This is a genomic window from Microcystis wesenbergii FACHB-1317 (assembly GCF_014696875.1).
Lineage (GTDB): Bacteria > Cyanobacteriota > Cyanobacteriia > Cyanobacteriales > Microcystaceae > Microcystis > Microcystis wesenbergii_A.
Map to the genome: position 1 here is coordinate 1 of NZ_JACJQV010000105.1, position 42,272 is coordinate 42,272.

20 protein-coding genes are annotated in these 42,272 nt (G+C 39.6%); 5 read left to right on the forward strand and 15 right to left on the reverse strand.

The features are described from left to right. Nucleotides 1–78: 78 nt before the first annotated feature. The 14 genes from H6F92_RS26515 to H6F92_RS07495 all read right to left on the reverse strand — a co-directional run bounded on the left by H6F92_RS26515 (nucleotide 79) and on the right by H6F92_RS07495 (nucleotide 32,811). Entirely contained in the window at nucleotides 79–201 is a 123-nt protein-coding gene (locus tag H6F92_RS26515; RefSeq protein ID WP_265795662.1) for a hypothetical protein, read from the reverse strand. A 251-nt stretch (nucleotides 202–452) separates the two neighbouring features. After that, on the reverse strand, nucleotides 453–1,202 hold the full coding sequence (locus tag H6F92_RS07435) for a PEP-CTERM sorting domain-containing protein (RefSeq protein ID WP_012265842.1): 750 nt from the start codon (nucleotides 1,200–1,202) through the stop codon (nucleotides 453–455). Nucleotides 1,203–1,402: 200 nt separating this feature from the next. After that, entirely contained in the window at nucleotides 1,403–2,680 is a 1,278-nt protein-coding gene (locus H6F92_RS07440; protein ID WP_190357370.1) for an NAD(P)/FAD-dependent oxidoreductase, read from the reverse strand. A 64-nt stretch (nucleotides 2,681–2,744) separates the two neighbouring features. Next, nucleotides 2,745–3,917, reverse strand: a complete 1,173-nt coding sequence (locus H6F92_RS07445; RefSeq protein WP_190357371.1) for an MFS transporter — start codon at nucleotides 3,915–3,917, stop codon at nucleotides 2,745–2,747. Between the two features lie 35 nt (nucleotides 3,918–3,952). Beyond that, complete coding sequence (locus tag H6F92_RS07450) at nucleotides 3,953–5,527, reverse strand: PfaD family polyunsaturated fatty acid/polyketide biosynthesis protein (RefSeq protein WP_190357372.1); 1,575 nt, start codon at nucleotides 5,525–5,527, stop codon at nucleotides 3,953–3,955. 141 nt (nucleotides 5,528–5,668) lie between these two features. After that, entirely contained in the window at nucleotides 5,669–10,672 is a 5,004-nt protein-coding gene (locus tag H6F92_RS07455; RefSeq protein WP_190357373.1) for a short-chain dehydrogenase, read from the reverse strand. A gap of 45 nt (nucleotides 10,673–10,717) precedes the next feature. Then, nucleotides 10,718–12,475: an SDR family NAD(P)-dependent oxidoreductase gene (locus tag H6F92_RS07460; RefSeq protein ID WP_190357374.1), complete on the reverse strand. Its 1,758-nt coding sequence runs from the start codon at nucleotides 12,473–12,475 to the stop codon at nucleotides 10,718–10,720. A gap of 163 nt (nucleotides 12,476–12,638) precedes the next feature. Further along, nucleotides 12,639–13,358 carry a Rossmann-fold NAD(P)-binding domain-containing protein gene (locus H6F92_RS07465; protein WP_190357375.1) on the reverse strand — a complete coding sequence of 240 codons (720 nt, stop codon included), beginning with the start codon at nucleotides 13,356–13,358 and terminating at the stop codon, nucleotides 12,639–12,641. Between the two features lie 56 nt (nucleotides 13,359–13,414). After that, the gene (locus tag H6F92_RS07470; RefSeq protein WP_190357376.1) at nucleotides 13,415–17,236 is read right to left on the reverse strand and encodes a type I polyketide synthase; all 3,822 of its coding nucleotides are present in this window, start codon (nucleotides 17,234–17,236) and stop codon (nucleotides 13,415–13,417) included. Nucleotides 17,237–17,633: 397 nt separating this feature from the next. Beyond that, complete coding sequence (locus H6F92_RS07475; protein WP_190357377.1) at nucleotides 17,634–20,576, reverse strand: amino acid adenylation domain-containing protein; 2,943 nt, start codon at nucleotides 20,574–20,576, stop codon at nucleotides 17,634–17,636. Nucleotides 20,577–20,793: 217 nt separating this feature from the next. After that, a complete protein-coding gene (locus H6F92_RS07480; protein ID WP_190357378.1) occupies nucleotides 20,794–25,617 on the reverse strand; it encodes a type I polyketide synthase in 4,824 nt (1,607 codons plus the stop codon). 197 nt (nucleotides 25,618–25,814) lie between these two features. Beyond that, nucleotides 25,815–30,548, reverse strand: coding sequence for a type I polyketide synthase (locus H6F92_RS07485; protein ID WP_190357379.1), 4,734 nt, complete (start codon nucleotides 30,546–30,548; stop codon nucleotides 25,815–25,817). A gap of 137 nt (nucleotides 30,549–30,685) precedes the next feature. Next, entirely contained in the window at nucleotides 30,686–32,485 is a 1,800-nt protein-coding gene (locus H6F92_RS07490) for an NAD(P)/FAD-dependent oxidoreductase (protein WP_190357380.1), read from the reverse strand. A gap of 62 nt (nucleotides 32,486–32,547) precedes the next feature. Continuing rightward, nucleotides 32,548–32,811: an acyl carrier protein gene (locus H6F92_RS07495; protein ID WP_045359186.1), complete on the reverse strand. Its 264-nt coding sequence runs from the start codon at nucleotides 32,809–32,811 to the stop codon at nucleotides 32,548–32,550. Nucleotides 32,812–33,096: 285 nt separating this feature from the next. On the opposite strand from H6F92_RS07495, the gene H6F92_RS07500 reads away from it, so the two are divergent. Continuing rightward, a complete protein-coding gene (locus H6F92_RS07500) occupies nucleotides 33,097–33,615 on the forward strand; it encodes a hypothetical protein (RefSeq protein ID WP_190357381.1) in 519 nt (172 codons plus the stop codon). Between the two features lie 106 nt (nucleotides 33,616–33,721). Here the strand turns inward: H6F92_RS07500 and H6F92_RS07505 are convergent, their stop codons facing one another. Beyond that, nucleotides 33,722–34,624, reverse strand: a complete 903-nt coding sequence (locus H6F92_RS07505; protein WP_190357382.1) for a helix-turn-helix transcriptional regulator — start codon at nucleotides 34,622–34,624, stop codon at nucleotides 33,722–33,724. A 621-nt stretch (nucleotides 34,625–35,245) separates the two neighbouring features. Between H6F92_RS07505 and H6F92_RS07510 the strand changes: the two genes are divergently transcribed. From H6F92_RS07510 to H6F92_RS07525, 4 genes are all read left to right on the forward strand, one after another. Then, complete coding sequence (locus H6F92_RS07510; RefSeq protein ID WP_190357383.1) at nucleotides 35,246–35,530, forward strand: transposase; 285 nt, start codon at nucleotides 35,246–35,248, stop codon at nucleotides 35,528–35,530. A gap of 288 nt (nucleotides 35,531–35,818) precedes the next feature. Then, complete coding sequence (locus H6F92_RS07515) at nucleotides 35,819–36,793, forward strand: PEP-CTERM sorting domain-containing protein (protein WP_190357384.1); 975 nt, start codon at nucleotides 35,819–35,821, stop codon at nucleotides 36,791–36,793. Nucleotides 36,794–36,878: 85 nt separating this feature from the next. Continuing rightward, nucleotides 36,879–38,405, forward strand: coding sequence for an efflux RND transporter periplasmic adaptor subunit (locus H6F92_RS07520; protein WP_242030044.1), 1,527 nt, complete (start codon nucleotides 36,879–36,881; stop codon nucleotides 38,403–38,405). 412 nt (nucleotides 38,406–38,817) lie between these two features. Next, nucleotides 38,818–41,916: an efflux RND transporter permease subunit gene (locus tag H6F92_RS07525; protein WP_190357386.1), complete on the forward strand. Its 3,099-nt coding sequence runs from the start codon at nucleotides 38,818–38,820 to the stop codon at nucleotides 41,914–41,916. Nucleotides 41,917–42,272: the final 356 nt, after the last annotated feature.

Below are 42,272 nucleotides of genomic sequence, written 5' to 3' on the forward strand. Positions count from 1 at the left end.
AGACTTAATAGAAGGGATTGAATTGGCTATGTTAGAAGTTACTCAAAAAGATATTCGCAATTGGTTTACTCACTGTTGCTACTGTACCTCATAAGTCAGAGAATTGCTATAAATAACAGGTTCAGCTTTAACGGAGAGAAGAGGATTAAATACTATTACAGAGGTTAATCCTAATAGGGTTGCTAGATGTTTTGTGTTCATTGTTTAAGTCTCCTGTGTCAATTTTTTAGAGTTTGTAGTCAAGAATGTTTTCTCTAACCTAAAGGATGTTTCAGAAAAGATCAGAATTTTTCAACTTCCTATCTAGACATCATCTATATCTAGTTTAAAATGGTAAATTCCTCAGCAAAATGGAGAATCTTTGGCACAATTTGTAGATTCTTTGTTTGTTACTGAGGATTAGATTAAGCAAAAATTACCTCAACTGATTTTAAGTCAATAAAATTAACTACTTATTTTTTTTGATTTTGTCTAATTCCGCCAATAATACCGCCTCCTGCTAACAGAATTAGAGCTAAAATTGATGAGGGTTCAGGAGTTGAAGCAGAGACTAACATCAAAGAACGATCGGCTCTACCATCAATGAATTTTAATCCCGCTACTGACTGAGTAGCCCCTGCATTTACTAACAAGTCACTGAATTCTTGAGAAAAGAATAATTCAATTCCTTCAAGCACGAAAGTCAGAGTATTAAGATCAATATTAGGAATACCTGATGATGCAACATCAAAGACTTGCAAACCTGTATTGGCTGTATCAGTCACAAAAAAATTAAAATCTTCGTCAAAAGAATTGGAAAAATTGCCAATCGTGAATTGTGTTCCTAGTCCATTCAACTTGGTGGTATCTACCTCAAAGGTAAACGTTCCTAAAAACTCTTCTGTTCCGCCCAAGGGAACATAAAGAACAGGGTCATCATCATAGAGGAAAGTATAAGTCGTTCCTCGAACATTGGGGTCAGAATTGGGAGGCAATAAAACGGAACCAATGGAAAAGCCGGGGGCAGGCGTTGCGGTACTTTCAACATCGCTCAGTGTTAATCCAATATTTTCTAAAATAGCTAAAGTATTAGTATTTAGTTCTAGGCTTTCTTTTCCCTCAACTTCTAAATAAACTTGAGGTTCGGCATGAACAGAAAGAACAGGATTAAGAGCGATTACAGAGGTTAATCCTAATAGAGTTACTAGATGTTTTGAGAGCATTGTTTAAGTCTCCTGTGTCAATTTTTTAGAGTTTGTAGTCAAGAATCTTTTCTCTAACCTAAAGGAGGTTTCAAAAAAGATTAGAATTTTTCAACTTCTTTTAAGAAACTTATGGTTAACTGTAGTTGAATTTACTCAAAAGAGTCAACCAAAATACTTGAGTATAGTTGCTGATTATTGATTCTGTATTTTGCCAAACATTATCCTTTTCTCAAACGTTCCACTAATTCAACCGCACAACCGATGCCACTTTCATGAAATCCGTAGGAATCAATGCCTCGTTTTTTGATGTGGAAATATGTCCCTGAGAAGTAAATAGGGCCAGTTTCATTGAGTTGATAAATTTGTTTTTGGGCTTCTAGAGTATTCATGTCATAAGCTGGATGTCGATACTTAAGAATGCGGATAATTTTGTCTTCATCAATGGCGATAGGTGGGGTATCTAAGGAAACAAAATAATCTTTCTTGGCGGTAAAATTATGGACTTTGTTAGCATAATAAGTCACATAAGTATAAAGCTTTCCTTCTTTAGTTACTTGCCCATAATTCCAGGATTGCCATTTACTGCGATCGGGGTTCATAATAACTGGATCAGTGTGAACAGTTACGGCGGTTTCATTATACTTAAAACAGCCTAGGATGTTTTGTTCTAATTCAGTTGGTTCAGCAAGTATTCCTAATGCTTGATCAGCGTGAGTAGCCATAACCACCTTATCATAAACTTCTTCATCTGTGGTCGTTTTTATCGTTACTTTTCCGTCTTCTCTTTTTTTAACGGAAATCACTTCTTGTTCAGTGCGAATGGGTTTCTTTAAAGCATCTTTGACCCTTTCAACATAACGACTGCTTCCCCCTTTAACGGTTTGCCATTCGACCGTTTTTCCCCCCAACCCTCCTTGGTCATGAGTCATAAAAAAGCTGATAAAAGTTGAAGCGGGAAACTCCATTAATAAATCAGTAGGAATTGACCAAACGGCTGACCCCATTAGCATGACAAAGTTATCTCGAAAGGCTTGGCTATAGTTATTTTTATCTAGATATTCTTGCATAGAAATTCTCGTTTTTCCTTCCCAAAAATCAGCCCGTGCTTCTGAAAAAAAACGTTTAGCTTCTTGATAACAAGCGACTAATTCAGAGGATTGCTGACGAGCAAATTCTTCCATCGGCAGTTCTAAATCTAGGGAATTAAACTGCATTCCAGTATCCAAATTATAAAAATTAAATCCGCCTAAATGATCTTGAGTCTCTGCTCCTAAATCAGCAAAAAATTTCATCAAGTTGGGATAATTAGGTTTATTACAAACCACAAAAGCCGTATCAAAAGAAATGCGTTGACCATCTTCATCCAAATCTAAGGTGTGAGCATGACCGCCGACACGACTACTTTTTTCATAGACATCAACCTCATATTGATCTTGAAGATAATAGGCGATGGGAGAGCCAGAAATACCCGAACCAATGATTGCTAATTTTTCCATGATTTTGTCCTTGAATAAATTGTGAAGTGGCTTAATTAGTGGGGGGAAAATTGAAGAAACTTTCCTAACTATTCTCCGAAGAATGTTGATAGTCAGGATGGGACTTTTGGGACTGACTTAAACTCAGCAAAAATAAGACAAAAATGACTAACATTAATGAGAAGATATACCGAGTTCCCATCATGGTCATGACAATAGCTGATAGAATGGGGCCGGCGGTACAACCTGCACTATAAATTGAGGTAAAGACAGCACTCCCGGAGGATAATTCATTAAGGGTAACGGTAGAACCAATGAGGGCTAACGATAAGGGAAAAATGGGACTCATTCCTACCCCAGAGACAAAAGCTAAAAAGGGGGTAATCATGGGATTTTCGATTAAAGATAAGCCAAAAACTGAAACAATTACAATAATTACACTACCGACTAAAACCTTAACTTTACCCATCTTATCGGCTAAATGAGTAATAGGAACGGTTGAAATTAATCCGCCTAAAATAAACAAGCCAAAGATTAAACCCATGCGCTCAATACCATAGTTTTGTTCGAGTAAAAAAAGTGGATAAAGAGAAACTAAGGTGGCAACACTGAAGCCATAAGCAAAAGCTCCTTGTAGGGGAAGTTTGAGCTTTTGAATAATGCTAAAGTTGGGCTTTTGAAACTTAACCGTTTTCTCTGGTAATCCAAAAAAGACAACAACAATTCCACTTAAAATCAAGCCACTTCCTAATAAAAAAGTGATCTTAGGAGAAAGATTATAGGCGACTGCTCCCATAATCGGACCGATACCAAAACCTAAGCTAAAAGCTAAAGCATCTAAACCATTAACCATGGCTCGATTTTGATCATTACAAAAATAGTTAATAGCGGTTTGTCCAGAAATCAGATATAAACAACAGGCCAAACCCATAACGCCACGAATGATAAACCAAAGAGATAATTGAGTAGTAAAGGCAAATAGAGGTGCAGTTATTCCCATTAAAAGGAATCCTAACATCATGGTTTTTCTTAATCCAATTTGGCGAAGAATACTAGCCACAATCGGTGTTCCTGCGGCAATGACAAAAAAGTAAAGAGTAGAATTTGCCCCAATAACAATATTGTCGTAACCCTTTTCTTTCATCAGGGTAGAAATAAAGGGGTTAAATAACCCTAGGGAAATTCCCGATAAAAAGGCCACTAAATAAAGGGCGGGAAGTCCAACAGAAAAGGGAGAATTGGCATTTTTAGTCATCATGGGAAAATTCCAGCACAAGGTTCATAAGGGGGTTTTTAAAGAGGCGTGGGTCGATAAAAATGATAGGGAGACGGAAGATTAACCCCCTGTAACTTCAGACTTTGCAGACGATAGAGATAAGCTGCACCGCGCATGATGTGAGTTGCTACATCCACCACTTGACGATTTTCGGAAAATTCTAAATAAGTTCCTCGAACCCAATCGTTAAATGAACCCATCGCCGGACCACACCAAATTTGATAATCCATTGTTCGTTGTGGCTGTCCACTGGTTGCCCAACGAGAAGAAAGCCCTAAATACCAGCGAAAAATTAAAGCCATTTTCCGTTTAGGATTATTATTTGCTCGTTCAATTTGTTCGGGATCTCGCTCTTGAAAATAAGCAAGGGTTTCTTGCCAAACGGCCTCTAATGGTTTTTGGAAAATTTGCTTTTCTATGGTTTGACGAACCTCGGTCGGAATGGCATCAATTCCCTCATAAGTTTGATACAAATCATATAATTTTTGCGCGCGCATGGGGAATAAACTTCCCCGTTTTAAGAGTTGAACTTTCACCCCCATTTCAAACATATCAGCACAAGGGGCCATTACCACATCGGCCATTGCTGCTTGGGCTAATAATTGTTTGGTATGTTCAGATGTTCCCGCTTCAATACAAGCATGATTCACCGAACCTGTGATAATGTAACTCGCTCCCATCATAAAGGCCGCTAAGGCTGATTCTGGAGTACTAATCCCACCAGCCGCCCCCACTCTAATAGAACGCTCATACTGATATTGCTGTTGAATCTCATTGCGTAAGGCAATAATAGAAGGGAGAAGGCAAACCAAAGAACGATTATCTGTGTGACCACCAGAGTCAGCTTCAACGGTTATATCATCGGCTAAAGGAACTTTTTCAGCTAAAGTTGCTTGTAAGGTTGTAATTTGTCCCTGTTCGACTAAAGCTTTCAGCAGTTTAGGGGGAGCAGGTTTTAAGAATTTCTGAGCAACTTCGGTCCGAGAAATTTTGGCAATGATCTTATTTTCGGTTTCAATATCGCCTTGAGAATTGAGATGTAATCCTGATGCTCGGTAACGGACAATATGGGGGGTTAAATCCATATAAGCAGAGGCTTCAACAGTTCTTACCCCATATTTGAGGTAAAGTTCCACTGAACCCCGTTCTAGGGCCTCCTCTGAGGGGCTATGGATTAAATTAAAGGCATATCCTCCATTGGGTAAAGCTTCTTGAATGGTGTGAATGGCTTTTTCAACCCGTTGGGGAACTAACCCGGCTGCCCCAAAACTGGCTAAAAATCCCGCTTTTCCCAAAGAAATCACCAAATCTTCGGAAGCGATACCCCCAGCCATTGCCCCCGCCCCATAAGCATAGTCTAAACCATGAAAGTCACAAAAAGCGCGATCGCCTAATTGTTGGGGTGATAGGGCATTAATCATGCTACGGGGCAGTATATCAGCATTAGGTTCGTGAGAAAGTCCTATCTGGTTATTTTTGACATATACATAACAAGGCTGCTCTAAATTGGCTAATTTTTCTCGAATTCCTTCACTATCAAAGGAGATAGATGGTTTAGGGGAGCTAGTAAGAGGGTTATGGCTAGTTAACATGGGGTTTATTTCTCAATTATTGTTGACTTTAAACTGAGGGAAAAGATGGGTGTTTACTATTCACTGGTAACTGGGGTTATCCCAATTCCATGGTTAATGCACTAACCGAGTAGTCGAGATACACTGGTCTCTGTTAACTGTTCACTGTTCATTGTCTAATAGACACAGGGCGATGTCTTTAATTTCGTAAATTCTTAAGTCTTCTTTCCAAAGACTGGCATCTCCGATAATTGTGATTACATCATCTTCGACTCGAATATCGGAAATATGCACTTCTAAAGACATTAAACGATTTTCGGGTGTAATTTGTCCTCGATATTTCCAGGTGATTTGATGATTAATGGCTTGACCAAAGCGAGGATTTTTGAAAGATTTGCCTAAGTCTAATTGCAGCGCATAAGTTTGCATAGCTTGAAGAATAGACTCAACGCCTAATGCACCAGGCATCACGGAATCTTGATAGAAATGGAAGGGAAAATACCAATCTTCGGGAGTAATTGATTGGCTGGCATAAATATATCCTTTTTGATACTTACCCCCATCTTGAATTAGGAAAACTTTTTCGATAAAATCAAGATAATTTTGAGAAAGACGATAATGGGGTTTTTCAGGATTTACTGAATAGAAGGTTTGGTGAGTTAAGGAATCTTGTAAATTAATTTCCTGTAGGGTTAAATCGGATAAATTATTCAGTTGATACCAAGGTTTAAGACGTTTTCCACCATCAAGTCCCACTTGATTCGCTAACACGGCTGTGCTAAAGTCTCCAAAGACCATATTTCCCCGATAAAAAGGCTCACCTTCACAAGATAACTCAAACTCAAACTTTTGAATAATTGCCCCTTGAATAGCGGTGGTAGAAAGGAGACGAACTTTATCCGTAATGGTTTTATTACGGAGGTCAATTTCTTTGAGAATTGTTCCCTGTCCATCCAAATTACGAAAATGAAGATCATCTTCTGGGAATAATAAAGTTGCTCCCATATAAACCCCTAAGAAAATACAAGGTTGACCGGCAATTTCAATATAAGTACAGTAGGGCAAAGTGGGATAGGCATTATGGTTATAAAACCAAGCATTTTCTTTGACATCAAATTCGGTAATAATTTCCGATGGTTTTTGCAATTCATGACGTTTACCTTCGATGTCTAATACCCGACTGACTAACTGAAACTCCCCGTTAGGTAAACGAACCGATTGACGATTTTCATAAATGTCAAATTCTGATCCCAAACAGGCAGCCACTGATCCTTTAGCAAAGGTTTTTAATTGGTTTTCATTAAATAAAACCGATGACTGTTTTGATAATTGGGAAATATGGGGTAATGTTACTGACTCAATGGGTGGGAAAATACTGGGAATGGTGTCTGTTTTTTCTACCAGTTGAACACCAATATTTTTAATAGTAGCAATGGTTTTTCCGCCAAAAATAACATCCACATTAGCCAGAAGATAAGGTTGAGGAGAAAGTCCAATTTCTAACACCTCCATTTGATACATTAAAGTTCCATGTTGGGGAGTCACTTGTCCCCGAAAACGGGCTGCTTGGGTTTGATTAGGAATCACCTGAAAACGAGCATCTTTCCTGTGAGTTTGTAACCCTAACCATAAACAATAAAATTGCACCAGTTGGATACTTCCTTCAATCATTAAATTCCCCGGTAAAGTGGGGTCATTTTTAAAATGACAAGAATAATACCAGTCCTCAGGAGTGATCTGTTTTGCTCCCACTGCTAACCCTAGTCCAGCTATTCCTCCTTGAGGATTTACCATCATCACTTTCTCTAACATTAAGAGTTTTTCTGGGGGTAATCTGAGGGAAGAATTTAAGCCATTTTGTTGATAGTTTTTCCCTAAACAAGCCTCAATATTGCCTTGACTTAGATTAAGAAGTTCTTCTTTTTTAAAGAATGACTTAGAACAAGTTAAAAGAGGAGTAAACTGTTGTCTTTTAATCAAGTTTCTTTCTTTTTCTTCAGCCTCTTTTAGCACAATTCCCTGTCCTTTTTCTAATTCTTCATCAGAAAAGAGTCCAGCACAACCGTCATGAAGTTTCATCCAAACTTGATCCCCAATTAACACCTCTCCTTGGAAGAAAATTAATAAGCTATCATCAGTTTTAACCGAAGAGGTGATCTTAACTCGACACCGTAACAACTTAACATTTTCAGGTTGTTCAAATAAGAAGGTTGCAGATAAATCTAATAAACGGAAAGAGCGTTTTCCTTGATTTTCAAAATCTGTCCCGATATAACTTAATAGCATCAGGAGTCCGTGGCCGGCTTCTTTACAAATTCCTACCGTTAATTGACCATCTACTGCATACCAAGCATCTTCTGGTACATCATATTCTGTTTCGATGAAACCTGATTTATAATCACCTAATTTTCCTTCTAATTGAGTCACCCGACTGACGAACAAAAAGGGAGGAGACGGCATTCTGACTCGTTGGGTATAATGATCAATGGGTTCATATTCTTGACCAAAAACCTTAGAGACTTTACCTTCAATAAATTCGAGGATCTCAGGTTGATCAAATAAACAAGGTTTAACGGTTTTAGGATGAGAAGAAATAACGCTTGTTCTTGAATGATCAACCGTAGAAATGGTTGGAACTTGGGAAAGAAGTTGAGTAGAAGAAGCGACTAAAACAGCGACTTTTTGAGAAGCAGTATTTTCTCGAATAATTGAATTTTGTTGCTCAGTTTGGGGTTCAATATTAGCTTTGGGTGCTGTGGTTAACACTGTCTTAAAAATCGCCTCTAAGGTTTCTGCTTCATCTGTTAAATAAAGAGGGGATAAGTCTAGTTCTACCCCATGACTGACTAATTGTGCTAACATCTTAATAATGGTCGCTAAATCATCAGCACCTCGACGATTAATACACAATGCAAGATGCTCTTTTTGACCAAGAGTTTCCGATATCCAACGAGAACAACTTCCTCCTGATCCTAATTCTAGAAAAATTTTTACCCCGTCTTGATAAGTGCGTTCAATTAAGCGAGGAAAATCTAACATTTGACACATTCCTTGACTTAAATGCTCACCAATTTTCTCTTGTTCTAAGGCCAGAGAATCATAATGAGAAGAGGAATAAAAAATAGTATCAGGTGGTGTTCCTATTGTCACCGTATTTAGCTTAAGAAACTCATTGTATTCTGATTGCATAACTTCACAATGTAAAACCATATCAGAAGGCGAACGAAACCGATCACATTGTAATTTTTCAATCACCCGTAAACAACCTTGAGAATCTCCTGCGATCGCAACTTCTTGAGGGGTATTAATATGGGTTAAATAAACCTTACTTTCTGTTTTTAAACATTCCTGAACTGCTTCAGCTGTAGCCATTAAAACATAACTACTCCATGAATTTTCATCTATCGGTTGACCCCAAGATTCTGCAACGGCTTGTTTAGCTCCCATTAAACGGGTTTTAAATAGGGGAGAAGAATGAACAAATCGACTTCCTTGATCCGCATTTGGCCAGACTCCTAATGAATACATCATGGTACTTTCTCCCATGCTATAACCGAAGGCAGCATCAGGTTTAATCTTGAAATATTTCTGCATAATTTCGGTGAATAAAACCGCAAAACCTGTTCCCGTTTCTAAGAGAGATAAAGGGTTAGCAATGAATTGAGTTTCTAGGGTTTCTAAGTCTTGTTTAGAAAGGGGAGATTGACGGCGAGGATAAAGAGAGTTTGCTTGAAAAAAGGTAGCAGGATCACTAATTAAACTCTCTGCTCTCTCCCATAATTTAGGGAATAATTGAAAAAGATTTCTTCCCATTCCTAAATAGGAGTTAAAAGCACCCGGATAAACAAAAGCGACTTTACCCACTTTTCCTAACCGTTTAGGGGTGAAATAACTTCCTTGGGGACTTTTCCACGGCTTTCCTGTGTGAAAGGCTTTATCAATTCCTTTTTTAGCCTGTTTAATTTCCTTTTGTAAAGCTTCTTTGTTATTCCCAACAATTGCTACAACATAAGGAGATTGAGAATTCTGTTGAAACTGAATAAAATTCTCTTTGGCCAGATGGGGTAAGGAGAAACTGTTTTCAATACTCTCGGTTAAGTTATCAAGCTGACTTTGTAGAGATAAACTATCATTTCCAGCGAGGGGAAATAGATAAAATGACCCATAGGGTAAATAGCCATTATTGGCTGTACTTTGAGGAGTTGCTTCTGATAAAATTAAATGACTATAAGTATTGTTTTGAGTGACTAAATTAAGCGCAGCATAGCGTTTTTCTTGTCCTTTTTCAAGAAACCAAGGAAGTGATACATCAGGTAGATAAAAAGGACTATTTTGCCATTCTTGAGTAAGATTAGAAGTTAACAGTTGATCGGCAGCAGGAAGATAACGATTTTTTAAGCAAAGTGCTGTTTTAATTAAGCTAATTAAATCCTCAGTTATCCCTAAGTTATTATTATTCTCTTGGACTATTCCGACTGCACAAGTTAGGTTATTATGATTAGCATAATAAGCTTCTAATAACCCTTGATCTATCTCTCTTGAGGAAACAGCTAAATAACCAATATTTGAGGGGTGAATCTTAGCATTTTTAAATGCTTGCTGACAACTTTGTTTAATCGCAACTGATCGAGAAGATAAGGGGTTAACTATTTTACTAAAGCTATCAATAATCCCGTAAAAAAGCGTATTATTATTGTTGGGGATTGTTTCATAATCTTTGAGGATTAAAGCTCCGCCAATAATAGACTCACAATTCCTATTAAGCGCACTAATAATAACTGTATCAACTTCTTTGGCGGTTAAGAGAATTTGGGCTAATTCGAGAGACTTTAATAAAGAATCAGATCCTTGGGTTAATTGAAAGGGAACAATGGAACAATTCCATAATCTTTCCAATTGATAACTAATATTTTTAAGCTCAGTTTCTTGATTGTTGCTAATATTATTAGCAGTAATTAAAGCGACTTTTTTTCCTATCTTACAAGTACAATCTTTTAACCCTTGATCAGACATCTTTGATAGGATAGACCAAGAATGATCACTGATCGGTTTGTGAGAATAATCAAGGGAGTTTCCTTGATAAATTAAAGCTGATAGTTGTTGACTGGTTAACAGTTGATTAAAGAAGCCACTTATTCCAGCGATCGCTAATTTGGAAGGTTTCATAATATCTCCTGTGAAAATGTAAATAGGGTATCAATTGAGAAAAAATTACAAGCAAACAGTATTCGATGAATTCACCGTATTGTTAAGAAACAAAACATTAAGACAAGAACTCAAAGTAACCTCCATATTAGTTGCTTCTAAATAAATTTTCCCTTGAGAATGATAAGCAAGTGCATTAGCAATTACCTTAGTATCACTGTGTTCATTAATGGATAATTTTATCCAAAATTCTTGATTAAAAGGGAGGGAACTAAACTGCTCAAGCTCATTTAGTTTTAGGGGTAAACTACCCGAATTGTAGTGTTTTCTGACCCAAACTAAAAGACATTGAAACAAGAGATCAGCCGTATAAGAATTAAAGGATTGAACGCTAAACTGTCCTTGATCTTGTGTAGAAATTGGAGGTAAGTAACAGTTAAAAAGAAGTTCGTTGTTATTAATTTCTAAGATTTTCTTAATTCCTTGAAATCTGGGCTGATGAAACAGAACTCCTTCTTGATAGGGTTGGAAATTAAGGGAAGGTTCCTTAACAGGCTGAATACTTTCCTCAAGTTTTCTCTCAGCTATTACTTGTTTAGTAATATTAATAATCGCCCGATAATGATAAAGGGGAATTCCTTTAGCGGTTTCACTCCAAATTAAGGCTTCAAATTTAATTTCATCTTCTGTTTTCTCAACTTCAGTCAGATCCAAACAATACAAATTAGCTAAACTTTTATCAAAGACAACTCCTTTAAGCACTTGATAGTTATGACAACTTAAAAAATGATATCCTTTATAAAGTTGTTCGCAACTATTAGTGATCCATGCTAACGCACACATCGCGGGTAAAACTGCATTTCCCCCAATGACATGATCATAAACGAAAGGGTTTCCTCGTAACGTCAACCGACGATATAAACGGTAACTATGCTTTTGCGGTGTAACCAGTTTAGGAGAAGGAGAAATAGGGTTACTCATGACAATAATTTGAGGGGTTTTAGCTTGAGTTTGGGTTAATTCTTCTGCTAACATTTGCGCCCCTGTTTGTTGAGGAATGACCTTAATATTTTGCTGCTCAAATAACTGTTTAAGCTGTGGTGTCACCATTCCTCCATCCCAAGGACCCCACCCAATAGAAACAACATGACAGTTAGGATATTTTTGTTGAAGTAAATAAGCATATTTGTTCAAAATTTCGTTAGCTAAAGAATAGTCAGATTGACCGACATTGCCATAAAATGAAACAAAAGAAGAAAATAAAGCAATAAATTTTAATCGGTTAACTTCTACCGAACCTAATAAACTATTTAACCCATCAATTTTGACAGTATAAACCTTATCAAAATCCTGTTCAGTTTTGTTTTCAATTAATTTATCGGCTAACGTTCCCGCACCATGAATAATGCCCGTAATCTGTCCCCAACGTTGAATAATCGGTCTTAAAGTTGCTTTTAGTTGCTGTGAATCGGTAACATTAACACTGCAATACTCGGCTTTTCCTCCTACTTTTTCAATCTCTGATAAGGTTTGCTTAATTTCACGACTTTGACAGAGTTGTTGATACAGTGCTTGAACTTTTTTTGGAGTTGGTTTTTCATTTTGAGTTGTTAAATGTTGCATAATTTGCTTTTTTAACTGAGACTCATCTTGACAAGAAAGACTCCATTCAGGTTCAGGATATAAAATTTGCGAACGACCTAATAAAATAAATTTACAATGATATTGTTGCGCCAAATAGATAACGCATTGAGCCGTAATTCCTCGGCCGCCACCACTGACAATAACCACAGAAGATGAATTAAGTTGAGTATCATTAATCATGGGGAAAATACCGTGTTAGTTGATAGTTGATAGTTAATAGTTAATAGTTAGTAGAGACTAGCTAAAAATCGGAATTTAGACCGCAATTCATCTAAATAACTATAATTATGTAGGGGCGCAAGCCTTGCGCCCAGCTAATTTTATTCTAACTATTAACTTTTGCCTATTTACTGCTAAAAGAAGCTAATTCACAAGTCAAAGTCATTCGACCTTTTGGAGTATAACCTACCTCTTGAATTAAGCTATTAGGATCATGTAATTCAGCTAAAACAATTTGAGCCGTTGTCATTTCATCTAAGTCGGGACTAATATCTAGAGCGCGACAGAAGACCGATTCCCACTCTAGATTTAAGGTTTTCGTTAAGCCAAATAAACCGCCACTAATAGGGCTAAATTCTCGTTTTCCACTGAGACCAAATTCTCCATCTAAACGGGTTAAGCTGAGAAAACAACTGCGTCCTTGACTGGCCGCTTGCGTCAGAGAAGATTTAAGATGTTTGGCTAGTAAAAACACTTGTTTAACAATCGCTTGATCAGAATTAATTGAAGTCTCTTGATCTTGATTAAACCCCTGAGAGAGAGGATGTAAATGAATAAATGTGCCGATCAGTCCACAAGTTTTAAATATATCTCCCAATTGTGCTTGTAAATGTTCTTCACTTAAATGATTGAGAACAAAATGTCGAACCCCCGCAGGAAGAGAAGAACGCACAGGAATAAGGAATTGAGGGAAACTGAGAACCACAACTTGCCAGCCTTGGTTTAGCAAACTTTGAGCAACTTGGGCAGTAGTAGATGAACCATCATCGGTCACCAAACAGGTTTGATCAGGGGTTGAGGGAAAATCCCAATAATCAGGTGCAGCAAGGGGCTTCAGTTTCATTTGATAACGTCCAATATCACCGTGTTTTCGATGGTTAGACTGGGTAGAGGTAACAACTAAGCTATTTTTTTTTCTGTCACCATCATTTTCTCCCTCAAATACTGAACAATGTGGGCTAGGGTACGTTTTTCTGCTAATGCTTCAGGGCTAAGTTTGGGCAACCCAGAGAAAGCTTCTTGCAGACTTCCCATGATTTCTACCCGTTTGATCGAGTCAATGCCTAAATCTGCCTCTAAATCCATTTCTAATGCCAACATTTCCGTAGGATAGCCTGTTTTTTCACTGACAACCTCTAATAAGGCTTGACTCAGTGCATCATCTTGAATGGAGTCTAAAGAAGGTTCGCTCACTCCTGACACAGGTTCAGGTGTAGAGATGGGTGCAATGGGTTGACGAGGTTCTAAATAGTTGACAATGGGGGAAATGTGAACGGGTTCAGGTTCGGGAGTCCGTAAGGGTTGAGGTGCAATGTTTAAAGGTTGAGGTTCTAGAGTTCGTAAGGGCTGAGGTTCAGACTTAAAAGGGGTAGGATCAGGAAAACTAACAGAGGAAACCTCTGAATTTGGCCGATCAAATTTTGAATTCTCCGAAGAAGCAGCAGGAGTAGAGAGTTCGTCAATTTGAGCAACTACTGTCATCTCTTTTTGTTTGAATAACTGCAACACTGATTGAAAACTCTGGGATTGATGTTTAATGTACTCTTCGTGAACCTTGGCAAGACTCTGTTGATATTGGTAGAATGCTTGTAAAATAGGGTTGGTGTTGTTAGAAATAGCGTTGTTCATAGTCATGGTTACAGTTTGATCTTGAGAAACAATAGATAAATTGAGTGTTGGAATTTCCTCTGAAAGAGGCTGAGAATCAGAAGGATAAAGGTTGACGGAAGGAATAGAGGCTAAAATTTCCTCGTTTTCCGACCCTTTCACTTCCTCACACTTAGATTCAACCGTTTGGAAATCAACTGAAGGTTCTATTTCCGCAGGTGAATCAGGTTGTAATGCAGCTCCGATCAAAGCTTTGGTTTTATCGCTGATGTAGTTGGTTGCATTCAGCTTAAGGGTCATACCTTTGCGTTTGCTTGAGGAAGTCTTCACCGTCAAAGCTGCATTTTCCAGATCGTTTAACGGTAAACCTAAAACTCGAAGCTGTATTACTCCTTGTGACAGCTGAACATCACTGTCCTTTTGCCGACTGGGGTTGAGCGCAATGGCAAGATGAGGGCGATCGCCTAAGATCTGTTTAACTAAGTTAGTGAGAATTTGGCGCGGTCCAATTTCCACAAAGCAATATCCGCCTTGAGCATAAATATTTTCAATTTGTTGGACAAACTGAACCGAATTCAACAACTGAGCTTCTAAAAGCTGACGCATCCCTGATAAATCTTTGGGATAAGGGGCCGCCGTCACATTAGCATAAACCGGAAGTTGGGGCGCATGAAACGTCACTTGATCCAACGCTTTCCCAAAGGGTTGACTAGCATGACGTACTAGAGAAGTATGAAAAGCAGCAGACACGGGTAAAGGCGTAACCTGATAGCCTTGAGAGCTTAAAATCTTCTCAATAGTGGCAATTTCTGAGGCTAATCCCGATAATACCACCTGTTCAGGTGCATTATAGTTAGCAATCTGCACATTGGCCATTCCTTCAACCCATTGCGCTATCTGAGATACTTTCCCCGTCACCGCTAACATCGCCCCTTGAGGGGTGGCTCCTTTCGGTGCGGCCATGGCCTGGCCTCTAGCTTGGATCAAGTAATAATAATCGTCGTCGGTGAAAACGCCTGCGGCCCAGAGTGCGGTTAATTCCCCAAAACTGTGACCGGCCACAAAATTTGGCTTAAATCCCGTCTTTTGCAACGTTTTATACAGTCCTACACTGAAAGCCCCGATCGCAGGTTGAGCATTTTCCGTCCGTTGCAGTAAAGAGGTTTGCCGTTTTTCGTCCACCTCGTTAAAGGTAGGAATCGGAAATACTCCTGCTGAAAGGGGCGTTAAACCCGCTTTAGCTCTCAATGTATCCAATTTTTGATAAGCGGTTTGGATTTCTGGGAAATTTAGGGCAATTTCTCGACCCATATTCAGGTATTGAGAACCTTGGCCGGGGAACAGTGCTACGACTTTTCCCTCAAGTAATAACCCCGTCTTACGGTAATAAATACCTTGGGGATGTTCCCATGCGTCTGCTTGAGGCTGTTTTTGCAACTGTTTAACGGCTGCTTGCAGTAATTTAATAGCTTCCGCCAAGGAAGTCGCGACAAAGCCAACTCTAGCAACCTTTAAGGGAAGTTGAGCCGATTTGCTTTGATTTTGTAGTTCAATATAAACTTGTGACCCTTGGGGAGATTGCAACTGTTCTAGAGCTTTTTGACAAGTTTGTCTTAATTCTTCAGGATTTTGACCCCAAAGTAAAATTGATTGGGGACGATGATGAATTCGATTTTCCCCTTGGGGTAATTTGGGCGTATATTCTTCTAACACCACATGATAATCTGTTCCCCCAAAGCCAAAGGAACTAACCCCGGCCCGTCTCGGTGTCTTTCCTTTGGGCAACCAAGGACGGGTTTCGGTGTTGAGATAAAAAGGCGAGTCTTCAATCTTAAATTTAGGGTTGGGTTCGGTAATGTTAATGGTAGCAGGAAGAATTTTATGATGTAAGGCCAAAGTCGTTTTAATTAAACTTGCAGCACCCGCCGCCGCCTTGGTATGACCAATTTGAGATTTGACACTACCCAGAGCAATCGTTTGCTTTTCTGCGTTATTTTCGCTAAAAACCTCATTCAGGGCTGTAAATTCACAAAAATCTCCTGCTGGTGTTCCAGTACCATGGGCTTCAACTAACCCCAAGGTAGCGGGAGAAAATCCCGCCTCTTGATAGGCGCGCCGTAAGGATCTAACTTGACCTTCAGGACGCGGTGCATAGATACTTTTAAAACGACCATCACTAGCAGTCCCGATGCCTTTAATTACTGCATAGATGCGATCTCCGTCTCGTTCTGCATCCTCAAGCCGTTTAATCACCAGCATTCCCAATCCTTCCCCTACCATCATGCCATCGGAGGTAGCATCAAAGGGATTGAGACAATCTTTCTTAGAAAAAGCTGGAGTTTTGCTAAAACACATATAATTAAGGATGGAATTATCCGTGTCAAAGCCCCCTGTAAGCATCATGTCACAACGGCCTTCAATTAATTCACTGATCGCCATTTTTAAAGCACTTAAGGAACTCGCACAGGCTGCATCCACCACACAATTAGTTCCTCCTAAATCAAAGCGATTAGTAATACGACCTGCTACGACGTTTGGTAACATACCGGGGAAAGAATTTTCTTGCCAAGGCACATAGGCCGCCTTCATATTTTCGATAATTTTGTCGGTTTGTTCTTGAGATAAACCACTTTTTTGGCAAATTTTCTTCCAGAGAGGATATTGCAGACGACTGGTTAAGGGAGTAATGCTTTTCCAGAGGCCGCTTCCTCCTAAAATAACCCCTGTTGTTTCCCGATTAAACTCTTTTCCTTGGCCATAACCCGCATCTTCTAAAGCTTGTTTAGCCATCACTAAACCAAGTAAATGAGCCGAATCTAAAGCTTCTAACGTATCAGGTGGCAGACCAAATTCTAAAGGGTCAAAATCAATTTTAGGCAAAAAGCCCCCCCATTTACCATAGGTCTTATCAGGTGCTTTCGGGTCTGGATCATAGTAATCTTCTAAATTCCAGGCGCTTTCTGGCACTTCAGTGATTCCATTCACTTTACCGAGAATATTTTGCCAATATTCTTGTAAATTCTTGGCTTGAGCAAATAAGGCCGACATTCCAATAATAGCGATCGGTGTTTTTTGTAAAGCAGTTAGGCTAGAGGTTGAGGATTGAGCAGACATTGTAGGTGTGTTCTCCAATCAATAATATAGCAGTCTGTAGAGACAACGAATAGTTCTTAAAGAATGAACAAAGAATTGTTTGATTCCCTTTAGCTTCAGTTTAGGCAGAGTTCCCCGTTTATACAATGGATGATCTACTCTCACAAATGGATGATTTTTAGTAAGCGTTCGGGGGGAAAAAATCTGGTAACTAGAGTAGTCCATCACGCTCTTGGTGACGCCAATTCAAGTCTGAATTGCATCACTATCTGATCTACCTTTGGGGAATACCTCATTCGGGGTACGATAGTCAAGACATTTTCGAGGTAGCACTTTTGCCAAAGTATTCTCCTGACTTAATCAAACGGATTTAATAGGAGTCAATGCCACGGACTGCTTGACACTCCCCCCTGAAAGGTTAGGAATCAGCAACACCAATAGGCACTAATTCCTCAAGAAGAATGAGGTAATCTTGTCCGATTTTTTCAATGGTCGTAGGAAGATGGAAATTACGAGAATATTCAATTCTTATCTCTAACTGACCATCTATGATTAGGAAAAAGAATTCAATCAATGTGGTACGTTTTTGATCCAGTGGCGATAAACGACAATCGCGCTCGCCATAAACAAACTCAAACAAGTCAGAGAGAGGAACCGAACGATTTCCCAGATAATTAGCCCTTACTGGGGTTAAATTACTATCAGGATAGAGATATTCAGGTAAAGACTCACCTATCCAATCATAAGTTACGCCATTCATTGGTAAGCTTTCAAACTGCTCATTGATGGTACTGATAGTTTTTTGCCAAGTCGTAGAAGTGGATAAATTAATGCCTATGGGAAAATTTACAGCATAATTGCCCATACTTTCCATAAAAGACTGACCTTCGCCTAAATCTCGCCCATGACTACGATGACTGATAACCACCTGTTTGCGTTGACTCCAATCACCTAATAAACGGTATAAAGGAGCAAGGAGAATAGGATAAAAGTTAGACTGATAATAAACCTTGCCTTGGCTTAATAACTGTTTAGTTTGCGCTTTACTTAGGACAAATCGCGCACTTTCGGCAGAAGCTTCAATATTTGGGCCTTTGACATGATCGACGGGGACTTCAAAGCGACTCTCTGCATCAGGAAATTGTTCCTTCCAATAATTCAAGTGTTCGTTCATTGTTCCTTTTTTCTCCTCATCCCTCAAGACTTGCACAAAATCTAAGTAAGACTGAGGATTAGGGTTAGGAAAAGTCGGCTCACTTCCTACCAATAATTGATGATAGGCACTCCAAAGTTCCTTAAACAAGAGGGTTGCACTTAACATATCAGCAATGATGTGGTGAGCGACCATCGTAATATCGTAGCAATAGGGACTAACTTTAACGACAAGAGTGGCAGTGAGTGGCCAACGGTCAATCTGGATTTTTTTAGCTAAATCTGACATTTGAGCTTGAATTTTAGCATTACGTTCTGCTTCTGTTAAGTGGCTTCCATCCCAATACTCTGCCAGGATAGGTTGAGGATCATTGATCAAGTATTGCTGCCATTTACCTTGATTTTGTAGGCAAACCGTCCGAAAAGCTTCATGACGTTGCACCAAAAGATTAGCGGCTTGATTGAAAATATCAAGATTCAAAGACTGATGATAGAGAAAACGAGTATAACCCAACCATTGATAGGGAGGTTCAAAATAGTTGACTAACCAACTTTGTGCCGGCCCAAGGGGTATAAGAGAAGGAGTAGGGGGAGCAGAGGGAGTAGGGGGAGCAGAGGGAACAGCAAGTAATTCGGCGGCTAATGCTTTACGGTCTAACTTTCCGTTATGATTCTTAGCAAGTTGTGGAAACCAAGCGAATCGTTGAGGAATCATGTAATGGGGGAGTTTTTGTTCTAAATGTGCTTTGAGAACTCGGTTTTTGATTTTATCCCCCGATAAACAAGCAATTAATCGTTTTTGTCCTTCACCGTAATCAATAGCTAAAACGGCGGCCTCGCGGACATTGGGATGAGTGGTTAAGATGCTCTCAATTTCCCCTAATTCAATGCGAAAACCCCGAATTTTGACCATATTATCGATACGTCCATGATATTCCAGCGTACCATCGGGTAATTCCTTGACTAGATCACCTGTCCGATAAATATAGTCACCAGAGACATCAGAAAAAGGATTAGAACAGAACGCTTTAGCGGTTTTTTCAGGATCTTTGAGGTATCCTAACGCTAATTGTACGCCACCAAGCCAAAGTTCTCCCATTTCCCCTTGTTTAACAGGTTGCATCTGATCATCCAACACTTTGAGATAGACATTATCGATCGCTTTTCCGATGGGAATTTGGCTGCTGGTGCGTTCGTCAGGACGTTCTGTAATAATATGGTAAGTCACATCAATGGAGGCTTCTGTCGGTCCATAAAGATTGGCTAAACCTGTCTTTAATCCATAACAATCAAGCCATTTTTGGATAAAAGACATGGGTAAAGCTTCCCCACTAAAGATTAACCAGCGTAAATCAGGAAATGTCCAAGATTCGTTTTCAATCGCACTGATAAATTCCCCAAAGAGGGAGGGAACAAAGTGCATTACATTAATTTTAGTCTTTTTAATCCAGGCAGCAAATTCCCAAGGATTTAAGACTACTTCGCGTTTGACGGGACATATTGTTGCACCTTCCATTAACGTCCAGAAAATTTCCCATACGGAAATATCGAAACAAAAAGAGGTGCGTTGTGCGATGCGATCGCCTGGTTTCAGGGAAAATGTTTTTTGCATCCATTCTAGACGATTCATATAACCGCGATGGTTTAACATTACCCCTTTTGGCCGTCCTGTTGATCCAGACGTATAAAGAATTACCATTAAATCCTCAGGACGATTACAAAGATTTATGGATTCTTTACTGTGTTTTTGCCAGATAGAAGTGGTAATCTGAGTTAAATCATTAATTTTGTTTAATCTTTCTCCTTCATCTAAAAAGAGGACGGTTTGCAAGGGTAAAGGTTCTGTCACACAAGAAATTAACTGTTCACTTACTTGATGTTCGGTAAGTAAGATCTCGATAGTGGCATGATGAAGAATATAACGCAATCTTTCGACGGGATAATCGGGATCTAAGGGTACATAACAGCCACCGGCTTTCAGAATTCCCAAAATACCAACGATCATGCGTGGATTTCGTTCCGTCATAATTCCAACTCTGGTATTGGGGTTAACACCTTGAGTCTGTAAATAAGCAGCAACTTGATTAGAAAGATGGTCTAATTGTTGATAAGTTAGGGGACAAGCCTCATCTAAAACAGCGATCGCATCAGGGGTTAATTGTGCTTGTTTAATAATTTTATAGTAGGGAATTTCGGGGGAAAAAGCCATAAGAATAATCCTCTATTAGATGTTAGGTGGTAGGGGCGCAAAGCCTGCGCCCATTGGTTTTTTAGCAGGTAGCCATTAAGGACTAATTACGAACCTTCGCTGATTGAGGTATAGCTGGACAAAAAAAGTTCAGAATATCATAAATATTTGTGGATTCCTATCTAAGTAGAAATGACATATTTTTGTTTTTCCTAATATTAATTTGTCAGACTGTATTTTACCGATAGCTGTTGAGGATTGAAGGTTGAGATGGGGCTAAAATAGCAGCCATTTCTTGCAAGGTACGACAATTTAAAAGGTCTTGGCGATATTGTTTGCCATAAATCCCTTCTAGCTTGGTAACAAGGCGAATGCGTTCTAAAGAATCTAGTCCTAAATCTGCCTCCAAATCATCACTTATTTCGTCTTCTTCAATTGTCCAATGACAAATTTCGGAAGTTATTTGTCGTAGCATTTCTTCAATCTCTGTATTAAGAGAAATAGAGAAAGAATGAGAAATAATAACTTGATCTTGCACGGGTAAATTGGCTAGTTCTTCAATTTGGCTGACATAGGCTGTCATTAATTGATCTATTAGCAATAAGTCAAAGTGATGGTAATCGTAACTTGCAAATAGATGAAGACGATTATTAAAGATTTCTTGCAGAATATCAATTGTTCCAGTGGCGTTCATTCCTCCGGCTTGATAGTCAGTAATTGATAAAGCATCATACTGAGGTTGCAGGTGAGTTTGTCCCGTATAAGGAAGGTATAAATTAGACTTTAAAGCCTCCTGTATTAAAGAAAGACTATGAGGGGGAATTTTACCCTTTTCTAGGGTAATATTGTCTCGAAAAATTGTTCCCATTTGACGAGTTTGCGCCCGATCTAAACCGGTGCCAATATGTTGTTGTACAGTTTGCTGAATTTGGCTTAAAAAGGTCGGCCAATCTTGCTCAGATTGAGGTTTAGCAAAACTTAATGCCAGATTTTGAGCAAAACTACTAACCACACCTGTTGCATCTACTTCGGGGTAAATTCGTCCACTGGTGGGAATCGAAATTCCGATATTTTCAGCTTTTGAATCTATTTGTGACATAGTTTTTAGAAATGCACCTAATAATAGTGCATTCATCGGGACTCGCCATTGACGGGTTTTGTCGATTAATTGAGAGGTAGTTTCTGCTGAAAGTAGATACTTTTGATTGTAAAAGAGAGGAGATTTTTGAGCATTTTTCTGCTGTTTAGGTTGCCAACGATAGGACATTCCAGACACAGCATTATTGTATTCTGCTAAGGCTCGATCTTCCTCAATATCTTGCCAATCGTTCATTAATTGAACCTGTTTTCGATAATCTTCTACAGTCAATGTAGGGGGAAGATTTGGCGTTTCTTTAGCAACTATAGCCCGGTAAATTTCCAAGAATTCCCGCATCATGACATGGTTACTTAACCCATCTGAAATTAAGTGTTCATTCCCTAAAAATAATTGATGAATTTGATCAGATAATTTAAGCACAGAAAATCTATGCAGTGGCCATTGCGTTAAAGACCAGTTATAGTTTAACCAATGATAGATTTCTCCTTCAATTTTCTCCCCTTGTTCATCGGGAGTTAAAGGGGTGAAATCTTTAACAATAATTTCAGGAGGAATGGGGTTTTCTAGCACTTCTAATTGATAGTCTGCAAAGCAGGTGGCATCCTCTGGAATCTGAAATTGCGCCCGTAACATGGGATGTCGATTAATTAACAGTTTCCATGCTTGTTGAGCAATATTTAAGTCAAATTCTCCTGCAATTTTAACCTTAGTAAATAAACTATTAGAATTGAGACTCCAATAACTCATTAACAAGGGAATTTGACTATGGAGAATAGGAACCAGATTCGAGGATTGTAGTTGGAGGTTTTTGGTTTGTGGTTTGGGGTTAGAGATTTGAGATTTGGGGGATGAAGTATGAGATTGAAGAATGGTTAATAATTCCTGAAGATTGGAGACTTGCATTAAATGGCGTAGGGAAAAGGTTTCACTAAATTGACTACGTTGTTCTTCAGGAATTAATGATAGTAACCCGTTCATTAATTGGGTCATCATAATAGAATCTAACCCTAAATCTGCTTCCAAGGAAACATTCAAACTCAATTGCTGAGGATTTAAACCCGTAATTTGACTTATTAAGGCAATTAATTGACTTTCTAAGCTTTCAGCCTTGGTTTCGTTTTGTTTTTGGGTTGGCCGCAAGTCTGGCACCCCTAAAGTTTCTCTTTCTTGACTTTGGTGTAAGTCTTGTTTTTCTAAGGTTTCTGTCTCTTGGGTTGGGCGCAAACCAGGCTCCCCTACGGTTAACCAGTAGCGTTGTTTTTGGAAAGCATAAGTAGGTAAAGGAAGACGAAGACGAGCATAATCTTTATCAAAGCCATTCCAATCAATATTAATCCCAGAAACGGCTAATTTCGCCACACTTTGTAATAAAATTTGCCAATCATCCTGTCCTCGTTGTAGGGAAGATAACCACAGATAATCAGGGTTGGCTAAGGTTTTTTGACCCAATCTCGTTAAAATCGGATGAGAGCCGATTTCAATAAATAGATTGTAACCTTGGCTGGCTAAGGTTTCTATTGCTGGGGCAAATTGGACGCATTGACGTACTTGTTGACACCAATAGTCCTCTGTTACTGCTTGGCTGATTTCTTCACCTGTGACGGTGGAAATCCAATCTAATTGGGGTGTTTTATAGCTAATTTTAGCAGCGATCACTTTAAATTCTGCTAATATCGGTTGCATCATCCGAGAATGAAAAGCATGAGATACCTTAAGCAGACGCACTTCAATGCTTTGTGATTCTAAATCCGCTTTAATCTGATTAATTGCTTCCTGATCACCCGAAATAACAATATTTTCCGAACTATTGATAGTTGCAATCTCAACTTGATCCCCATAAGGAGAAATAACAGATTTTACTGTTTCAATAGGGGCAAATATGGCTGCCATTGCGCCTTTTTGGGGTAAAGACTGCATTAAGCGTCCTCTTTCGGCAATTAACTTGATTCCCTCTTCGAGAGAATAAACCCCTGCAACACAAGCGGACACATATTCCCCCACACTATGACCTAAAACCCCATCAGGTTTAATGCCCCAAGACTGCCATAATTTATATAATGCGTATTCAATGGCGAATAGGGCGGGTTGAGTATAAGCAGTTTGGTCTAATAAGCTAGAATCACTGTATAAAACCTCTAATAAGGACTTTTCTAGGTAAGGTTGCAATAAGCGATCGCATTCCTCTAAGGCATGACGAAAGGTGGGTTGAGTTTCATACAGTTGTCGTCCCATGTCTGCATACTGAGAACCTTGTCCTGTAAACAAGAAAGCAATCTTATTTTGACGACTTTTTGCAACTGCTTGGCTGAAAACATTCAAACAAGGTTGTTTTTGCGTAAATGCTGTGAAAGAGTCCTTGGCTTCAAGGGTTGATTTTGCCAAAATTGCCAGACGATGGTTAAATTGTCCTCGTCCCGTGTTGGCACTAAAAGCTAAGTCTGCTAGGTTTAATTGAGGATTTTTCTCTAAATAGTTGACCCATTTTTGCGCTAAATCATCTAAAGCATCGTCGCTTTTCGCCGATAGAGTGAGTAAATGAGCAGGACGATCCACTTCAGAAGGATTAAAGCTTAATTGAGGCGGTTCTTCGATGATCATGTGGGCATTTGTGCCACTTAATCCAAATGCACTAATTCCCGCTCTTCTAGGTTCTTCTGTTCGCTGCCAAGGCAGAGAAGCGGTAGGAATTTTGAGAGCGGTTGCAGCAGCCGCTAAATCAGGATTAAGTTCTTTAAAATGAAGATGGGGGGGAATTTCTTGATTTTTTAGGGATAAAATGACTTTTAATAGGCTGGCCATCCCGGCGGCAATTTCCAGGTGGCCGATATTCGTTTTTACTGAACCCACCATTAAGGGGTTATCAGTGGAACGATCTTTGCATAGTACATTGTTAATCCCCCGTACTTCAATAGGGTCGCCTAAGGCTGTTCCTGTCCCGTGTGCTTCTAAATAGCTAATTTGTTCGGGTTTTACTTTTGCATTCTCCAATGCTTGACGAATAACTGCCATTTGCGCTGATCCATTGGGAACCGTTAAACCACTACTGGGGCCATCTTGATTGACCGCCGAGCCTCTAATTACCCCTAAAATGTTATCTCCATCGCTTATAGCATCAGAAAAGCGTTTTAAGACCACCATTCCACAGCCTTCCCCTCTCACATAGCCATTTGCATCTTTATCAAAGGTTTTACAACGACCATCAGGGGACAAAGCGCGGGTTTTAGAAAGATATAACGTCACCTCCGGGGATAGCATTAAACTAACTCCCCCTGCTAAAGCTAAATTTGACTCTCTGTTGCGTAAGCTTTGACAAGCCAGATGTACCGTGACTAAAGAGGTAGAACAGGCGGTATCAATGGCTAAACTGGGTCCTTGTAGCCCTAAAAAATAGGATAAGCGACCTGAAGCGAAACAAAACGCATTTCCTGATCCCGTATAAGCATCAATGGGAATTTGTTGCTTAATTTGCCGTTTTGCGTAATCATCCAAGCCAATGCCCACAAATACGCCTGTTTGCGTCCCTGTCAGCTTCTGAGGTGCAATTCCGGCATTTTCTAACGCTTCCCAACTTACCTCTAATAATAATCGTTGTTGAGGGTCTAGTGCGATCGCCTCCCGGGGAGTCATCCCGAAAAATTGCGGATCAAATTGATCTACTGCGTCAATAAACCCGCCATAACGAGCATAAGTTTTGTTAGGAAGATCGGGATTTTCGTCATAATAAGCCTCAGCATCCCATCTTTGGCTAGGAACAGGGACAATTACTTCTTTTCCCCTTGATAATAGCTCCCAAAACGCCTCTGGACTATTTGCACCCCCCGGAAAACGACAGCCCATGCCAATAATAGCGATCGGTTCATTTTTTTGCCGTTCTAAGGCTTCAATCTTGTTACGAGCTTCTTTAAGCGCAATAACTGCTTTTTGTAACGGCGTTAATTCTGTTTTCTGATGATGAGAATCCATGATATTAAAATGCTCCTTAGATATTAGGTGTGAGGTGTTAGTTATTCGGATAACTGATAAGTAGGTAGGCACAATTATTTGTAGGATGGGTTAGCGGTAGCGTAACATAATCGGGCGTTGGGTTTCATGCTTCAACCCAACCTACGTTCATTTTATATTTAATTCCACCCACCTACTTAACTGATAGCTGTTCACTGTTAAAGTAATGCCTCTAATTCCGCCAATTCTCGCTCCACTAGGGCTTCTGTTTCTACTTCTGACAGCAACTCCAATTCAGCAAGGGCTTGGTGGAGTACTACAACATCCGTTGACTCGGTTTCCGAAGAAATCTGAGAATTTTCTGAATTATCTTGCCAAGCAAATACTTCTTGGACAAAATACTGCACCACATCACCAATAGTGGGATACTCAAAAGCAAAGGTAGAAGGTAAAGAGACAGAAAATAAGCCTTCTAGACGATGTTTCAGTTCTACGGACATTAAAGAATCCATTCCCATCTCAAAGAACCCTTTATCAGTATCTGGTAAAGTATCTCCGTGAATTCCTAAGACTTGCGCTACTTCTTGCTGTAAACGAGTGGTTAATAGGGTGACTCGTCGGTGAGGAGGGTTTTTTTGGATGGTTTGGGGGAAATTCTCGACCGTTTGCCCAAAATTATGCTGATCTTGCTTGAATAACGCTTCTAAGAAAGCCAGCCGTCCTTTTGCTGCAACAATCGTTTTAAACTTAGACCAATCAATCTCTGCTACCATTGTTTGAGTAACATTACCATGGATTAGAGCATCTAAAGTATCCAAGGCTAAATTAGGTTGTAATGGATTGATTCCCAGGCGTTTTAAGCCTTCTTCATAGCCTTGCGTGGCCATTCCCCCTTTAGCCCAAGGTCCCCAGTTAATGCTTAACCCTGTGAGTCCAGACTCTCGACGGTAGTGCATTAAACCATCTAAGAAATGGTTGGCCGCGGCATAGTGAATTTGACCTCGTGATCCGATTAAAGCAGATATGGAAGAGAAACAAACAAAGAAATCTAAGGATAAATCTTGAGAAAGTTGGTGTAAATTCCAGGCTCCTGCTGCTTTAGGATTAAATACGCTCTCAAAACAATGGAAATCCATCTTGTCAATGGTGCGATCGCTTAAAACCCCTGCCGCATGAATAATACCCTGTAAGGGAGGACAATTTTCTTGAATTTGGTGAAAAAGTTGACGGGTTTGTTGATAATCACTGACATCAGCGGCAATTACTTGAATAGTAGCCCCTTTATCCTCTAAAGCTTTGATTTTTACCTGTTTATCCGTTGAATGGTCAGCTAAGGCTCGCCGACTGGTTAAGATTAAATGATTTGCACCTTTTTCAATTAACCAATCTGCTAAACTTAATCCTAAAGAGCCTAAGCCACCAGTAATGAGATAACTGGCTTCTGTCTTTTTAAAATTGATGTTTGAGCTTTTTATTGCTTTATTAGGTACTAAACGGGCAACATATCGTTGATGATCCCGAAAAGCGATGCGATCTTCTCCTAGATTTTCTGTTATTTCAGCAATAATTGCTTGAGACGATGGTTGTTTTTCTTCTAAATCAATCAATCCTCCCCATAAATTAGGATATTCAAGGGCAATGACTTGACCCATTCCCCATAAGGACGTTTGTGCTATTTTAAGCGGTTTAACAGCATCATTCACCGGTTGTGCTTGTTGTGTTATGACCCAAAGTTTAGGGGGTTCTTTAGTTTTACATTGAGCTAAAGCTTGTGTTAGATACAATAAACTGGCATAAGAACGAGTTTGACAGGGTTGGGAGTTAATATCGCTGTCTAACCCCCATAAATAGACCACTTTGGTGATCGGTTCAGTTAGATCTTGTAACAACCGTTGAAAATCCTTAACATTATTAGGATTAATTTGATAATGACCTGACACCAACTTCTGATAAGTTTGACCAGAAGACACCAAAACATAAGCATCATTTAGGGTTGTTGCTAAGGCTTTACCGACTACTTGATTATCATTAAAAATTAACCACCGTTCTCCTTGAGAAGGCTTATTTTTTAAGTTTAAAGGACTGAGTTGCCATTCCACTTGATAACAGTTTTTACTCACATCCTGTAGGATAGGCATTTTGCCTGTTATTGTTGCATCTTCCCCAACAAATAACTGTAATAATTGTGGTAAAAACTGCTTGACTTCAGGTGATAATTGATCACTTTGATTTAACTGTTCAGTTAGTTGTTCAGTTTTGCCTTCAACTAATAAATTAAGTAAACTAGAAGCAGACGAAACAGACTTAAATTGAGGTTTAGCATCACTTACCCAATAAGATTCATGTTGCCAAGGATAAAGCGGTAACTTAACAAACTGACAATTTTCGGGATATAATTTTTCCCAATTAATCGAATGTCCCCAAGTGTAGAGCTTTCCTAAAGAATTTAATAGCGTTCCCCGTTCAGAATGTTCTCGTCTTAGAGAGGGTAAAACAAATCCCTCAGTATCTTGTTCTCGCAAGGTACTTTTAATATATCCCAATAAAACAGGATGGGGGCTGATTTCAACAAAGATAGTATGACGAGATTTAATCATTGCTTCAATCGCAGGGTTAAAACGTACCGTCTGACGCATATTTTGTCCCCAATAAGCGGCATTAAATAATGTCCCCTCTTGTTGATCACCTGTTACGGTTGAGAAAATTGATATGGTGCTTTTTTGAGGCTGAAGCTCTCCTAATTTTTTCACTAAATTATCCGCAAAAGTAGTCATTTGTTGACTATGAAAAGCATAATTAACAGGTAGTTCTTTGGAGAAAATATCGGGACGGTTTTGGGACAATTCAGCAATTAATTGATCGATCGATTGAGACTCCCCAGATACAACCGTTGAATAGGGACTATTAATGGCAGCAATTTCTAATTTATTTTCCCAAGCAGCTATTAAATTTTCTACCTCATTAACAGGTAATTCAATCGCAAGCATTTTTCCATTTCCTGTTGCTTGCTGCATCAACTGTCCGCGCTGACAAATCAAATGAATGGCTTCCTCAAGAGTGAGAATTCCCGCAAAATGGGCGGCTGCAACTTCTCCCAAGCTGTGACCAACCACAGATTTAGGATTAATCCCCCAAGATTGCCATAATTTAGCTAATCCAACTTGTAAAGCAAATAAAGCAGGTTGAGAAACTTCTGTTTCTTGTAAACGAGATTGAGCTTCAGACGCATTAAATTCCGCTAATAATGACCAGTTAGCATACTTTTGAATCAAAGTATCACATTGTTTAATAACAGAGCGAAAAACCGGTTCTGTTGCTAATAATTCCCGTCCCATTGCCCACCATTGAGGTCCTTGGCCAGAAAAGACAAAAGCAATGTTTGTTTTACGTTTTGAAGGCTTAGATTGAGTCGATAAATCAATCGTTTCTAACTCTTTTAAACCCTTCAATAATTCTTCATGAGAATGAACCACAACCGCCTGACGATGAGCATGATGAGTCCGTCTTGCACTAGCACTATAGCAAAGATTCTGGACAAATTCAGCGGTTAAAGCTTGATCTTTCAGGAAATCTTCATAATTTTGAGCTAAATCTCTAACCGCTTCGTGACTATGGGCAGATAAAGGGAGTAAATGAGGGAAAGTTAAGGAAATTGGTTCTGGGTGAGATAAATTAGCTTCTTCTAAGATAAGATGAGCGTTTGTTCCCGAAAATCCAAAAGAACTAATTCCCCCCTTGGCGGTTGTTTCCTGTTGTGGCCAGGTAATTAAAGATGATTGAAGCTTAAGGGGTAACTTATCAAAGGGAATATAAGGATTCGGCTTGTTAAAATGCAGACTGGGCGGAATTTGCTTGTTTTTCAGGGAAAGTGCCATCTTAATCACACTGGCAATTCCTGCCGCTGCTTCGAGATGTCCTATATTACTTTTTACCGATCCCACCAAACAAGGATTATCCTTGTCTCGTCCTTCTTCTAACACAGCTCCCAAGGCCATCGCTTCGATGGGATCGCCTAAAGATGTTCCCGTCCCGTGTAATTCCACATAATTAAGCTCTTTTGGCTCAATTTCGGCATTTTTCAAGGCTGATCGAATCAAGCTTTCTTGTGCCGGTCCATAGGGAACCGTTAACCCCTTGCTGCGTCCATCATGATTAATAGCAGTTCCTCTAATTAACGCATAAATGGAATCCTTATCTGCGATCGCTTGAGCCAACGGTTTGAGAATAATACAACCGACTCCCTCACTTCGCACATATCCATTGGCGCTTTCATCAAAGGTTTTGCAACGTCCATCAGGAGACAAGGCTTTCAATTTGCTTAACGCAATATGACCAATAGGAGATAAAATCAGGTTAACCCCTGCTGCGATCGCCATTGAAGACTCATCATTCCATAAACTTTGACAAGCGAGATGCACTGCAACCAAAGAGGAAGAACAAGCCGTATCTACCGCTAAACTAGGACCTTTTAAGTTAAAAAGATAGGAAAGACGACCGGCTGCGATATTTGTGCAGTTTCCTGTTAAATCATAGCCTTGAGGTTGGTGGCTATATCCTGCATGAATGCGACTATAATCGTTTGTGGCAATTCCCACAAATACACCTGTTTTCGATCCTGCTAATTGTTCCCGTGTTATTCCTGCATCTTCAATGGTTTCCCAAGCTACTTCTAAGAGTAAGCGTTGCTGAGGGTCCATTAATAAGGCTTCTCTAGGAGAAATCCCGAAAAAATTAGGATCAAACCCATCAACTTGCGATAAAAATCCCCCATGACGAGAATTCATTTTCCCCTGTGTTTCGGGATTCTCATCATAATATTCATCAATATTCCAGCGCTCCTTAGGAATTTCGGTGATGCCGTCAATTCCCTTTGATAATAATTGCCAGAATTCCTGAGGATTATTGGCTTGAGGAAAACGACAGCCAATCCCAATAATTGCAATAGGTTTCATGGTTGAGATATCCTTAATTAATAGACAGCAATTTACTTAACTAGAGAAATAAAATTAATTCCCTCAAATGGATAGGATAGCTCGATGTTACCCCCTGGCGATGATTTAATGAGAACCCACCCTTTCCTCTATTTTGATTAAACATTGACAGGAACTTTCTTAGGTGAGTTTGTGGCAGTTTCTGTTAGCCAAGTATTTAGTTGAGGGCGATAACGATAGTTGGTAAATTCTTGGCGAGTTTGTTCAATTTGACTATTATCAGGAAGCTTACAAGTCAAATACTTATAAACCATTTCCGTAATGGCAGATTGAAGGGCACCATTAAGATGTCCAAACAGATAGGACAGATTTTTGCGATTGAGAAAAGCTGAAAAACCAAATCCTTTCCAGAGGAACTTTGCATACCAAACTGCTGTATAAAAACTGGTCGCTTTAATTCCAGCGAAAACATTGCACCGTCTTGGTTCAAATTTAGTGTTTTCGATAAAGTCATCGAAGTGTTTGAGGGTATGATAACCCCAGATTAATTGATCAGTGCGATGAGCATCCATAAAACCAATGTTTTTATTCTGCTCAACTAATTGATTAAACTGTTCATAGAGATGATGCCAATATCCTTTAATATCCGCTTGAACTTTTGGCACATAACGGGAAATAAAGCCGGTATCTAAATGCCATTTGCCGACATAAAGGGGAATTTGAATCCCAAACCACCACATATATTCGGCATAAATACGCCAACTCATGATACTAGCATGACCTAATTGTTTATCATGGTGTTCAATGAGATGATTATTGAGTCGAGTATAGGTAAGGTTAAAGTCATTGTAAGCAGCCCGTTTTTCTTCTGTATCCGCTTCTCCTGCAAGTTGAGAACGAATAATTTCCGTGATACTTTCAATCGCAAAAGCAATCATACTTGTTCCCAAAGAGTAAAAGGGATCAAAAATACAAGCAGCATCTCCAACTACATACCAATTATCTTGAGAAAACATCGTTTTGCTAGTATGGGAAACTCTAGGAAGATAATGAAAATCGACATTTTCTCCAGAGGTAACTAAGCGATAAAGTAGATTGTGATTGGCTTTTAGGAAAGCATAAAACTTCTCTTGAGTGTTAATTTGACCGTTGGCAATAACACTGCGATGTTGAGCAATTCCAATAGAGATTTCTTGGGAGTCTTTTTCTGTGGGAATCATCCATAACCAATGACCATGACCAAACCAATGATTGGTAGCATAATAATGGCTACAAGTTGCTCCATAAGGGTCATAACCATCATGAAAAATGGTGCGATCTATATTTTTAACCCGTACCCAAGCCGATCCCGTATCAACTCCAAATAAATTATCTGCACCTACAATAACGTTATCAGTTTTATGGCCAATAATAAACTTACGTCCTGCTGCATCAACAAGGTGTTTTGCTCTCAGTTCGTGATAATTTCCGTCAATCATTTTAACTTTGACGGTGTGCATCTCATCAGTAGGAGTAATGTCCACATCAACCACACGGCCTTGATAGAAACTTGCTCCCATTTTCTTATTCATTTTGAGCAAATCCCGTTCAAATTTTGCCCGGTTCATTTGAAACGTGCCAAGGGGAAATTGTCGATTCGCCCAAATATGATAATAATCATCAATGGTGTCAGTTTTATCTGCATCTTTTGCCCAATGAAAATTAAGAGCATATTTAGGGGGATGATTTTCGATCATATACTCATATAACCCCAATTCTTTGCAAACAAATAGGGTGGCAATTTCCACCATTGATTCGCCAATTTTGAGGTCTTTATCGGTTCTTTCTTCGGGACGAGGATCAATGAGGGCAATTTTGATATTGGGAACATTTAAGAGTAAATGTCTTGCTTGACAGACTCCCGCAAAACCTGCTCCCATAATCACAACATCATACTCATTAGTGTTAGTAGCAACCATTGGTGAAATTCTCCTAAAATGTGATGAGGAATAGAGTGAATGAGAAAGAATACAAGAAAAAGTTAAAGATATAATTCCCCTAATCGGGTTGCTAATTCAGCAATGGTGGGATAGTTAAAAATGACCACAGGATTTAATTCCTTTCCGAGCCATTTTTCTAAGCGTCCTAATAAAACTAACGCTTTTCGTGAGTCGAGTTCATAATTATCAAAAGGTTCTTCAATATCAATGTCATCAAGGTCAACATCGAGTTGTTGAGCCAACTGATCAACGAGCCAGTTTTGAATGTCTTCAACGGTACAAGGGGATTGAACAGTTGTCATCATGGGTTAAGTTCCTTTAACGTGAAAAAAGTGTTGTAGCAAACTAAGATTGCTTAACTTATATTCCTAGTTTATTCCTCTACCCATTGATCAGCCATGTTTTATTTTTCGCCAAAACTGGATTTTTTTTATTCCTATTTTTTATGGTCAAATTTAGTACATTTTTACCATATAAATATAATCGAAAAACCTAGCAGACAATACAAAATATTATCCATTAAATTTCAACTCCTTTTTTCTTACAATAAAAGGTAACAAAGTTAAGTTTCTAGTTACTAGGTAAAAATTATGATAGATACTCATGTTCTTGACCCATCTGTTAAAGAGATTCCTTCTACTACTCAACCGATTGAAACCGCTCATAAATCTTCGCAAATGCTGCAAGAATTATTAACTTCAGCCGTTGTACAGCTTGAAACAGAATTGCAAGATAAGCTAGAAAAACTGCTATCTAAACAGGAGTATCAATTGTTAAAAATTGGGGAGAATATTAATAGCTTGACACAGGAATTAGAGCAAGCAATTTCTGAATTTCTCCAAATTTCCCAACAAGCAAATAAAACCTATAGTTCTCTACAGTTTTTGGGTCAATTTGTTGAACAAAAACCTAATAACTCACCCAATAAAGGAAGCCAAGATACCGTTAGAGTGGTTTATAGTCATGCCGCCAAATTACCGCTTCCTGTGGTAGAAAAATATGGCTTAGGGTTTATCCTAAAATATAAAACGGTTGATTTATCCCAACTAGGTATTACCCTTTCACTCTCTCGTCAATCTCCTTCTCTTCCTGCCATCAAACAGGGATAATTTAAGCACTACTAAGGTGGGCAATGCCCACCTCAATCATGATTATGTAAGGTGTGAAGTTTAAATACTTAGAACCTAAAACCTAAAACTCAGCCATCATTATCATTTAAGCTACTTGAGTTTGATGTTTTTCTCGCCAACGTTTAGGAGATACTTTATATAACTGACTAAAGCGACGGGAAAAATAATAGGGGTCAGTAAACCCAACGGTGGCGGCAATTTGGGTAATTGACTTATGGGTTTTCAGTAACAAGGATCGGGCTTCTAGCATTCTTCGTTCCACAATCCAATGAATAATCGTTTTGCCGGTGCGACGCTTAACTAAATTGGTTAAATAAGCAGGAGAATAACCAGCCGATCCAGCCACATCATTGAGGGTAATAGGTTGACTATAATTTGCCTCAATAAACTCAAAAACGGGTTTTAATTGAGAACTATTAGGGTAGAAAGAAGCCAAAGAATCAAAGAAATTCGGTTGCGGGGTAGAAGAAGGCTGTATCAACGATTGAGGAGCTTGTTTTGAGTTAACAGAAGGATGAATTCTGCAAGCGTAGCCATCTTTTTCAGATTCTAGAAAATTTAAGGAACGAGCTACTATGCTTATATAATCTTGATCTCCATATTTGAGAAGGTTAACCGTAATATCGAGGGATTGATGATCCCCATAATAAGGATGGTGTGTGATCAAACGTCCAAAACCTCGACGTTGAATTAATTTCCAGTATCTAGACCAATCTGAGTTTAAAAAATCTTGAGCAGCTTCTTCTATAGTCAAATTAGATAACTGTTCTCTGGAATATCCCAATAAAGCACAAGCCGCATCATTGTAATGCTTAATCCCTCCTTGGGAATCGATCCACAACACAGATTCAGGGATTTGATTGATTAAATATTGAATAACAGATATGGATTCAGCTATTTCTTGCTGAGGGACGGCATTAAGAAAGTTAGCCGTAGAATGAGAGAAGTTAAGGGAGTTAAGAGGGTTACAGTTTGGAGTTAAAAGCATGAGACTGTTCCTATAATTTTCAAAATAGATAATTTTTTGACCACAAAAGATAGTTTTCACTCCATCACAGACAAAACTGATTTCCTGATCTTCTTAATTCTTGATAAGGAAATTACAGCACTTGGCTGATCGCTCAAGTACAACTACTAGGGTTGAAGTGCTTATACAGTAAGCCTTTCGGTGATTGCATGGGATGTTCCGTCTCGGAAAGTGTTGTATTGAGCTTGTCTTTGATCTACAAGCGGAGATGCGTCTTTCCGCAAATTTTTAAAACCCACATTCCGCACTTCAAATTATAGTAAGTAGTCATGCAAGGCGTTGCTGATTTGAGATATGAATCTTCTTGGGCGGAATTTCTTAAAACCTAGACGCGAACTAACTTTTGCATCGGTGTCATCAACGCCCTATTTTACGTCCTCTGTAGGTAATGCGCGTGGCGGTGGCTGCCCCAGGACTACCCGCCTGACGGGACAGTATAAGCTGCCCGCGCATTTAAATTGCTTGTTGAGATGAGGCACTCTTGCACTCTTGCACTCTTGCAAGAGGCAAAAGTAAAGGGATTAGGGGAGATTTAGCTAATCTAAGGATAGGCGGTTAAGATGCGTCTTAGCTTACTACTACTTGAGAAAGTGGACTCAAGACGGAACATGGTTGAAAATCCATGACTGTCTCCAGGATTACGTCAGGACGATGGAAGGTCATCTAACGGCGGCGAGCGCGGGAGTTTTAGACAGCCAATCGGTCAAAACCGCCACGATGATTAATCAAGAGGTGGGTTATGATGCGGGGAAACGGATTAAAGGAAGAAAGAGATTCACATTAGTCGATACCTTCGGGCTGTTAATCGCAGTCAAAGTCGTCTTCTGCCAAAGATTCTCCATTTTGCTGAGGACTTTCCTATTTTAAACTAGATATAAGTGGGTGGGTGGAATTAAATATAAGATGAACGTAGGTTGGGTTGAAGCATGAAACCCAACGCCCGCACAGGTTACGGTACCGCTAACCCATCCTACAAATAATTGTGCCTCCCTACTTAGATGATGTCTAGATAGATTGAACTTAAAAAAACTTAATCATCAAATCTAAAATTAATCTATCTAAATCTCTAATCTTCAGCAATTTAGAAATATGCTGATCAGCAAAAACTACAAAAGGTTTTTCAGAATCTCTCTATTTTGAATTAGGAAAAAACTCATGTCTATGCGTCATTTTGCTTTATTGCTTGGGCTAACTACCGCTGGAACAGCCACTTTATTAGCTCCCCTTCCCACTCGTGCTGCTAGTTGTGAAACAGGTGATTTATTTGATTTTAGTTCCATCCAATTTATTGCAACTCGGCCTATTGCTTCTAATAACTGTTTGCGGTTATTTGGAAAACGAACAGACCCGACTCCTCAAGGATTTGTGGGCTATGGCGCCGGTCACACTGAAACCAGTTTAAATTCACCCGGAAATCCAGCCCCCTATTATGCTGCGGGGATTGATTTTAGTCCCGAAAATTTGGTTAATCCTTTAGGAGCAACCCGAGCCGCCACATTGTTAAATAATATTACAGGATTTTCTAACTTTGCGACTTTCCTCACCAATAACAGTATTAATGTCGGTCGTATTGGCTTTAGTTTTGGTCCTAAAAACGGGGATTTTACCAAGAGTTGGAATTTAGGAGATGATATCAATGGACAGAACTATTTTTCCTCTCCTACATCTTCTCTAGAAGAACGCATTTATGCCGCTAATCCTAAGGAAGTAGAAAGCTTTTTATTGTTGGACAACACTAAAATTCTTAGCTTTGGTTATAGCGATATTTATTCATTCTTAGAATATGGCGCAACCACCGTTCCTGATGATGACTCTGAAGCGATTATTAGTGATCCCTTTAGTGTTTCTAAGGTAGCTGGCCTGCTCGGAGAATTTGACGGATTAGCCAATGCTTTCTTAGTCGATGTGGGTTCTAATAAAGTACAATTAGTCAGTGAAGATGCCGCCGTTGTCCCAGATGACGTTTTTATCGATCCCTCAATTGGCCCATTAAATCCCGTGGTTTCTATTCAATTTCCCCTGCAACTGAGAATTGTTTCGACTCCTGAACCTTCTGTTACCCTTGGCTTAATGAGTTTAGGCATTATTGCCGTAGGGTGTCGTTTGAAAAATAAAATTCGGAAAGAATAGGACAGCAGTTGTAGATAAGCTGAGACCCATCCCCGTCTTCACGTTAAATTCTTTAATGAATAGACTTATGCCAGATAACCATCCTATGTCACCTCCTATGTCGGAATATCCCCTAAAAATCACTGCCACCTCTTCTGAACCTCAAAAACAATCAAAACGCCGTTTCCAATGGGTTCGGCGATGGTATCTTGGGGGACTTTTATTGTTAGGAGTCGGTTATGGGATTGGGTCAATGAGTCAACCAACTCAACCAATCGCCCCTTCTGTTGCCGAAAATGAACATCTTCTCCCCGTTGAAATTGACCGGCTAGTACAGGTCAATGCTTATCAACAGTCTCGAACTTACACTGGGGAAATTGTCGCTCAAAATACCAGTGATTTAGGGTTTGAACGAGGAGGAACAATGACTCAACTGCTGGTGACAGAAGGACAATGGGTGAATCAAGGAACGCCCCTTGCTCGTTTAGATGACCGTCAATTAATCGCCCAAACACAAGACTTATTAGCCCAAAAACAACAGGCTTTAGCACAATTAAAAGAAATGGAGGCGGGTTCTCGTGCTGAAACCATTGCCGCAGCCCAAGCAAATTTGGCTCAAGAAAAAGCTCAACTACAAGAGATGGAAGTGGGACCTCGCACTGAAACCATTGCGGCAGCCCAAGCGCGTTTGAAAACCCTGCAAGCACAATTAGCTTTGGCTCGTAGTAAACAGGAGCGACGACAGAATCTTTATACGCAAGGGGCTATTTCTCGTGAACAGTTTGACGAAGTGGTCACAGATATGGATAGTCAACAGGCAAGGGTTAATGAAGCCCAGAGCCAATTAGATGAGCTATTAGCAGGAACACGCCCTGAAATCTTAACTCAACAGCGAGCAAGGATTAAACAGGCTCAAAGTCAACTGGATGAGTTGTTAGCAGGGACTCGCAGGGAAGTGATTGAAGCCCAAAAAGCAGCTATTAAACAGCTAGATAGTCGTTTAGCTAGTATTGAACTTGATTTAGAAAAGACCGTTCTTAAAGCCCCTTTTTCGGGCAAAATTCAAAAACGTTATCTCGATCAAGGAACGGCGGTACAAGCGGGTCAAGGGGTGGTGCGTTTGGTACAATTAGACGGCGTTAAAGCCCATATTGGTGTTCCTACGTCCCTGACTTCTGAGATCAAGATGGGACAATCACAAACCCTAAAAATTGACCAAAAATCTTATTCAGCGACCGTTAAGGCAATTTTACCTGAACTAGATGCTGCTAGTCGTACCGTGACGGTGGTTTTTCAAGTTAAAGGAGCAGGAAGTAGCGGCGAGGCTACCTCACCGCTGCTAACCACTGGACAAATTGTCACCTGGAAATGGCAACAAAACATTAATACTTCGGGTTATTGGCTACCTAGTACCGCTCTTGTTAAGGGAATTCGAGGATTATGGTCGATTTATGTCCTAGGAGATGGGAATGCAGCCCAAGGATTTGTCGTAGAACGTCGGGATGTGGAGGTTTTATACACCGATGGGGAGCGAGTTCTCGTGCGAGGAACATTAGACGGAACCGAAAAAGTGATTACTAATGGCACAAATCGCATTATTTCGGGGCAAAAGGTAACAATTAGTAAACAGTAAACAGTGAGCAGAACGTAGGTTGGGTTGAAGCATGAAACCCAACGCCCGATTATGTTACGCTACCGCTAACCCATCCGACAAATAATTGTGCCTCCCTACTTAGGGTTTGCTGAATAAATCTAAAAACCTTGTTGGGTAAGACTTTTAGACTTTTGGGAAATCAAAAAGTACCAGATCTGGGAGTGATCGCGGAGAAAATTCCGGGACTTTTTCCCTGAAAATTAGGTAATTGACCACCTGAAAATGGGTAAAACCCTACACCCCACACCCCACCTGCCCCCCCGATGTCGGGGGGGGTTGGGGGGGTCACACCCTGCCCCCAGGAAAAACTTTTTGCCGCAAACCCTACTTATTACTTATTACTTTCTCCCCCGAACTTCATAATTCTCAATTCTTAATTCATCATTCTCCTATGTCTTCCATCTTTTATAAAAACGTCCGATTATTAGTTTTAACTATTTTGGCGATCGCCGTTTGGGGCTTATCTTCCTTTTTCAGTTTACCTCGTATGGAAGATCCCGAATTAACCCCTCGTTTTGCGGTCATTAACACCCAATTTCCAGGCGCAACCCCTGAACGAGTAGAAACGCTAGTTACTGATAAATTAGAACAAGCTTTACTAGAAGTTGAAGAAATTCAAAATATTGATTCTACCTCTCAGCTTGGCTTCTCCAGCATTACCATTGAATTAAATGACCAAATTACCGATGTTGATCCCGTTTGGTCACAAATTCGTGATAAAGTCAATGATGCTGTTTCTCAATTACCATCGGGAACTTCTCTCCCTGAATTTGAAGAATCAAAACCCAAAGCCAACGCCTTAATTGTTGCTTTAACTTGGCAATTATCAAGCCCTCCGAATTATGGCATTTTGAGCCGTTGGGCGCAAGAATTAGAAGATGATTTACGGTTAATTGAAGGAACAGAAAAAGTTGAATTATTTGGCAATCCTACGGAGGAAATTCGAGTTGAAGTTGCTCCCCAACAATTAACCCATTTAGGATTAACCATACAGTCCCTATCTCAACAAATCTTAGAAAGTGATGCCAAAGTTGCTGCCGGCCAATTACGAAGCGAACAAAGTAACTTATTGCTGGAAATTGAAGGAGAATTAGATTCTTTAGACCGTTTAAATCGTTTATCAATTAAATCAGGTTCGTCTAGTCAAGTAGTGCGATTAGGTGATATTGCAAATATTAGTAAAGGAATTGAAGATCCCCCCAGAGAAGTCGCGATGATTAAGGGAAAACGGGCGATCGCAATTGCTGCTTTTGTGGAATCTGATAGACGCTTAGATTCTTGGATGACAGTCGCCAAGGCTAAGTTAGAAAGATTTGAAAAAAACCTTCCTCAAGGAATTGGCCTACACATTATCTTTAATCAAAGTCGTTATGTGCAGCAACAACTAGACTCGGTTTTATCAAACCTGATCATGGGTGCTGTCTTAGTTTTTGGGATCACCTTTGTGATCATGGGCTGGAAATCATCTTTAATCGTGGGAACATCACTTCCTTTATCAGTTTTGATGGTTTTTGGCAGTATGAAGGTGTTAGGCATTCCCCTACATCAAATTTCGGTAACAGGACTAATCATTGCTTTGGGATTATTAATTGATAATGCGATTATTGTGGTTGATGAGGTGCAAATGGCTTTAAAAGAAGAAGAAGGTATATCACCGCTCAAAGCCGTTGCTACTACCGTACATCATATTTTTATTCCCTTACTCGCTTCTACCTTTACCAGTGTTATCGCTTTTTTGCCCATTGCTACCGCTTCAGGAGCAACTGGAGAATTTACCGGAACGATTGGAGTAACCGTAATTTTAGCCCTAATTAGCTCGTTTATTCTATCTGTCACCGTGATTCCCGCCTTAGCGGGAAGATTACATCATTGGCAACCAACCCCCACAAATGGATATTGGTGGCAAAGCGGATTTACCCATTCTCGTTTAACCTATCTTTATAAGTGGAGTTTAGATCGCACTTTTCAACGTCCCTTATTAGCGATCGCCCTTATTCTTATTCTTCCCTTATGGGGTTTTATTAGCTTTCCTACCCTACAACAACAGTTTTTCCCCCCCACCGATCGCGAACAATTTCATTTAACCTTTGAATTACCCATCAGTGTGTCTTTACCCGAAACCCAGTCTCAAGTGATGCAAGCCCGAAAGTTAATCTTACAGCATCCTGAAATTCAAGACGTTCAATGGTTTATTGGGAAAAGTGCGCCCTCTTTTTACTACAATGTCTTACAAAATCGAGAACAATCTCCTAATTATGCTCAAGGAATTGTTCAACTTCAGAAAAACGTCAAGTCGGGTGCGTTAATTCGCACCTTACAGCAAGAATTAGATCAAGCCTTTCCCCAAGCGCAAATTATTGTCCGACAATTAGAACAGGGTCCTCCTTTTGATGCACCGATTGAATTACGCTTATATGGGTCAGATTTAGCCCAATTACAGGCTTTAGGCGATCAAGTTCGCGCCGAATTAGCTAAAACCCCTGATATTATCCATACTCGCGCCACTTTAAGCGAAAGTTTGCCCAAATTAGCTGTCAATCTTAATGAAGAAAAGCTACGTTTAGCAGGGTTAGATAAAAGAGCCGTTGCTCGTCAATTAGACACCAGTTTAGAGGGAACAGTCGGAGGCTCGATTTTAGAAGGAACAAAAGAACTACCTGTGAGAGTTCGGACTTCTAATAGTCAACGGAGCAATCTAGCTGAAATTAGCTCATTAAACCTCTTATCTTCAGGAAATTCTGCAACTTCATCGACAATTGTTCCCTTATCAGCGGTGGGAAATGTGGAAATTGTCCCCGATATTGTTGCTATTTCACGTCGTAATGGCCAAAGGATGAATACCATACAGGGTTTTATTCCGGCTGGTGTATTACCGGAACAAGTACTCTCTGAGTTTGAAAAACGATTAGAAATGAGTAATTTTCAGTTACCCTATGGTTATTCATGGGATTTTGGCGGAGAACAAGGAGAACGTCAGGATGCTTTAAGTAATTTGATTGCAACTCTTGGGGTTTTAGCGATCGTTATGGTGGCCAGTTTAGTCCTCACTTTTAATTCTTTCCGTATGGCTAGTATTATTATCATAGTTGCCATTTTATCTTTAGGACTAGGCTTAGGATCATTGGCCTTGTTTAATTATCCTTTTGGGTTTACAGCGATTTTAGGGATCATTGGACTTTTAGGAATCTGTGTTAATGATTCAATCGTAATTCTTGACGCTTTGCGTCATGATGCTCAAGCCAGCCTTGGTTCACGTCGAGCAACTCGAAATGTGGTGATTCGTGCAACTCGTCATGTGGTAGCGACCACCTTAACCACGATAATGGGGTTTATCCCTTTATTATTTGATCCCAGTGGTTTTTGGCCACCTCTTGCGATTAGTATTGTCGGTGGGTTAGGTGGCGCCACTTTAATAGCGTTATATTTTGTTCCTTCCGTATATCTACTCTTAGGTCGTAAAAACCTTACACAGAGTGCTAAACCGCAGTAACGGTATGATTATCGCAGTTATTTTGTCTTGCCATCAAGAGTATCGCTCTTCTATCACTCTCGGAAAATCCCTGTCAACCCATAACGGGAGTTTAGACTAACTCCCCTGACAGGGGGACAAGAAGGCTGAAATCCATATATCGTAAGCTTTTCATGGTTTTAGCTCGAAAAAGTTTGCCGCACCATCTCTCACTTATTAATAATAATTCCTAGTAAGGGACTTGCGTAAAAATAAGATGCCAGCTAGTGGGACTTAGACAAAAAACAAATCGAGAAAAGCCTCAACTCCAATCCCCGCTTGGGATTTACTTCGAGAAGCCCAAAATCGCTGAAACCCAGATAGATCAAGGAAAATCA

Coding starts and splice junctions, on each gene's coding strand:
- H6F92_RS26515 (WP_265795662.1), bottom strand. CDS start 201: ATGAACACAAAACATCTAGCAACCCTATTAGGATTAACCTCTGTAATA.
- H6F92_RS07435 (WP_012265842.1), bottom strand. CDS start 1,202: ATGCTCTCAAAACATCTAGTAACTCTATTAGGATTAACCTCTGTAATC.
- H6F92_RS07440 (WP_190357370.1), bottom strand. CDS start 2,680: ATGGAAAAATTAGCAATCATTGGTTCGGGTATTTCTGGCTCTCCCATC.
- H6F92_RS07445 (WP_190357371.1), bottom strand. CDS start 3,917: ATGATGACTAAAAATGCCAATTCTCCCTTTTCTGTTGGACTTCCCGCC.
- H6F92_RS07450 (WP_190357372.1), bottom strand. CDS start 5,527: ATGTTAACTAGCCATAACCCTCTTACTAGCTCCCCTAAACCATCTATC.
- H6F92_RS07455 (WP_190357373.1), bottom strand. CDS start 10,672: ATGAAACCTTCCAAATTAGCGATCGCTGGAATAAGTGGCTTCTTTAAT.
- H6F92_RS07460 (WP_190357374.1), bottom strand. CDS start 12,475: ATGATTAATGATACTCAACTTAATTCATCTTCTGTGGTTATTGTCAGT.
- H6F92_RS07465 (WP_190357375.1), bottom strand. CDS start 13,358: ATGAAACTGAAGCCCCTTGCTGCACCTGATTATTGGGATTTTCCCTCA.
- H6F92_RS07470 (WP_190357376.1), bottom strand. CDS start 17,236: ATGTCTGCTCAATCCTCAACCTCTAGCCTAACTGCTTTACAAAAAACA.
- H6F92_RS07475 (WP_190357377.1), bottom strand. CDS start 20,576: ATGGCTTTTTCCCCCGAAATTCCCTACTATAAAATTATTAAACAAGCA.
- H6F92_RS07480 (WP_190357378.1), bottom strand. CDS start 25,617: ATGGATTCTCATCATCAGAAAACAGAATTAACGCCGTTACAAAAAGCA.
- H6F92_RS07485 (WP_190357379.1), bottom strand. CDS start 30,548: ATGAAACCTATTGCAATTATTGGGATTGGCTGTCGTTTTCCTCAAGCC.
- H6F92_RS07490 (WP_190357380.1), bottom strand. CDS start 32,485: ATGGTTGCTACTAACACTAATGAGTATGATGTTGTGATTATGGGAGCA.
- H6F92_RS07495 (WP_045359186.1), bottom strand. CDS start 32,811: ATGATGACAACTGTTCAATCCCCTTGTACCGTTGAAGACATTCAAAAC.
- H6F92_RS07500 (WP_190357381.1), top strand. CDS start 33,097: ATGATAGATACTCATGTTCTTGACCCATCTGTTAAAGAGATTCCTTCT.
- H6F92_RS07505 (WP_190357382.1), bottom strand. CDS start 34,624: ATGCTTTTAACTCCAAACTGTAACCCTCTTAACTCCCTTAACTTCTCT.
- H6F92_RS07515 (WP_190357384.1), top strand. CDS start 35,819: ATGTCTATGCGTCATTTTGCTTTATTGCTTGGGCTAACTACCGCTGGA.
- H6F92_RS07520 (WP_242030044.1), top strand. CDS start 36,879: ATGTCACCTCCTATGTCGGAATATCCCCTAAAAATCACTGCCACCTCT.
- H6F92_RS07525 (WP_190357386.1), top strand. CDS start 38,818: ATGTCTTCCATCTTTTATAAAAACGTCCGATTATTAGTTTTAACTATT.